This window comes from Companilactobacillus crustorum JCM 15951, from assembly GCF_001434585.1.
In the GTDB taxonomy this organism is placed as follows: Bacteria; Bacillota; Bacilli; order Lactobacillales; family Lactobacillaceae; genus Companilactobacillus; species Companilactobacillus crustorum.
Map to the genome: position 1 here is coordinate 1 of NZ_AZDB01000003.1, position 57,671 is coordinate 57,671.

General features: G+C 37.3%; 61 protein-coding genes and 9 tRNA genes (1 of these 70 running past the window's edge). 65 read left to right on the top strand and 5 right to left on the bottom strand.

Features of this window, described 5'->3' with window-relative positions:
* Positions 1-111 precede the first annotated feature (111 nt).
* Together abc-f and FD26_RS01225 are read left to right on the top strand one after the other, a co-directional pair.
* Entirely contained in the window at positions 112-1,608 is a 1,497-nt protein-coding gene (abc-f, locus tag FD26_RS01220) for a ribosomal protection-like ABC-F family protein (protein ID WP_057866636.1), read from the top strand.
* A gap of 100 nt (positions 1,609-1,708) precedes the next feature.
* Positions 1,709-1,957 (top strand): type B 50S ribosomal protein L31, encoded by a 249-nt coding sequence (locus FD26_RS01225; RefSeq protein ID WP_057866637.1) that lies wholly within the window; start codon positions 1,709-1,711, stop codon positions 1,955-1,957.
* Between the two features lie 23 nt (positions 1,958-1,980).
* Here the strand turns inward: FD26_RS01225 and FD26_RS01230 are convergent, their stop codons facing one another.
* A complete protein-coding gene (locus FD26_RS01230; protein WP_057866730.1) occupies positions 1,981-3,213 on the bottom strand; it encodes a multidrug efflux MFS transporter in 1,233 nt (410 codons plus the stop codon).
* 90 nt (positions 3,214-3,303) lie between these two features.
* Between FD26_RS01230 and FD26_RS01235 the strand changes: the two genes are divergently transcribed.
* The 5 genes from FD26_RS01235 to FD26_RS01255 all read left to right on the top strand — a co-directional run bounded on the left by FD26_RS01235 (position 3,304) and on the right by FD26_RS01255 (position 8,833).
* The gene (locus FD26_RS01235) at positions 3,304-4,668 is read left to right on the top strand and encodes a UDP-N-acetylmuramoyl-tripeptide--D-alanyl-D-alanine ligase (protein WP_057866638.1); all 1,365 of its coding nucleotides are present in this window, start codon (positions 3,304-3,306) and stop codon (positions 4,666-4,668) included.
* A gap of 84 nt (positions 4,669-4,752) precedes the next feature.
* Positions 4,753-6,297 carry a degradosome RNA helicase CshA gene (cshA, locus tag FD26_RS01240; protein WP_057866639.1) on the top strand — a complete coding sequence of 515 codons (1,545 nt, stop codon included), beginning with the start codon at positions 4,753-4,755 and terminating at the stop codon, positions 6,295-6,297.
* A 253-nt stretch (positions 6,298-6,550) separates the two neighbouring features.
* Positions 6,551-6,910, top strand: a complete 360-nt coding sequence (acpS, locus tag FD26_RS01245) for a holo-ACP synthase (RefSeq protein ID WP_057866640.1) — start codon at positions 6,551-6,553, stop codon at positions 6,908-6,910.
* A 1-nt stretch (position 6,911) separates the two neighbouring features.
* Positions 6,912-8,024 (top strand): alanine racemase, encoded by a 1,113-nt coding sequence (alr, locus tag FD26_RS01250; protein WP_057866641.1) that lies wholly within the window; start codon positions 6,912-6,914, stop codon positions 8,022-8,024.
* A 617-nt stretch (positions 8,025-8,641) separates the two neighbouring features.
* Complete coding sequence (locus FD26_RS01255) at positions 8,642-8,833, top strand: hypothetical protein (RefSeq protein ID WP_057866642.1); 192 nt, start codon at positions 8,642-8,644, stop codon at positions 8,831-8,833.
* 192 nt (positions 8,834-9,025) lie between these two features.
* On the opposite strand, the gene cbpA is transcribed toward FD26_RS01255, so the two are convergent.
* Positions 9,026-9,688, bottom strand: coding sequence for a cyclic di-AMP binding protein CbpA (gene cbpA, locus FD26_RS01260; protein WP_057866643.1), 663 nt, complete (start codon positions 9,686-9,688; stop codon positions 9,026-9,028).
* Positions 9,689-9,803: 115 nt separating this feature from the next.
* On the bottom strand, positions 9,804-10,787 hold the full coding sequence (locus FD26_RS01265; RefSeq protein WP_057866644.1) for an L-lactate dehydrogenase: 984 nt from the start codon (positions 10,785-10,787) through the stop codon (positions 9,804-9,806).
* A gap of 146 nt (positions 10,788-10,933) precedes the next feature.
* Between FD26_RS01265 and pth the strand changes: the two genes are divergently transcribed.
* From pth to FD26_RS01390, 25 genes are all read left to right on the top strand, one after another.
* Positions 10,934-11,491 (top strand): aminoacyl-tRNA hydrolase, encoded by a 558-nt coding sequence (gene pth, locus FD26_RS01270; protein ID WP_057866645.1) that lies wholly within the window; start codon positions 10,934-10,936, stop codon positions 11,489-11,491.
* A 21-nt stretch (positions 11,492-11,512) separates the two neighbouring features.
* Positions 11,513-15,037, top strand: coding sequence for a transcription-repair coupling factor (mfd, locus tag FD26_RS01275; protein WP_057866646.1), 3,525 nt, complete (start codon positions 11,513-11,515; stop codon positions 15,035-15,037).
* A gap of 1 nt (position 15,038) precedes the next feature.
* Positions 15,039-16,601 (top strand): putative polysaccharide biosynthesis protein, encoded by a 1,563-nt coding sequence (locus tag FD26_RS01280; protein ID WP_057866647.1) that lies wholly within the window; start codon positions 15,039-15,041, stop codon positions 16,599-16,601.
* Positions 16,602-16,603: 2 nt separating this feature from the next.
* Positions 16,604-16,843 carry an RNA-binding S4 domain-containing protein gene (locus FD26_RS01285; RefSeq protein ID WP_057866648.1) on the top strand — a complete coding sequence of 80 codons (240 nt, stop codon included), beginning with the start codon at positions 16,604-16,606 and terminating at the stop codon, positions 16,841-16,843.
* A 98-nt stretch (positions 16,844-16,941) separates the two neighbouring features.
* Positions 16,942-17,334: an FtsB family cell division protein gene (locus tag FD26_RS01290; protein WP_057866649.1), complete on the top strand. Its 393-nt coding sequence runs from the start codon at positions 16,942-16,944 to the stop codon at positions 17,332-17,334.
* A gap of 23 nt (positions 17,335-17,357) precedes the next feature.
* Positions 17,358-17,774, top strand: a complete 417-nt coding sequence (locus FD26_RS01295) for a S1 domain-containing RNA-binding protein (protein ID WP_057866650.1) — start codon at positions 17,358-17,360, stop codon at positions 17,772-17,774.
* A 61-nt stretch (positions 17,775-17,835) separates the two neighbouring features.
* Positions 17,836-19,167, top strand: a complete 1,332-nt coding sequence (gene tilS / locus FD26_RS01300; RefSeq protein WP_057866651.1) for a tRNA lysidine(34) synthetase TilS — start codon at positions 17,836-17,838, stop codon at positions 19,165-19,167.
* Positions 19,164-19,709 carry a hypoxanthine phosphoribosyltransferase gene (hpt, locus tag FD26_RS01305; RefSeq protein ID WP_057866652.1) on the top strand — a complete coding sequence of 182 codons (546 nt, stop codon included), beginning with the start codon at positions 19,164-19,166 and terminating at the stop codon, positions 19,707-19,709. The genes tilS and hpt overlap by 4 nt, the downstream gene beginning before the upstream one ends.
* 82 nt (positions 19,710-19,791) lie before the next feature.
* Positions 19,792-21,969 (top strand): ATP-dependent zinc metalloprotease FtsH, encoded by a 2,178-nt coding sequence (gene ftsH, locus FD26_RS01310; protein WP_057866653.1) that lies wholly within the window; start codon positions 19,792-19,794, stop codon positions 21,967-21,969.
* 51 nt (positions 21,970-22,020) lie between these two features.
* Entirely contained in the window at positions 22,021-22,902 is an 882-nt protein-coding gene (gene hslO / locus FD26_RS01315) for an Hsp33 family molecular chaperone HslO (RefSeq protein WP_057866654.1), read from the top strand.
* A 71-nt stretch (positions 22,903-22,973) separates the two neighbouring features.
* Positions 22,974-23,978 (top strand): tRNA dihydrouridine synthase DusB, encoded by a 1,005-nt coding sequence (gene dusB / locus FD26_RS01320; RefSeq protein WP_057866655.1) that lies wholly within the window; start codon positions 22,974-22,976, stop codon positions 23,976-23,978.
* A gap of 75 nt (positions 23,979-24,053) precedes the next feature.
* Positions 24,054-25,544, top strand: coding sequence for a lysine--tRNA ligase (gene lysS, locus FD26_RS01325; RefSeq protein WP_057866731.1), 1,491 nt, complete (start codon positions 24,054-24,056; stop codon positions 25,542-25,544).
* A 331-nt stretch (positions 25,545-25,875) separates the two neighbouring features.
* Positions 25,876-25,948 (top strand) — tRNA-Val (locus FD26_RS01330).
* A 37-nt stretch (positions 25,949-25,985) separates the two neighbouring features.
* Positions 25,986-26,068 (top strand) — tRNA-Leu (locus FD26_RS01335).
* A gap of 64 nt (positions 26,069-26,132) precedes the next feature.
* Positions 26,133-26,205 (top strand) — tRNA-Thr (locus FD26_RS01340).
* A gap of 10 nt (positions 26,206-26,215) precedes the next feature.
* Positions 26,216-26,287, top strand: a tRNA-Gly gene (locus FD26_RS01345).
* A gap of 14 nt (positions 26,288-26,301) precedes the next feature.
* Positions 26,302-26,387: transfer RNA gene (locus FD26_RS01350), tRNA-Leu, on the top strand.
* A gap of 13 nt (positions 26,388-26,400) precedes the next feature.
* A tRNA-Arg gene (locus tag FD26_RS01355) sits at positions 26,401-26,474 on the top strand.
* 12 nt (positions 26,475-26,486) lie between these two features.
* Positions 26,487-26,560, top strand: a tRNA-Pro gene (locus FD26_RS01360).
* Between the two features lie 33 nt (positions 26,561-26,593).
* A tRNA-Met gene (locus FD26_RS01365) sits at positions 26,594-26,667 on the top strand.
* 7 nt (positions 26,668-26,674) lie between these two features.
* Positions 26,675-26,748: transfer RNA gene (locus FD26_RS01370), tRNA-Ile, on the top strand.
* A gap of 341 nt (positions 26,749-27,089) precedes the next feature.
* Entirely contained in the window at positions 27,090-29,588 is a 2,499-nt protein-coding gene (locus FD26_RS01375) for an ATP-dependent Clp protease ATP-binding subunit (RefSeq protein ID WP_057866656.1), read from the top strand.
* A 248-nt stretch (positions 29,589-29,836) separates the two neighbouring features.
* Positions 29,837-33,445, top strand: a complete 3,609-nt coding sequence (gene rpoB, locus FD26_RS01380) for a DNA-directed RNA polymerase subunit beta (protein ID WP_057866657.1) — start codon at positions 29,837-29,839, stop codon at positions 33,443-33,445.
* Between the two features lie 24 nt (positions 33,446-33,469).
* A complete protein-coding gene (rpoC, locus tag FD26_RS01385) occupies positions 33,470-37,138 on the top strand; it encodes a DNA-directed RNA polymerase subunit beta' (protein WP_057866658.1) in 3,669 nt (1,222 codons plus the stop codon).
* An 89-nt stretch (positions 37,139-37,227) separates the two neighbouring features.
* Positions 37,228-38,046: an alpha/beta hydrolase gene (locus FD26_RS01390; RefSeq protein WP_057866659.1), complete on the top strand. Its 819-nt coding sequence runs from the start codon at positions 37,228-37,230 to the stop codon at positions 38,044-38,046.
* Here the strand turns inward: FD26_RS01390 and FD26_RS11445 are convergent.
* Positions 38,020-38,697, bottom strand: a complete 678-nt coding sequence (locus FD26_RS11445) for a prepilin peptidase (RefSeq protein WP_057866660.1) — start codon at positions 38,695-38,697, stop codon at positions 38,020-38,022. The two genes, FD26_RS01390 and FD26_RS11445, sit on opposite strands and share 27 nt — an antisense overlap.
* A gap of 230 nt (positions 38,698-38,927) precedes the next feature.
* Here FD26_RS11445 and rpsL point away from each other — a divergent pair, with 230 nt between their 5' ends.
* From rpsL to fusA, 3 genes are read left to right on the top strand one after another with little or no spacing between them, the layout of a single operon-like run.
* Entirely contained in the window at positions 38,928-39,341 is a 414-nt protein-coding gene (gene rpsL / locus FD26_RS01400; RefSeq protein WP_025084405.1) for a 30S ribosomal protein S12, read from the top strand.
* 46 nt (positions 39,342-39,387) lie between these two features.
* Positions 39,388-39,855 carry a 30S ribosomal protein S7 gene (rpsG, locus tag FD26_RS01405; RefSeq protein WP_057866661.1) on the top strand — a complete coding sequence of 156 codons (468 nt, stop codon included), beginning with the start codon at positions 39,388-39,390 and terminating at the stop codon, positions 39,853-39,855.
* Between the two features lie 46 nt (positions 39,856-39,901).
* The gene (gene fusA, locus FD26_RS01410) at positions 39,902-42,001 is read left to right on the top strand and encodes an elongation factor G (protein ID WP_057866662.1); all 2,100 of its coding nucleotides are present in this window, start codon (positions 39,902-39,904) and stop codon (positions 41,999-42,001) included.
* Positions 42,002-42,073: 72 nt separating this feature from the next.
* Here fusA and FD26_RS01415 read toward each other — a convergent pair whose 3' ends face one another.
* A complete protein-coding gene (locus tag FD26_RS01415; protein WP_162254845.1) occupies positions 42,074-43,021 on the bottom strand; it encodes a CPBP family intramembrane glutamic endopeptidase in 948 nt (315 codons plus the stop codon).
* Positions 43,022-43,558: 537 nt separating this feature from the next.
* Here FD26_RS01415 and rpsJ point away from each other — a divergent pair.
* From rpsJ to FD26_RS01565, 30 genes are all read left to right on the top strand, one after another.
* On the top strand, positions 43,559-43,867 hold the full coding sequence (gene rpsJ / locus FD26_RS01420) for a 30S ribosomal protein S10 (protein WP_010018513.1): 309 nt from the start codon (positions 43,559-43,561) through the stop codon (positions 43,865-43,867).
* A gap of 32 nt (positions 43,868-43,899) precedes the next feature.
* Positions 43,900-44,535 (top strand): 50S ribosomal protein L3, encoded by a 636-nt coding sequence (rplC, locus tag FD26_RS01425; RefSeq protein ID WP_057866664.1) that lies wholly within the window; start codon positions 43,900-43,902, stop codon positions 44,533-44,535.
* Positions 44,536-44,552: 17 nt separating this feature from the next.
* Positions 44,553-45,176, top strand: coding sequence for a 50S ribosomal protein L4 (gene rplD / locus FD26_RS01430; RefSeq protein WP_057866665.1), 624 nt, complete (start codon positions 44,553-44,555; stop codon positions 45,174-45,176).
* Entirely contained in the window at positions 45,176-45,463 is a 288-nt protein-coding gene (rplW, locus tag FD26_RS01435; protein WP_041501332.1) for a 50S ribosomal protein L23, read from the top strand. The genes rplD and rplW overlap by 1 nt, the downstream gene beginning before the upstream one ends.
* Before the next feature lie 16 nt (positions 45,464-45,479).
* A complete protein-coding gene (gene rplB, locus FD26_RS01440; protein WP_057866666.1) occupies positions 45,480-46,316 on the top strand; it encodes a 50S ribosomal protein L2 in 837 nt (278 codons plus the stop codon).
* 34 nt (positions 46,317-46,350) lie between these two features.
* Positions 46,351-46,632, top strand: a complete 282-nt coding sequence (rpsS, locus tag FD26_RS01445) for a 30S ribosomal protein S19 (RefSeq protein ID WP_057866667.1) — start codon at positions 46,351-46,353, stop codon at positions 46,630-46,632.
* Between the two features lie 17 nt (positions 46,633-46,649).
* Positions 46,650-47,003 carry a 50S ribosomal protein L22 gene (rplV, locus tag FD26_RS01450; RefSeq protein WP_057866732.1) on the top strand — a complete coding sequence of 118 codons (354 nt, stop codon included), beginning with the start codon at positions 46,650-46,652 and terminating at the stop codon, positions 47,001-47,003.
* A 17-nt stretch (positions 47,004-47,020) separates the two neighbouring features.
* Positions 47,021-47,698, top strand: a complete 678-nt coding sequence (rpsC, locus tag FD26_RS01455) for a 30S ribosomal protein S3 (RefSeq protein WP_057866668.1) — start codon at positions 47,021-47,023, stop codon at positions 47,696-47,698.
* Positions 47,699-47,701: 3 nt separating this feature from the next.
* On the top strand, positions 47,702-48,133 hold the full coding sequence (gene rplP / locus FD26_RS01460; protein ID WP_057866669.1) for a 50S ribosomal protein L16: 432 nt from the start codon (positions 47,702-47,704) through the stop codon (positions 48,131-48,133).
* Positions 48,123-48,317 (top strand): 50S ribosomal protein L29, encoded by a 195-nt coding sequence (gene rpmC / locus FD26_RS01465; RefSeq protein ID WP_010018524.1) that lies wholly within the window; start codon positions 48,123-48,125, stop codon positions 48,315-48,317. The genes rplP and rpmC overlap by 11 nt, the downstream gene beginning before the upstream one ends.
* Before the next feature lie 22 nt (positions 48,318-48,339).
* A complete protein-coding gene (gene rpsQ, locus FD26_RS01470) occupies positions 48,340-48,615 on the top strand; it encodes a 30S ribosomal protein S17 (protein ID WP_082596208.1) in 276 nt (91 codons plus the stop codon).
* A 29-nt stretch (positions 48,616-48,644) separates the two neighbouring features.
* Entirely contained in the window at positions 48,645-49,013 is a 369-nt protein-coding gene (gene rplN / locus FD26_RS01475) for a 50S ribosomal protein L14 (protein ID WP_025084417.1), read from the top strand.
* A gap of 32 nt (positions 49,014-49,045) precedes the next feature.
* Positions 49,046-49,288 (top strand): 50S ribosomal protein L24, encoded by a 243-nt coding sequence (rplX, locus tag FD26_RS01480; RefSeq protein WP_057866670.1) that lies wholly within the window; start codon positions 49,046-49,048, stop codon positions 49,286-49,288.
* Positions 49,289-49,304: 16 nt separating this feature from the next.
* Positions 49,305-49,847 (top strand): 50S ribosomal protein L5, encoded by a 543-nt coding sequence (gene rplE, locus FD26_RS01485; RefSeq protein WP_057866671.1) that lies wholly within the window; start codon positions 49,305-49,307, stop codon positions 49,845-49,847.
* 16 nt (positions 49,848-49,863) lie between these two features.
* On the top strand, positions 49,864-50,049 hold the full coding sequence (locus tag FD26_RS01490) for a type Z 30S ribosomal protein S14 (RefSeq protein WP_010018530.1): 186 nt from the start codon (positions 49,864-49,866) through the stop codon (positions 50,047-50,049).
* A gap of 30 nt (positions 50,050-50,079) precedes the next feature.
* Positions 50,080-50,478, top strand: coding sequence for a 30S ribosomal protein S8 (gene rpsH / locus FD26_RS01495; protein WP_057866672.1), 399 nt, complete (start codon positions 50,080-50,082; stop codon positions 50,476-50,478).
* Positions 50,479-50,508: 30 nt separating this feature from the next.
* Positions 50,509-51,039 carry a 50S ribosomal protein L6 gene (gene rplF, locus FD26_RS01500; protein WP_057866673.1) on the top strand — a complete coding sequence of 177 codons (531 nt, stop codon included), beginning with the start codon at positions 50,509-50,511 and terminating at the stop codon, positions 51,037-51,039.
* A gap of 19 nt (positions 51,040-51,058) precedes the next feature.
* Positions 51,059-51,424: a 50S ribosomal protein L18 gene (gene rplR / locus FD26_RS01505; protein WP_057866674.1), complete on the top strand. Its 366-nt coding sequence runs from the start codon at positions 51,059-51,061 to the stop codon at positions 51,422-51,424.
* An 18-nt stretch (positions 51,425-51,442) separates the two neighbouring features.
* A complete protein-coding gene (rpsE, locus tag FD26_RS01510; RefSeq protein ID WP_057866675.1) occupies positions 51,443-51,943 on the top strand; it encodes a 30S ribosomal protein S5 in 501 nt (166 codons plus the stop codon).
* Between the two features lie 17 nt (positions 51,944-51,960).
* Positions 51,961-52,146, top strand: coding sequence for a 50S ribosomal protein L30 (gene rpmD / locus FD26_RS01515; protein WP_057866676.1), 186 nt, complete (start codon positions 51,961-51,963; stop codon positions 52,144-52,146).
* 30 nt (positions 52,147-52,176) lie between these two features.
* Entirely contained in the window at positions 52,177-52,617 is a 441-nt protein-coding gene (rplO, locus tag FD26_RS01520) for a 50S ribosomal protein L15 (protein WP_057866677.1), read from the top strand.
* Positions 52,617-53,912, top strand: coding sequence for a preprotein translocase subunit SecY (gene secY / locus FD26_RS01525; protein ID WP_057866678.1), 1,296 nt, complete (start codon positions 52,617-52,619; stop codon positions 53,910-53,912). Before rplO ends, secY begins: the two co-directional genes overlap by 1 nt.
* An 18-nt stretch (positions 53,913-53,930) precedes the next feature.
* Entirely contained in the window at positions 53,931-54,584 is a 654-nt protein-coding gene (locus FD26_RS01530; protein ID WP_057866679.1) for an adenylate kinase, read from the top strand.
* A 94-nt stretch (positions 54,585-54,678) separates the two neighbouring features.
* Positions 54,679-54,897: a translation initiation factor IF-1 gene (gene infA / locus FD26_RS01535; protein WP_025084427.1), complete on the top strand. Its 219-nt coding sequence runs from the start codon at positions 54,679-54,681 to the stop codon at positions 54,895-54,897.
* A 32-nt stretch (positions 54,898-54,929) separates the two neighbouring features.
* Positions 54,930-55,046, top strand: a complete 117-nt coding sequence (gene rpmJ / locus FD26_RS01540) for a 50S ribosomal protein L36 (RefSeq protein ID WP_010018546.1) — start codon at positions 54,930-54,932, stop codon at positions 55,044-55,046.
* A gap of 24 nt (positions 55,047-55,070) precedes the next feature.
* Complete coding sequence (rpsM, locus tag FD26_RS01545) at positions 55,071-55,436, top strand: 30S ribosomal protein S13 (RefSeq protein ID WP_057866680.1); 366 nt, start codon at positions 55,071-55,073, stop codon at positions 55,434-55,436.
* A gap of 21 nt (positions 55,437-55,457) precedes the next feature.
* Positions 55,458-55,844, top strand: a complete 387-nt coding sequence (gene rpsK / locus FD26_RS01550) for a 30S ribosomal protein S11 (RefSeq protein WP_025023834.1) — start codon at positions 55,458-55,460, stop codon at positions 55,842-55,844.
* A 63-nt stretch (positions 55,845-55,907) separates the two neighbouring features.
* A complete protein-coding gene (locus tag FD26_RS01555) occupies positions 55,908-56,846 on the top strand; it encodes a DNA-directed RNA polymerase subunit alpha (RefSeq protein WP_057866681.1) in 939 nt (312 codons plus the stop codon).
* A 30-nt stretch (positions 56,847-56,876) separates the two neighbouring features.
* Complete coding sequence (rplQ, locus tag FD26_RS01560) at positions 56,877-57,257, top strand: 50S ribosomal protein L17 (RefSeq protein ID WP_057866682.1); 381 nt, start codon at positions 56,877-56,879, stop codon at positions 57,255-57,257.
* A gap of 187 nt (positions 57,258-57,444) precedes the next feature.
* On the top strand, positions 57,445-57,671 hold the 5' end (the start) of the coding sequence (locus tag FD26_RS01565) for an energy-coupling factor transporter ATPase (protein WP_057866683.1). The gene runs 607 nt beyond the window's last position; only the first 227 of its 834 coding nucleotides appear in the window; the start codon lies at positions 57,445-57,447; the stop codon falls past the right edge of the window.

Below are 57,671 nucleotides of genomic sequence, written 5' to 3' on the forward strand. Positions count from 1 at the left end.
TATCAACTCTATTTATCGTACAGCCATAAAAATTAAGGACGCTGTTTAGCGTCCTTTTTTTGTACGATTTTATTAATGCCGATCAATCTGCACCTGAAGAGGGTGTTTTGAATGGGAACAATTCAAATAGAAAATGTTAGTTTTAAGTATGCACAAATGATGGATAAGTTGTTTGATTCATTAAATTTAAAAATAGACGAAAGTTGGAAGTTAGTCTTAATCGGACGCAATGGTCGTGGCAAAACGACATTGTTGAAGATGCTAATGGGGAAACTCGATTATCAAGGCCAGATTGTTTCTAACTTGAACTTTTATTATTATCCACAGACTGTTGTTAATAAAAGAATTTCTACTGTCGAAATTGTAAAGCAAATAGCCAAATTAGAGGATTATGATCTTTGGAAGATTGAAATAGAATTGAATAAACTGCAAGTATCTTCGAAGGTATTGCAGCAGGAGTTTGCTACTTTGAGTCCAGGTGAGCAAACCAAAATTCTGCTGGCCATTTTATTTATAGATGATTCTGGCTTCCAATTGATTGATGAACCGACAAACCACTTAGACATTGAAGGACGAAGGATTGTTTCAGATTATTTGAAAAGTAAAAAGGGTTTTATTGTTATTAGTCATGATAAAAGTTTTTTAAATCCGGTAATTGATCACGTTATTTCTATCAATCGTGCTGATGTTGATGTTTATAAAGGAAATTTCGATACTTGGCAGATGAATAAAGAGCAGCAAGACCATCACGAAATGGCTGAGAAAGAACAATTGAAAAAAGATATCAATCGCCTTCATGAGACAGCCGTCAAAAGAGAAAACTGGTCAAAACAATCAGAATTCCAAAAAAACAAGAAACATTATTCAGAGAAAGTAAATTTGGATAAGGGATTTCTAGGTCATAAATCGGCCAAAATGATGAAAAAAGCCAAAACAGCTACCAAGCGGGTTGATTCTGCAATTGGTGAAAAACAAGAGTTATTGAAAAATTTAGAAGTTGAAGCACCAATAACTTTGAACTATGTGGCTAAATCCCACCCTGATACGTTGGTGACGGTTGAAAAACTTCAATTGAAGCATGAGCAGATAGCGACGCCTGTGATTGATTTTAAAGTTAAACCTAATCAGGTAGTAACATTGGTTGGAAAAAATGGTATTGGAAAAACTACGATTTTGAAACAGATATTAGGTTTGCCACAGCCTTTTGCACAAACTGGGAAAATAACGGTAGCTAATAATTTAAAAATATCTTATTTACCACAAGATAATGAGTTAAAAGGCAGTATTCAACAATTAGCAGTGGATAAAAAGATTGAACCTGAATTAATATATTCAAATTTACGTAAATTAGGATTCGAACGCAGTTTATTTGAACAACCTGTGGAAAAGATGTCTCAAGGTCAACGGCGAAAAGTTGCTTTAGCAATGAGTTTGTCTCAAGAGGCCAATCTTTATTTGTGGGACGAACCATTGAATTACCTTGATATCATTACTCGAGAACAGGTTATTGAGGCAATAAAAAAACAGCATCCGACAATGCTGCTGATAGATCATGATCTAGATTTGATTGAAGCAGTTTCCACAGAGAAAGTCGAACTGCATTCCTAGAATTGTATTGAATAATTACTGAAGTCATGATAATATTAAACACTGTTAGTAATTTAATCTATATTTCTGTAAAAGATTTATGGCAAAGGAGCGACATAGAATGAAACAAGGAATTCATCCAGACTATCACCAAGTTGTATTTATGGACTCATCAACAGGTAAGAAGTTCTTAGCTGGTTCAACAATGGGCTCAAAAGAAACAACTGATTATGAAGGTACAGAATACCCATTAATTCGTGTTGAAATTTCATCAGATTCACATCCTTTCTATACTGGTAAACAAAAGTTTGCTCAAGCAGATGGACGTATCGACCGTTTCAACAAGAAATATGGCTTGCAAAACAAATAAAAAAAGTCATCCGTCCGGATGGCTTATTTTTTTGCTTTCGAATGATTTGGCTTCAGATGTGAAAATACCCAAGTAAAGTTTATCAATGCTAGAAAACTAGTACTGATGAAAACAGCTGAATAACTCAGGGCACTAGAGATCGATGAACCAAGCAGTGGCCCACAGACATTTCCGACAGATTGGAAGGACTGGTTGTAACCAAAGACTCTTCCGGTATACTTCGGATCAGTATATTTGGCTAGAATAGTTTGAACTTGTGGCACTAGACAGGCGTCTGAGATACCTACTAAGAAGCGCAAAGCAGCTAATTGCCAAACATTTGTAACGAATGCTTGTGGAATATAAACTAGGATGGCAAAGATTAAACCGCCTACTAGAATTTTTCCAGTACCGATACGATCGCCTAAAGCTCCAAATCTAGGGGCAGCGATAATATTAGCAATACCAGGCATAGCCGCTACGACCCCAGCGATTAAAGTAACTTGGCCTGAGCCGTGCATCAGCTGTTTAACATACAAACTGATGATAGGGTTGATTGAGTTATTGGATGTTTGAATGATCATTGTCGTGATGAACATTGCCAAAATTATATTAGGATTTTTCAACTTGTGGAAAATTTCTTTGGTTGATTCTTCCTGTCCCTTAGGAATAGGTTTGAAATCTTCCTTGATGAAAATTGTAACTAAGATAAATGCAATAAAGAGCAATGAACCAGTTATCATAAAAGGAATTCGATAACCGAGATATTGGGCAATAACACCACCGACCAGCGGACCAAGAAGTGTACCGGAGATAACACCAGTATTTAAGGTACCTAGGGCTTTTCCACTTTCGGATCTTGGTGCTGTCGAAGCAATTAAGGTGTTAGAATTACTAACGAATCCTGAGAAGACACCTTGCAAGAGCCTCAAAACGACTAATTGCCAAGGAGCAGTAACAAAGGCTTGCAAGAAGATAACAATCGCCATCCCTAAGGAAGCTCGAATCAACATCAACTTACGACCCTTGCGATCAGCTATTTTTCCCCAAATTGGAGAGATGATCGCCATGACTAGGAAAGTAGCGGAAAAGGCGATACCATTCCAAATGACAAGCTGACTTTTCGTGAAATTACCTAACTGGTTAATGTATAATGGCATAAAGGGTGTTATCATACTGAAGCCAATACCTGATACAAAAGTACTGAACCAAAGAACGATTAGATTCTTTTTCCAATAGTTATTTGGTTCGGAAGTGTCATCTGTATTAGATGTCATATACATCAAATCCTTTCTAAGTATCTTAGTATACTCTTTTTTTATTTATATCTTAAAAATTTATTTTTTTAAAATTGGGGAAGTTTATTCATGAAAATGAAGTTAAGAGAAGTTTACTCAGCATTAAAAATCCAAGGCGATAACATCGCAGACGTTGAGATTACTGGAGTTTGCTTCGATAGTCGTAAAGCTAAAAAGGGCGATTTGTTTTTCCCATTGCAGGGGCAACGAGATGGACATGAGTTTATCAATAGTGCGATTGCAAATGGCGTAAGTGCAACCGTTTGGCAAAGCAATCATGATATTCCTAATGACAAGATACCTTATGTTGTCGTTAAGAATGTTTCGAACGCGTTTGAAATATTAGCTAAGTATTATTTAAACAAAGTTAACCCACAAGTTGTTGCGGTAACTGGAAGCAACGGTAAAACTACTACTAAGGATATGATTGCCAAGGTTCTAAGTACTAGTAACAATGTTGCTAAGACACCACAAAATTTTAATAATGAAATTGGTGTGCCTTTTACAATTTTAAATATGCCCACTAATACAGAAGTATTGGTAGTTGAAATGGGAATGGATCGACCTGGTCAAATTGATCATTTGAGTGATATTGCTCATCCCGATATTTCCGTTATAACTATGATTGGTGAAGCTCATATCGAATTTTTCGGTACACGTGATAAAATTGCCGATGCCAAGATGGAAATTACTAATCATTTACAAGAAGATGGTTCATTTGTCTTTAACGGCGACGAACCATTATTATTAGAGCGTGCCCAAAAGGTTGAGCAGGATAAACTTACTTTTGGAAATCATTCTAGTAATGACTTGTATGCAACAAAGATTGAGGCGGGCAAGACAACAACTAAATTTACAACTAATTTGTGGCCTGAATTAGAGTTTGAAATTCCTATGATGGGTGAATATAACGTCAATAATGCTTTAGCTGCTTTATTGGTTGGTCAAATTTCTCACATTAAACCTGAAGCTATGCAGAAGGCTTTGCGAGAATTGTTTGTAACAGAGAATAGAACAGAATGGCTTAAGGCAAAAAATGGAGCCGATATTTTGAGTGATGTCTATAACTCAAACCCTACTGCTGCTATTGAAGTTTTAAACAGTCTTAAAGACATTAAAACTGCTGGTCGTAAATTGATCGTATTAGGAGATATGCTTGAACTTGGAGAAGCCTCTGAAAAATTGCATGAATCTTTAGCTGACCATATTGATGCTGACAGTTTTGAAAAAGTTTATCTAGTTGGTGACTATATGAAATATTTACGTGACAAACTTGGAGATAAATATGCCGCAACTGACCTTCTTTGGTATGGAAAAGATCAACTGCCAGAACTGATTACAGATTTAGAAAAAGAATTAAAACCAAATGACACTTTACTGCTAAAGGCCAGTCATGGAATACATTTAGAAAACGTTTTACATGAATTAGTTTAGTAGTTGTCATTTGAGTTTGGACATAAAACGTGGTAGAGTAGATAAATTGTTATTTTATCGTGTTTTTAAAAATGGAGGACATTTGTGAAATTTAAAGAATTAGATTTAGATCCCAGATTATTGAGTGCCGTAGACAAAGCCGGTTTTGAAGAAACTACACCTATTCAAGCTCAAACTATTCCGCTAGTTATGAGTGGCGATGACGTCATCGGACAAGCTCAAACTGGTACAGGTAAGACGGCAGCCTTTGGCTTACCATTGCTAAATGCCGTTGATACTCAATCAAGTGATATTCAAGCATTGATTATCTCACCAACTAGAGAATTAGCTATCCAAACACAAGAAGAGTTATATCGTTTGGGTGAGGAAAAGAAAGTTAAGGTTCAAAGTGTTTATGGTGGATCTGATATTAGACGTCAGATTCGTGCATTGAAGAGCCATCCGCAAATTATTGTCGGAACACCTGGTAGAATGCTTGATCATATCAACCGTCACACATTGAAATTACATAATGTGAAGACTGTTGTTCTTGATGAAGCTGATGAAATGCTTGATATGGGATTCGTTGAAGATATTGAAAGTATTCTTTCTAACGTTCCTAACAAGCATCAAACATTATTGTTCTCAGCAACAATGCCTAAGCCAATCATGAAGATTGCTGATAAATTTATGACAGACCCTAAGATTGTTAAGATCAAGTCAAAAGAATTAACTGCTGATAAGATCGAACAATACTTTGTTAAAGCTAGAGAATTTGAAAAGTTTGACTTGATGACACGTTTATTCGATGTTCAAGCTCCAGAGTTGGCTTTGATTTTTGGTCGTACAAAGCGTCGTGTTGATGAATTAACACGTGGTTTACAAGCTCGTGGCTACAATGCTGAAGGTATTCATGGTGACTTGTCACAAGATAAACGTACTAGTGTTTTACGCAAGTTTAAAGCTGGTAAGTTAGACTTCCTTGTTGCTACTGATGTGGCTGCGCGTGGTTTGGATATTTCTGGTGTATCACATGTTTATAACTATGATATTCCTCAAGATCCTGATAGTTATGTTCACCGTATTGGCCGTACTGGTCGTGCCGGACATTCTGGTGTGTCAGTAACTTTCGTTACACCAAACGAAATGGGTTACTTACGTACAATTGAGAATCTTACAAAGAAACGTATGGAACCATTAGCTCCACCAACTGATAAAGAAGTTCTTAAGGGACAACTTGAATCTGTTAAACAAGAAATCAAAGATACTTTGGAACATGATAAGCATCTTGATCGTTTCGATTCAGCTGTTGAAGAATTACTTTCAGAATATTCTGCTGAAGACATTGCTCGTATTTTCCTAAGCGATGCTATCAAAGATGCTGAAAGTGTTCCTGTTAAGATTGCTCCTGAAAGACCACTTCCTTCAAGAAAAGTTAGTCATAGCCGTTCAGGCCATGGCCGTCGTGGTGGAAGAGGCAACGGTGGCGGACATCGTGGCGGTGGTGATCACCGTAGACGTAATAGTGATCGTCGCGATGGTGGTCGTAACCATGATGATCGTAAAGGTGGCAAACGCCGCGAACATGACAACAAACGTAATGGTCGTAGCAAAAAGTCATTTAAGATTAGAACTAATCTAGAAAAATAATTAAATTAATTAAGACAGAGTAAATAATTTTACTTTGTCTTTTTTTATACAGTAAAATAGGCTTAAGAGTATGAAAAATAGTATTTTAGGTGCCATTTTAATAAGACGGACTGATAAGACTTGTAAAGTATTTTGAAAATGCTATCATTTAGGCTTGAGCTACACAAGTTAACGGTTTGTTTTATGAAAACGAATTAGGTAAATTATCTAGTATTTGCTGATTTCAAAAAAATAGATTGTGAGAAAAAGATATATGATTAAAGGAATAGGTATTGATATTGCAGAAATAGATCGTGTACGGAAAATTTATGGACGCCATCCAAGGTTTTTGGAAAAGATTCTTAATGAAGATGAAACAGCAGTATTTAATTCTCTAAATACTGAGAAAGCTAAAATGACTTATTTAACTGGACGCTTTTCAACCAAAGAAGCTTTTACAAAGGCTATGGGAACTGGATTAGTTGGTATTGGTTTCCATGACTTGAGTGTCCTGAATCATAAATCCGGTCAACCTTATATCAAGACTGATCTTTTTAAAGGGAATATTCACGTATCAATTTCTGATACAGATGAACTAGTAATAACAGAAGTTATTCTAGAGGAGGCAGAGTAAAATGTTACCATCAATCCATCGTCCAGCCTACGTGGAAGTAGACTTAACGAAATTGCAAAAGAATCTTCAAAACGAAATTAGTCGTGTACCAAAGGGTACTCAGGTCTTTGCAGTAGTTAAGGCCAATGCGTATGGTCATGGCTTGGTTAGAGTTGCTAAAGCTGAAATTGAGTACGGTGCTAGTGGATTATGCGTTGCAACATTAGATGAAGCTCTAGAAATAAGAAATAGTGGCGTAGATGCGCCTATTTTGGTTTTAGATATAGTTCCCGTCGAATATGCCAAAGTGGCCGCACAGGCTAATATTTCGCTAACTGTGGGTGATTTAGACTGGCTGAAGGTAGCCGTTCAAATTAGAACTGTTAATTTGAAGGTTCATCTTGGCGTTGATACTGGTATGGGCAGAATTGGTTTTCAAGATAGAGCTTCATTGGTTGAGGCTTGCAACTTCTTAAATGATCATAAGAATGCCTTTATACCTGAAGGTCTGTTCACTCACTTTGCGACAGCTGACAGTCCTGATGAAAATTATTTTGAAAAACAAGTTAATAATTTCAAAGAAATCACTCGTGATTTACCAACTGATTTTACTTATGTTCACTGTGCTAATTCAGCTACAGCTTTGTGGCACAAAGATTTGGCTATTAATATGGTGAGATATGGAATTGCTTTGTATGGTTTAAATCCATCACAAACTGATATTACAAAGTTGCCTTATCAATTAGAGCCAGCTTTGAGTCTGTATTCAGAGTTAGTCTTCGTCAAGAAAGTAAAGGCGGGTGACAGTATTGGCTATGGCGCTACATATACTGCTAAAGAAGATGAATGGATCGGAACAATTCCTATTGGCTACGCTGATGGCTGGTTACGTAGAATGCAAGGCAGTGACGTATTGATCAACGGTCAACGTTGTCAAAATGTGGGCCGAATCTGTATGGATCAATTTATGGTTCGTTTGCCTGAAAAATTACCGGTTGGAACTAAAGTAACAATTCTTGGTAAGGATGGCGACGAAGAGATTACAGCTACTGATGCAGCAAAATATTCAGGAACAATTAATTATGAAATTCTTTGCAGCCTTAGTGAAAGATTGCCTCGAGTTTACAAAAAGTAAATAACAAAATAAACCTAATGACTAGTAAAAAAAGTCATTAGGTTTTATTTGTTGTTTGGATTTAAGTATCGTAGTACTATTTGGCTGAAATTAGGTTCTTACTCAAATTTGGTTTAACTAAGTAGTTTAAGAATGCGTCGTCCGTGAAAGCTCTGTGGACGCTGGAACGTGGTGGGCACAGATTTAAGCCGATTGAAGTTCGTAATCGTCTTAAATACTGGCCTTGTTCTAAGTGGTTTCACCACTAAGAACAATTTCACCACTGAGCATCCACAGAGCTTTCGCTACCGACTAGTTTTTATTTTCTAACATTGCTAATCAAAATTGCAGTATCTGGAATTCTTATAATTCTATATTAATTAAAACAGACTACAAGATATTTAATACACTAGTCCGGAGCAAAAAAGAAAATGGGCTCAGTAGTGAGATTCTACTTAGCTTGCAAAGCAAGGTTAGTAGAAGACCGAGCTTGAAGACTGTTGGCAACGCCAAGAGGCTCCAAGTCGTGTCCACTACGTTCCAGCCCAGTTTTCTTTGTTGCGGAGGACGGCAAATTTATACTGTAACCGAACTTTTCTAGGGGCCTGAAATTAATCATATGAAAAGAAGTGTCCATTATGGAAGATCAATGGCATGAATTTATGATGAACAGCGATTATAAAAAGTATCAGACGACCATTTACCGCAATAGGCCGTATTTGGATAAATTTCAATCTGATTTAATGGAAAAGTATGAATTGCATTATTTTAGAGAACATCCAATAGATGAAGAATTGAATCGAACCATAAAAAATAAAATGAATTGGTAATTAAAATCAAAAAAAATCCTTACCAACTGACGTAGCTCAGCTAGTAAGGATTTTTGGTTTTGTTTTGGAAACGGTTCTGTTTTAGAAACAGTATTAAGAACGATTGGAGATAAAACTGTACCGAAGGATTTTTATTTTAAATTAACTTGCTGCGTAAGCTAATTTATTAATAAATAATTTCGGGTGTTAATCTTACAATGTGTTCTTATCTAGAATTTTACCAGATTTCAGGTCGTCAATTTCAGAAACAATGAAACTTTTCTTTTCTAATCGCTTAATAATTTCTTTTAAGGTAGCAATATCAGTTCCTGATGGCAATGTAAAGAGCGTTCTACGTACGACTTCATTGGATTTTGCATCCAAAGTCATACATGCGGCGACTGAAACATATTTAGCGAAAATTTTTGACATTTTTTCAAGATCGCCACGATCGCCAGATGAACTAACCGTTAAAACATAACTACTGATGTCCAAATTCCAAGAATCTGACAACATGCTCAAAAGTCTTGAGTGAGTCAAAATACCATAAAAGAGATTGTTTTCATCAAGTACAGCGATGTATGGCAAATCCTTAATGTTGAAGAATACTTTGAAGAAAGGTGAGTCGACACTGATTGTCTTAGTAGCGTTCTTCATCAAAGTGGTTACAGGAAGACTCATGTCGCCACCACGTGACTTGTGACGGTAGATGTGCATCTTATAGATGTTACCCCTAAATATCTGTCCACTCTCATCTAAAATCGGTACACAACGGTAACCGGAATCTTCAAGAACCTTCAAGGCTTCTTCGAGCGTTACAGTTTCTTTAACTGTAGTAAGCTTGTCTTTCTTAAGTACAAGTGATTTAACTAACATATATATTCACATCCAATCTAGTATAATTGAATTAATAATACAGTACTTCTAAGCAAAAAAAAAGCTGAAACAAATTATTCATTTGTTTCAAGCTTTTTTAGCATGATATTTTGGATTATTGACGACCCTTGATACCTGTAGCTTCAAAACCATCTTTAAGGATCTTTTCAAGTTCCTTAGCTGATTTTTGCATTTGTGCTGATTCTTCATCATTCAATGGAACTTCAATAATTTGTTTTAGACCCTTACGGTTAACAATAGCAGGTGAACCGATGTAGATATCTGAAACTCCATATTGACCGCTCATCATGTTTGATAATGGAAGAACAGTGTTTTCGTCGTTTAGCAAAGCCTTGCAGATTCTTGCAAGAGCAGTACCAATACCGTAGAATGTAGCACCCTTAGTATTGATAATATCGTAAGCAGCGTTAACAGTCTTCTTGTAGATCTTGTCAAGAGTATCTTTAGTGATTTCTGGGTGTTTTTCCATCCATTCGGCCATTGTAACGCCACCGATTGTTAGATGTGACCATGCAGCGAATTCTGAATCACCGTGTTCACCCATGATGTAACCATGAACTGAACGAGGGTCAAGATCTAATTCTTCACCAACGAATTTTTGTAATCTAGCAGTATCTAGTGATGTACCTGAACCAATAACACGTTCCTTAGGGAAGCCTGAAAGTTTCCAAGTAGCGTATGTCAAGATATCAACTGGGTTAGCAGCAACTACGAAGATACCATTGAATCCTGATTCAACAATAGGATCAACGATTGTCTTCAAGATGTTCAAGTTCTTGTTAACAAGGTCAAGTCTTGTTTCACCTGGTTTTTGTGGAGCGCCGGCTGTGATAACTACGATATCAGCATCCTTAGCATCTGAATATTCACCAGCGTGAATGTTCTTTGGGAATGAGAATGGAATTGCATCAGCAAGGTCCATTGCGTCACCCTTAATCTTGTCTTTAGCGATATCACAGATAACTAGTTCTTGAGCAATACCTTGAAGTGTCATTGCGTAGGCAAAAGTTGAACCTACAGCACCGTCACCAACTAGAAGTACTTTTTGATGGTTCTTTTCGTTTGTTGGAGTTGTCATTATAAAATATCATCCCTTCGAAAATAATATGTTCCGTGGTTCATTATACAAATAATTAAGGTCAATAAACAAGTTGATTGTGAAAAAAGTGAAAAATTAGTGAAATTAACATGATATAATGTAAGTTCGAAATGAGGTATTAAAATATGAAACTAATTGTTGGCTTAGGTAATCCAGGTAAAAAATATGATCGTACAAAACACAATATGGGTTTTATGACGATTGACCGTTTAATGGATGAATATGGTCAAACACAAATGAAAAAAGATTTTGAGGCTGAATATTGCAAGTTTAAAGTTGATGGGGAAACGGTTTTTCTAGTTAAACCGTTAACTTTTATGAATGAGTCAGGCCGTGCGGTTAACTTTTTGATGGGTTACTATCAAATTAAAACTGATGAATTGATGGTAATTCAAGATGATCTAGATATGCCAATTGGCAAGGTTCGTTTACGATCAAGGGGTTCTGCTGGTGGTCATAATGGTATTAAGAGTATAATTTCAGCTGTAGGAACAAAAGATTTCAGTCGTATTAAAATTGGAATTCAACATCCAGCTAAACAGAGTGTAGTTAATTGGGTTTTGACGCCTTTTTCCAAGGATCAAGAGCCAATAGCTTTGTCTGGAATCGACCAAGCAGTCGATATGGCAAAAGACTGGGTAGCGGGCGATACGATTGATCAATTAATGAACAAATATAACTAATAATAAGCAAGGGGGCAAAAATTGGATTTAATAAATTTCATTACAAATAAGCTCGACCTTGGGGAATTTATTAATCAAGTCAAGCCAGAGACTAAAAATCTTTTGACTGGTTTGACGGGATCAACGATTTCCCTTTTTGCATTAAATGTTTTAAAACAAACTAATAAAAAATTACTGATCGTTGAAAATACTAACTTTCATGCTAATAAAATATATGATGATTTAAATTTGCTCGATAGTGACTCAGTTCATATTTTTCCAGTTGAAGAGTCAATTTCGACTGAATTGGCTACCAGTTCGCCAGATGAGCTAAGTCAACGTCTGGACTCATTAAGTTTTTTGTCTAATGATCAAGCAGGAATTTTAGTTACGTCGGTGGCGGGCTTGGAATATCAACTGTCGAGTCAAGATTTGTTTAAGGCGGCTCAATTAAAAATAAAAGTTAATGAAGAATATGATTTGGAAAATTTAAATCAAGAATTTGTCCAAATGGGCTACGTCAAAGAAAAATTAGTTGCTAAACCTGGAGATTTTGCAATTCGTGGGGATATTGTTGATATTTATCCGTTGAATGTAGATAATCCGGTGCGAATTGACTTTTTTGGAAATCAAGTTGAAAAGATCAAATTTTTTGATACTGAGACGCAACGTAGCATGGAAGAATTGGGTGACATTGATGTATTGCCAGCTAATGATCGAATTATTACTGACGAACAAGTTACTTCCGGTTTAAAAAAATTACAAAAAAGTTATCAGAAACAATTAATTGCTACAGATGACAAAGATACTAAAGATAATCTAGAGATTTCATTTGGTCAAATAATTGAAGAGTTGTCTGAAGGAATGCGTCCAGAAAATATTGGGAGAATTGCTGATTATATTTTCGAACAGTCTTATAGCTTATTAGATTATTTGAAGTCGGATGACTTAGTCATATTTAATGAGTACAACCGATTGGTGGAACAGGCTAATGACAATGAAGCTGAAAATCAATCATGGCTAGCAAGTCAGCTCGAATTTGGCAAAGCTTTGCCAGAACAGAAGATTCGTCAAGATTTCATGGAATCAATTAAGGATGACGAGCACGGTCAGATCTATCTTTCAGCTTTCCAACAAGGGATGGGTCATATTCGTTTAGATCAGTTGCAGAATGTTTCAGTTAGATCAATGCAGCAGTTCTTTAGTCAAATGCCATTGTTGAAGTCTGAAGTAGAGCGCTGGCAAAAGCAAAATTACACCGTTATTCTGACGATTAATAATGAAAAAAGAATCAATGCAATCAATAATACTTTGATTGATTTTGGTATCAAGGCAACTTTGACAACTGATGACAAAGTTATAGATGGACAAACGCAAATTATGAATGCCAGCTTGAGTTCCGGATTTGAGATGCCGGATGAAAAAATGGCTATTATTACTGAAAAAGAACTCTTTAATCATCAACCTAAGAAACGACGTCATCAAACATTAGCTAATGCAGAACGTTTGAAGAGTTATAACGAATTGAAGCCAGGCGATTATGTTGTTCATGTTAATCATGGTATCGGTAAATTTATCGGTATGCAGACAATGGAAGTCGACGGCAAGCATCAAGATTATATTACGATTGAATATCGTGATGATGGACGTCTCTTCATTCCTGTAACACAGTTGGACATGGTTCAAAAATATGTTTCTGCTGAAGGTAAATCGCCTAAGATCAACAAATTAGGTGGTAATGAATGGCAAAAGACCAAACGCAAAGTTCAATCTAATATTGAAGATATTGCTGATGATTTGATTGATTTATATGCTAAGCGTGAAGCTGAGAAGGGCTTTGCTTTTCCTAAAGACAATTCTATGCAAAATGATTTTGACAATGCTTTTCCATATCCGGAAACGCCTGATCAATTACGTTCAGTTGATGAAATTAAACGTGATATGGAAAAACCTCATCCAATGGATCGATTATTAGTTGGAGATGTTGGCTTTGGTAAGACAGAGGTAGCTTTGAGAGCGGCTTTTAAAGCTGTTGAAGCTGGGAAACAAGTTGTTTTCTTGGCACCAACTACTTTGTTAGTTCAGCAACATTTTGAAACGATGAAAGAACGTTTCGAAGGTTTTCCAGTTAATATCGGTGTCTTATCACGTTTCCAAACTCGAAAGCAAAGCAAAGAAACCATTGAAAAATTAGAAGATGGCAGTTTAGACATCGTAGTTGGAACGCATCGTTTGCTTTCAAAAGATGTGAAATTTCATGATATAGGATTATTGATTATTGATGAGGAACAGCGTTTTGGCGTCAAGCATAAGGAAAAGATTAAGGAGTTAAAAGCTAATGTCGATGTTTTGACTTTAACGGCAACACCAATTCCTCGGACTTTAAATATGTCGATGCTGGGCGTGCGTGATTTGTCCTTGATTGAAACTGCGCCAAGCAATCGTTATCCGGTTCAAACTTATGTTATGGAACAAAACTATGAAGTTATCGCTGGTGCAATCAAGCGGGAGATGGCTCGTGGTGGACAGGTCTTTTATTTGCACAACCGAGTTGAAGATATGGATCAAGTTGCTGGTCAATTGCAGGCTTTAGTACCTGATGCCCGGATTGCTACAGCTCACGGACGTATGAACGAAACACAGATGGAAGGCGTTATTGCTGATTATCTGGCAGGAGAGTACGACGTTTTAGTAACAACGACCATTATTGAAACAGGTGTAGATATGCCTAATACCAATACGTTGATCGTGGAAAACGCCGATCGCTATGGCTTGTCACAACTTTACCAAATTAGAGGTCGTGTTGGTCGGTCTAATCGAGTGGCTTATGCCTACTTAATGTACCGTCCTAACAAGGTATTGACCGAAGTTGGTGAACAACGTTTGGAAGCTATCAAGAATTTTACGGAGCTAGGTTCTGGCTTTAAGATTGCCATGCGAGATTTGTCTATTCGTGGAGCCGGAAATCTATTAGGAAAACAGCAACATGGCTTTATTGATTCGGTCGGTTTCGATTTATATACACAAATGCTAAATGATGCTGTAGCTAAAAAACGTGGTCATACTAAAGCTGAAAAGACTAACTCTGAAGTTAATTTAGCGTTAGAAGCTTATTTGCCAGCGGACTATATTACTGATCAGCGTCAAAAAGTTGAGTTATATAAACGAATCAGACAAATTGACTCCTTAGAAAACTATCAAGAAGTTCGTTCAGAATTGTTGGATCGTTTTGGAAAATATCCTCAAGAAGTATCTAATTTATTAGATATTAGCTTACTGAAGAATTCATTTGATGAATCATTAGTTAAGAGCGTCATTATGAGAAATAGCAAGATTGCTATTAAATTTTCTAAGAAAGCCAGCGATTATTTGACTGGGGATCTGGTCTTTAAGTTCCTCAGCAATACAACAATGAAGGCTAAAGTTAGTGACAAGAACGGTGAATTCATAATTACTTTAGATGCTGACAGCGTAGATAAGAATGAGTGGTTTACGCAACTTCAAACTTTTGCGAAAAAGATGGCTGAAGGTTTCGACAAATTAAAGAAAGAAAAAATTAAAAACTAATATGCAAAGAGAAGTATCTAGGGCTATTAAGGGGACCTGGATTCTGACGATTGCCTCATTATTTTCTGAATTGTTGAGCGCAATTTATCGGATTCCATTGCAAAATATTGTTGGGGATCGTGGTTATTTTATTTATCAGCAGGTATACCCCATTTACGGTATTTTTTCCGTATTGGCTCTGTCGGGGTTGCCGGTAGTAATATCGAAGACTTTTGCACAGCAAGATAATATTTTTGCTAAGCATAATTTATTAAAGAAAACCTTCTTTATACTTTCCATTAGTTGCGTGGTTATCACAGCTTTATTATGGCTGTCATCTAGATATTTAGCTTTTATGATGGGAGATCCAAAGCTTTATGCTGAAGTTAGAATTGTTGCTTTGACTTTTTTGCTGGTACCATTTGAGGCTAGTTTACGTGGATATTTTCAAAGCGACTTGATAATGACGCCGAGTGCAATTTCACAAGTAGCAGAACAATTTTTACGGATCATAATAATTATTGGCAGTGCTATATTGTTTGGTGCTGGCGTGCTTAATGTTTATCAAATGGGAACGTTAGCTAATGCCGGTGCTTTTATTGGTGGTCTTTTGGCAGTGGCTATATTGATTTGGACCTTTGTTAAAAATCGTCCCCAAGAGAAAAAAGCCAACGCAGATGAGACTATTAAATTAGAACATGGCTTAGTATTAGAGGTAGTTTTGATTGTAGTTTTTACAGGAATAACTATCTTCTATCAATTTATTGATTCTTTTTCAACGGTTCGTTTGTTGCTCCATTCAGGAATGTCCTTGAACCTAGCTGAAATTCAAAAAGGAATTTTTGATCGTGGTCAGCCTTTGTTGCAACTAGGAATCGTTTTATCGTTATCTTTTGTTTCGACGATCATGCCACAATTGAAGGAAACGAATCGCTTAAAGCAAAATAAGAGTACAATTCAAAAAATGGTCCGAGTTTGTTTATGGCTGTCAGTAGCAGAAACAGCAGGTTTGATTGCTTTGATGCCACAAGTTAACACCATGTTGTTTACGAATGCTAGTGGATCAAGAACTTTGAGTATTTATATGCTATCAATTGTGATTGTTTCATTTATTAATTTGTTGATAGCGGTAACAAGTGGCGATGATGAAAAGAATTTGCATAAATTAATTTTGTTTGGGATGTCTTTAGCAATCAAAGTAGCATTCAATATCATTTTGGTTCCTAAATTTGGAATTGCAGGCAGTGCTATGTCCACTATTCTAAGTGAAGGTGTTATTCTATTTGGTATCTTGACGATTTATAATTTCGATCGCGAGTTTTTATCTTTGGACAAGAAATTTACATCTAACTTGATAAAAACCGGTTTGATTATGGCTATCGTTGTTAAGATAGTCGTGAAATTCATTGCAGCATACGTTTCCATGTCACGTTTCAATAGTGTTTGGATCAATCTTATTGCTATTCCGATAGGAGCAATAATCTATTTACGTTTGACTAAGCGTTGGCATATGCTGAGTAAAGATGAGTGGGAAATTCTGCCCATGGGAAAATATATTACTAAGTTTATGAAAATTGAGGATTAATTATGAGACTAGATAAATTTTTAAAAGTAAGTCGTATTATTAAAAGAAGAACTGTAGCTAAGGAGTTTGCTGATAACGGTCGAGCTTTGATCAATGATCGAGTTGCCAAATCGTCTACAGAAGTTTCTGTGGGTGATGTTTTAGAGCTTCATTTTGGTGAAAAAACAATGAAGATCAGAGTTCTTAACATTAAGGAAACAACTAAGAAAAATGAATCAACAGATATGTATGAAGAAGTTTAATTGAAAATTAGAAAAAGATTAAAATAAGCAATTTTATTATTCAAATAGTTGCTTAAACTTGTTATACTCAAAGTAATCATTTCTAGGGGAGTAGTGGTATGGAAATACGCAAACTAAATTCTAACGTCTCTGTATTACAGCCAAAGAAATCTCAAACACCTGATCCTAATCATAAAAATCATCGTAAGGTGGTTCATCGCAGAAGAATCGCTATGATTGGAATTATTTTTGTGATTATTTTGGTGGTATTTGGCGTTCAAATTTTTAATGCCCATCGAACTTACGCAAATACTTTGGGACAAATAGAGGTTAGCGAGCAAAAGTTAGGCAAAGAAAAATCTAGTCAACAAGATTTAAAACTTGAAGTCAGTCAACTGCATGATACGAATTATTTAGAAAAGTATATTCGTGAGAAATACATGTTCAGCAAAAAGGGTGAGCAAGTTTACAATTTGCCTGATGATGTAAAAACCACTACGATTCAAAAATAGGGAAAGGAATATTTTTTAATTAGATGACAGTTGAAGTAGGAGCTAAAACAGAAGGTAAAGTTACTGGTATTACAAATTTTGGGGCATTCGTAGACCTCGGAGAAGGACAAAGCGGAATGGTGCACATCAGTGAAGTTGCTGACGGATATGTCAAAGATATTCATGATGTACTAAGCATCGGCGATACCGTGAAAGTTTTAGTTCTTGGCGATAAAGATAATAAAATTGCACTTTCAATTAAACAAGCTTCAGATAAGCCTAAGCCCAAGTATCATTCACATCGTCAACATGATCGTAATGATAGAAAGCCTAAGCAACATAAGCCAGAAAGTTTTGATGATATGATGTCAGGCTTCATGAAGGAAAGTGAAGAACGACTCAGTACAATCAAGAAGAACACTGAAGGCAAACGTGGTGGTCGTGGTGGCCGTCGCAGTTAATGAAATCTATTAGGGGGTTGAGACTAAGTCTCAGCCTTTTTGATTTACTGGGGAGAGTTGAATGGAATTAGATAATAGAATCTTTAGTTCAGTTAAAAAAAATTTAAATCATTATCAAGCTAAACGAGTATTGGTAGCCGTATCTGGTGGCGTTGATTCTATGGTGTTATTGAATGTTATTGCTCAAATACTGCCTCTTGAAAATTTTGGCGTTGTCAACGTAGATCATAATTTGCGCCCTGAAAGTGCCCAAGAAGTTGCTTTCGTTCAAAACTATTGTTTAAAAAATAATTATCAATTCTTTACTACTAAGTGGCAAGATCAGCCTAACGACGATATTGGCATGGAAGCTGCTGCAAGAAAATTTCGTTATGAATTCTTTAGAAAAGTGATGAAAACTAGTAAGTTTGATACTTTATTGACAGCACATCATGGCAATGATCTCGCGGAAAATATTTTGATGAAATTGATTCGTTCAGGCAATGCTTATGAAGTGGTTAGTTTAAAAGAGCAGCGACCATTCGCTGAAGGACAAATTTTGCGCCCCTTGTTGGATTTTGGGAAACGTGAATTAGCTGAATATGCCGATATTCATGATATAAAATATGTTCAAGATGAGACTAATTTTGATAATATTACATTACGGAATCGACTTCGCAATAATATTTTTCCAGAGTTACAAAAAGAAAATGGCCAATTGTTGAGTCATTTTAGATTTTTTGATCAACAATTAACGGCATTGATTTCGTTGGCTAAGAAACAATTTTTAACAATCGAGCAATCGATGAATTTAAAAGAGTCTAATCAAGAAATCATTGGTGCTATTAAACCGTTGATGATTTTAGATACTGAGCAGCAGACTTTGTTTTGGGGTAATTTTTTCACTAAGCGTCAATTGGATTTAACCATTAGCAATCGGCAAATCGGTCAAATAATTAACATTATTACTAATGATGATGCTAATGCTTCGATTGATTTAGAAAATTCTTGGCAATTTATTCGAGCTTATGATCGTTTTATTTTGAAAAAAACGACCGCTAGAGATTTGACTGAAATTACAGTGCCTTTAGGCAAAAAAGTTAAGTTCAACAATAAAGAATTAATGATTTCGCAAGTAACAGATAAATACACTTTATCAACTGATGTGAAACCAAAGACGATAACCTTGAGAACCCGTCGTGACGGTGATAAGCTTCTTTTATCGAATGGTCGGCATCAAAAATTAAGCAAACGTTTTATAAACGAAAAGATACCTGAATATGAGCGAAATAATTATTTAGTTTTATTATTTGATAATCGGATAGTATGGGTTGAAAAAATCTATAATATGGGAGATTATTTAAAAAAAGGTAATCAATATTACAAAATTAACTTTAATGAGGTAAAAGTATGAATTCAGATATCGAAAAAGTTCTGGTTTCGAAAGAAGAAATCCAAAAGGCTAACGAAAGACTTGGTAAGGAGATTACTGAAGAATATCGTGACAAAAATCCATTATTTGTCTGTATTCTACGTGGGGCAGCTATGTTTATGATGGACCTCGTTAAAAATGTAGATATTAAAATGGAATATGACTTTATGGATGTTTCCAGTTATGGTGGCGAAAATACTATGACAACTGGGGATGTAAGAATTATCAAAGATCTAGATACGTCAATTCGAGATCGAGACGTTATTATTGTTGAAGATATCATTGATACAGGATATACTTTGGACCGATTAACTGAACTATTTAATGCCCGACATGCGAAATCAATTAAAATTGTATCTTTCTTAGACAAACCAGCTCGTCGAATCAAACATGTAGATGTTGATTATGTTGGAGTTCAAATTCCAGATGAGTTCGTTGTAGGTTATGGAATGGATTATGATGAGCATTATCGAAATTTACCTTATGTTGGAGTGTTAAAACCAGAGATATATAATACAAAATAATTAAGATAGAGGTACAATTATTATTGTGTTACTGTTCACCAATGTTACAATATGTAACGTCTAAGTAATTAGGAGGAAATGTATGAAAAATAATCGAAATAGGTTAATTAATAATAGCCTGTTTTACATCTTGCTCTTTGTTGTTTTGGTTCTTGCAGCAAGTTGGTTTGCTGGTGGTCAATCCTCAGACCAATCAAAAACATTAAGCCAAGACCAATTCATCACACAATTAAAGCAAGGCAAAGTGAAGAATTTCAAGCTAGAGCCTATCGGTGGAGCTTATCAAGTAACTGGTGAATATAAGAAGGCTCAAAAAGCTGAAACAACACGTTCTGTGTCGTTATTCAGCCATGGCCAATCTACGACTTCTAGCGAAGTAACTTCATTCAGTTCGACTGTTTTGCCTAACAATGACACGTTAAAGATGATTAACAATGCCGCGATGTCTAAGGGAGTCAAGACTACTGCTGCTCCTAAATCACAATCGGGACAATGGATTTCATTAATCTTAACGGTAATTGTTCCATTTGCATTATTCTTCTTTATAATCTTTGCAATGATGGGCCGTGGTGGTCAAGGTGGTGGCGCTAACCGTGTCATGAACTTTGGTAAATCCAAGGTCAAGCCAGAAGATCCTAAGAAAAATAAAGTTAGATTTTCTGATGTTGCTGGTGCTGAAGAAGAAAAACAAGAACTTGTTGAAGTTGTTGAATTTCTAAAAGATCCAAGAAAATTTGTGTCTCTGGGTGCAAGAATACCATCTGGTGTTCTACTAGAGGGACCTCCCGGGACTGGTAAAACTTTACTAGCTAAGGCTGTTGCTGGTGAAGCTAAAGTTCCTTTCTATTCAATCTCTGGTTCAGACTTCGTTGAAATGTTTGTTGGTGTTGGTGCATCACGTGTTCGTGATTTGTTCGAAAATGCCAAAAAAGACGCCCCATCAATTATCTTTATTGATGAAATTGATGCCGTTGGACGTCAACGTGGTTCTGGTACCGGTGGCGGTAATGATGAACGTGAACAAACTCTTAACCAATTATTGATTGAGATGGATGGATTTACTGGTAATGAAGGGGTTATCGTAATGGCTGCTACTAACCGTTCCGATGTCCTTGATCCTGCTTTGCTACGTCCAGGCCGTTTTGACAGAAAGATTTTGGTTGGACGTCCTGATGTTAAGGGCCGTGAAGCTATTCTAAAAGTCCATGCTAAGAACAAACCATTTACAGATGATGTTGATTTAAAAGCTATTGCTCAACAAACTCCAGGATTTGCTGGTGCTGATCTAGAAAACTTACTAAACGAAGCTGCACTTGTTGCTGCAAGACGTGGTAAGCAAAAGATCGATCCAACTGACCTAGATGAAGCCGAAGATCGTGTTATTGCAGGTCCAGCTAAGAGAAACCGTGTTGTTCCTGAACAAGAACGTCACACAGTTGCATATCACGAAGCAGGACATGCTTTGATCGGTTTGGTATTGAGTGATTCTAGAGTTGTTAGAAAGGTTACCATCGTCCCTCGTGGACGTGCTGGTGGTTATGCCATCATGCTTCCTAAGGACGATCAAAACTTAGCAACTAAGAAAGAATTAAACGAACAAATTACTGGATTACTTGGTGGACGTACAGCCGAAGAAATTATTGTTGGTCAACCTTCATCAGGTGCATCAAATGACTTTGAACAAGCAACTCAAATTGCTCGGACAATGGTTACTGAATACGGTATGACTGATCGTTTAGGTACTGTTCAACTTGAAAAGAATGGTCAACCATTCAGCGGTGGCAATTATCGTCAATTGCCTTCATATTCAGAAGATACTGCTAAAGCAATTGATCAAGAAGTTAAACGTATTATTGATGAAGATCATGAACGTGCTAGAGAAATTCTTGAAACACATCGTGAACAACATAAGATTATTGCTGAAGCTTTATTGAAGTATGAAACACTTGATGAAAAGGAAATTTTGAGTTTGTACAATACAGGTAAGATGCCTGCTAATGATGCTAATCAAGAGTTCCCAAGCGAAAGTGCTGCAACCTTTGAACAAGCTAAAAAAGCTGCTGAAGCTAAAGATGCTGAAAAGCAAAAGTCAGAAGAATCAAGTAAGAATGTTTCATCAAATTCATCAGATGATAATTTGGATGAAACAACTTATCCATCAGAAAATGATGATAAGCCAACTGAAGACAACAAGTCAGAGGATGGTAACAAATCTGATTCCGATAAAGATAATAATGATTCAAATAGTAATAATGATTAAAAAAGAAAAAGCGACTCTTATGAGTCGCTTTTTTGAACGGAGGAATTTTATATGACAGATACCTTAACTAAGGCAGTTTCAACAAATGGTAAGTTTAGAGCTTATGTCGTAAATGCTACAGAGATGATTCAAGAGGTACAAAAAAGACATGATACTTGGAGAAATTCCAGTGCAGCTTTAGGCAGAACTATGATTGGTTCAGTTTTAGTAGCTACATCAACATTAAAGGATGATGAAGTGTTGACAACTAGGCTTCAAGGCGATGGTCCCGTAGGAGCAATCATAGTTGATGCTGATGCGCAGGGTAATGCCAAGGGATACATTACTAATCCACATGTTAGTTTAAAAGCTAGAGAAGATGGACATATTGATGTCAAAGCTGCCGTTGGTAGCAATGGTACGTTAAGTATTACTAAAGACCAGCATTTAAAGACACCATTTACTGGTTCAGTGCCATTGGTCTCAGGTGAAATTGGAATGGATTTTGCTTATTATATGGCAAAGTCAGAACAAATTCCTTCAGCTATAGGTGTGTCTGTTTTCGTTAAGCCTAATGAGACAGTTGGAGCTGCGGGTGGCTTTTTGGTTCAAACAATGCCAGGTGCATCAGACGATGATATTTCTAAAATCGAAAGCAATTTGAAGGAAATTCCTAATTTATCAACCCTTTTGAATGAAGGCTTAAGTAATAAAGATGTTATGGAAAAAGTCATGAAGGGAATTGATATGAAATACCTTCAAGATATGCCAGTTCAATTTAAATGCGATTGTTCTAAAGAAAGATTTTCTAAATCGTTAGCCACTTTATCTACTAAAGAATTACAAGCTATGATTGATGAGAATCAGGGTGCTGAAACAATTTGCAAGTTCTGTGGCAATAAATATGAATTTGATGCCGATGAGCTAAAACAAATTATTGCAGAAAAAAATTAGCGATATTTGCCATGTGAATAGAAAATTTGTTATGATTGCAAGTTGTAATTGAAAAAATCAGAGGTAAAGATATGGAATGGAAAATAGGTAACGTAACGATTCCTAATCAAATTGTTGTTGCGCCTATGGCAGGGATAACTAATTCTTCTTTTCGAGTGACCGCAAGGGAATTTGGAGCAGGATTAGTTGTTTGCGAGATGATCAGTGGTCAAGGTATTAAATATCATAATCAAAAAACTTTGAACATGCTGTTCGTTGATCCTAAAGAACATCCAATCAGTATTCAAATATTTGGCGGTGACAAAGAATCTCTCGTTCAAGCTGCACGTTATGTGGCAGAAAATACTAGTGCTGATATTATTGATATCAATATGGGCTGTCCCGTAAAGAAAGTTACTAAGACAGGCGCTGGTTCAAGTTGGCTGAAAGATCCTGAGGCTTTATATGATGCTGTCAAAGCAGTGAATTTGGCTATCGATAAGCCATTAACCGTCAAGATGAGAACTGGTTGGGATAATGACCATATCTTAGCCATTGAAAATGCATTGGCTGCTCAAGAGGCAGGAGCTAGTGCGGTTGCGATGCACGGTCGTACCAAAACTCAAATGTATGCTGGACACTCCGATTGGGAAATTTTACATGAAGTGGCGCAAAATCTAACTATTCCTTTTATGGGGAATGGTGATGTCAAAACGCCGCAAGATGCTAAAACGATGATTGAAGATGTTGGAGCGGATGCCGTTATGGTTGGTCGAGCTGTTTTAGGAAATCTTTGGCGTTTAAATGAAATGAATCATTATTTGGAAACGGGCGAAATACTGCCTGAGCCAACCGTCAGAGAAAAAATTAATATAGCTAAACTTCAACTCCAACGTCTGGTAGACTTAAAAGGTGAGCATGTTGGTGTTCCAGAATTTCGTCAACAGGCAGCATATTATCTAAAGGGGATTCCCCATGCAGTCAGAACTCGTGCTAAAGTAGTAAATGAAAATTCTATGCAGGCCGTGTTCGATACGCTAGATCAATTTGTTGAAAGTTACGAAAAGCGAGAAGCTAGATCTGCAAAAACTTCGTAGACAGGGGGAAAAATTTTGAGTAACGAAAATAAAAAGAAGCAACCAACTAAAGAAGATATAAAGAAGAAGCGAGTAATGAATGACCAATTGAAGGTTAGACGTGAAAAACTTCAAGAATTGTATGATGAAGGAATTGATCCATTCGGTTCAAGATTTGAAAGAACGGCTTTGGCTCAAGAGATACATGACAAATACGGCGATGAGGACAAAGAAGTTCTTGAAGAACAAGATTTGCCATGTGTTATTGCTGGTCGTATGATGTCAAAACGTGGTAAAGGTAAAGTTGGATTTGCTGATATCCGTGATAGAAGTGGCAAAATTCAAATTTATGTTCGTAAAGATGTTGTTGGCGAAGAAAACTACCATATCTTTAAACGTGCTGATATTGGTGATTATCTAGGTATTCACGGTGAAATCATGAAAACTGATATGGGTGAATTAACTGTTAAAGTTACTCATATAACAATGTTGTCTAAATCACTCCGTCCCTTACCAGATAAGTTCCATGGTTTGACTAATGTTGAACAAATTTATCGTCAAAGATATTTGGACTTAATTGCTAATCAGGATAGTTTTGATCGTTTCAAGAAACGTACCAAAATTATTTCTGCAATTCGTGAATATTTAGACGGCGAAGGTTTTATGTCTGTTGAAACTCCAGTTTTGAATACTCAAGCTGGTGGTGCTAGTGCTAGACCATTTATTACACATCACAATGCGCTTGATATGGAAATGTATCTACGAATTGCGCTTGAATTGCCATTGAAGAGATTAATCGTTGGTGGTTTCGAACGTGTTTATGAAATTGGACGTGCTTTCCGTAACGAAGGTTTGGATACACAACATAATCCTGAATATACATCATTGGAAACATATGCAGCTTATTGGGATATGACAGATGTTATGAAAGAAGTCGAAGGACTCTTCAGACATGCTGCTCAAAAGGCTAATGGAACACAAACAGTTACTTATCAAGGCGAAGAAATTGACCTAAGTAAGCCATTTAAGCGCATCAAGATGGTTGATGCAATTAAAGAACAAACTGGTATCGACTTTAGTCAAGATATGGATCTTGAACAAGCACGTAAGTTAGCTGATGAAAAGGGTGTTCATTATGAAGAATTCTGGGGCGTTGGTCATATCATCGCTGAATTCTTCGAAGAATTTGTTGAAGATACTTTGAAAGAACCTACTTTCATTTATGAGTATCCACTTGAAGTTTCACCATTAGCTAAGAAGAGCAAGGATAATCCTAACTTTACAGATCGTTTTGAAATTTATATCCTTGGTCATGAGTTTGGTAACGCCTTTACTGAGTTGAATGATCCAATTGATCAAAGACAACGTTTCGAAGCACAAGCTGCTGAACGTGAAAAAGGTAATGACGAAGCTGAGCATATTGATAATGATTTCGTTGAAGCTATGGAATATGGTATGCCACCAACAGGTGGACTAGGTATTGGTGTTGATCGTTTGGTTATGCTATTGACAGATGCTCCATCAATTCGTGACGTTATTTTGTTCCCAACTATGAGACCAGAAGATAATACAAATAATGAAGAATAATTTTAAGAAAGTTGTCCCTAATTTTAAGGACAGCTTTTTTTTGTCTCTCCACCTAGATTTTATATTTTTTTATGTACAGTCATGATGATCATTTACATTTGCTATTTCAATAATTGTTTAATCTAAGTTGTTAGTCGAAAGATTAATCAATATTCTTAATTTGATTTCGTGCCTAACTACGTTCCAGCCAAAATTTTTTCTCACCCTAGAACTGGCAGTGAACCGCCACAAAATCATCTTTTAAAAAATTGAATTAAGTTCAAAATTTTCGTTGACAATATTTATAAGCAAAAGGTATACTAATATAGTTGTTTCGAACGAGAAACACTATGGAGGATTAGCTCAGCTGGGAGAGCATCTGCCTTACAAGCAGGAGGTCACAGGTTCGATCCCTGTATCCTCCATTAAGCAAAATGCTTAGTGGATTTTCATAAAGCTTTTGCGGGTGTGGCGGAATTGGCAGACGCGCTAGATTTAGGTTCTAGTGTCCTTTGGACATGAAGGTTCAAGTCCTTTCACCCGTATTGATAATTGGTCTTGCAAAATGATTGATTATTGTGTATTATGTTAAATGTTGTTTGGCATAATGCCGACTTAGCTCAGTTGGCAGAGCACCTGTCTTGTAAACAGGGGGTCGGAGGTTCGAATCCTCTAGTCGGCATCAACATAATGCGGAAGTAGTTCAGTGGTAGAACATCACCTTGCCATGGTGGGGGTCGCGGGTTCGAATCCCGTCTTCCGCTTTCATTATAGTAACGCCGGGGTGGCGGAACTGGCAGACGCACAGGACTTAAAATCCTGCGGTAAGTAATTACCGTACCGGTTCGATTCCGGTCCTCGGCACTATAATGAATATGCACCTATAGCGCAATTGGATAGAGTGTCTGACTACGAATCAGAAGGTTGTAGGTTCGACTCCTACTAGGTGCATTTGTTTTATTTCGGGAAGTGGCTCAGCTTGGTAGAGCACCTGGTTTGGGACCAGGGGGTCGCAGGTTCGAATCCTGTCTTCCCGATAGACAATGTATGTTGTCAGTATCATAGTTTTTGGCGGTGTAGCTCAGCTGGCTAGAGCGTCCGGTTCATACCCGGGAGGTCGGGGGTTCGATCCCCTTCGCCGCTATTATTCCGGACCTTTAGCTCAGTTGGTTAGAGCAGGCGGCTCATAACCGCTCGGTCGTAGGTTCGAGTCCTACAGGGTCCATCATTTAGCATGGACCTTAACAATTATTGTTATCGCGGGATGGAGCAGTCTGGTAGCTCNCAGAGAATAATAGTTAAAAGGGTAATTAATTCTGTTAAAGGATTGATTGCCTTTTTTCGTTCTCTATAGATTTTGTTATATAATATTGTGACTGTTCCAAATTGGAAATATGATTTAAGCGTATTAATTTTGGGAATGTGTTAGGATTCTAGTTGAGAGCAATTGATATGGAAAAATAAATATTAATTGTTTCTTTAATAGACATAAGTTAAATTAATTGCTTTTTTTTAAAACATAATTATACTTTCTAAACAGACACTTAAAAAGTAGAGGTAACGTTAATGGACAAAGTATTTACCGAAAGCGCCAAGAATGCACTTGTTTTAGCACAAGAACAAGCTAAGACATTTCACCATAATGCTGTTGGGACTGAGCAAATCTTGCTAGGACTAACAATGGAAAATGATGGTATCGCCGGTATTACTTTGAGAGATCTAGCTGTAAGTGATCGAGATGTTGAAGAGGAGATTGAACATCTGACAGGTTATGGGGATGTCTCATCTAATACTGCTAAGGGAATATATCTACCTTATTCGCCTAAAGGCCAATTAATTTTAAGCGATGCGGAAGAGACTTCAAATGTCTACAAAGCTAACCGTATTGGTACAGAACATATTCTGTTAGCTATTCTTGATGACGCTGATAATTTAGCAAATCGAATTCTAGTTAATCTAGGACTCAGCTTGGCAAAGACAAAGTCATTGCTCTTAAGCAAAATGGGTATGTCTAATAAGGCGGCTCGTCGTGGTTTTGCATCTAGCCTAGCTAATAAGCAGAAGAAACAACAAGCACAAGCTAATGGTGGTACACCAACACTTGATTCTTTAGCTCGTGATCTTACTAAAATGGCTCAAGACAACCAAATTGATCCTGTAATTGGACGTCAAAAAGAGGTTGAAAGAACGATTCAGATCCTTAGTCGTAGAACTAAGAATAATCCGGTTCTAGTAGGTGAACCAGGTGTTGGTAAGACAGCAATTGCCGAGGGATTGGCTATTGCTATCATTAAAAAAGAAGTTCCTATTGATATGCAAAACAAACGAATCATGATGCTCGATATGGGTTCATTAGTTGCAGGAACTAAGTATCGTGGTGAATTTGAAGATCGTTTAAAGAAAGTTATTGAAGAAATTTATCAAGATAAACACGTAATTCTATTTATTGATGAATTGCATACCTTAATTGGTGCCGGTGGGGCTGAAGGCGCTATTGATGCTTCAAATATTTTGAAGCCTGCTTTAGCTCGTGGCGAACTCCAATTAATTGGAGCAACAACTTCTAATGAGTATCAAAAGTATATTGAAAAAGATACTGCTTTGGAACGTCGCTTTGCCAAAGTTCATGTAGAAGAACCTACAGCTGAAGACTCTGTTAAGATTCTGGAGGGTCTACGTCCAAGATATGAACAACATCACGATTTGACTATCTCAGATGAAGCGGTTGAAGCTGCAGTACGTTTTTCAACTCGTTACTTAACCAACCGTTTTCTACCTGATAAGGCAATTGATTTGATGGATGAGGCTTCTGCTAAAGTAAGAATTCATAATGTTTCTAAAAATAACAAGTTGGATGAATTGACTGATCAGGCTATGAAGCTTGTGAACGATAAGAACAATGCAATCTTAGATCAGGATTTTGAAAAAGCTGCTAAGATTCGTGAACAGGAACAAGATATTCAAGAAAAAATTAGTAAGCTAAAAGAAAAAGACACTGATAGTAATAAAAAGCCTGTTGTAACGGCTGATGATATTGCTGAAGTTATTGCTCAATGGACTGGCGTACCAGTTAAGCAAATTACTCGTAAGGAAAGTGAAAAATTACTTAACCTTGAAAAAGAATTACATAAACGAGTTATTGGACAAGATAGTGCAATTAATGCAGTGTCTCGAGCTATTCGCCGTGCTAGAAGTGGTATGAAAGATCCTAACCGTCCAATTGGTTCCTTCATGTTCCTAGGGCCTACTGGTGTAGGTAAGACTGAATTAGCTAAATCAATTGCTGAAGTAATGTTTGGCTCAGAGGACAATTTGATTCGTGTCGATATGTCTGAATATATGGAACAATATAGTACTTCTAAATTAATCGGTTCAGCTCCTGGATATGTTGGTTTTGATGATGGTGGTCAATTAACTGAAAAAGTTCGAAATGAACCATACTCAGTTGTGCTTTTAGATGAAGTAGAAAAGGCGCATCCTGATGTCTTTAACATTTTGCTTCAAGTATTGGATGATGGTATTTTAACTGATGCTAAGGGCCATAAAGTTGACTTTAGAAATACTATTATCATTATGACTTCTAACTTAGGTGCTAGATCTCTAGAAGATGATAAAGAAGTCGGCTTTGGTGCTAAGGATGTTCGAAACGACTATAAAGAGATGCAGGGTCGAATTGATTCTGAATTGAAGAAATTCTTCCGTCCAGAATTCTTAAATCGTATTGATGAAACAATTGTCTTCAAGGCACTTGATAAAGTTCAATTGAAAGAAATTGCTAAGATTATGAGCAATAATTTGAGAAAACGTTTGGCTGAAAGAGAAATCAAACTAGTTATTTCTCCAACTGCCTACAATGATCTTGTTAAAGATGGTTACAATCCAGAATATGGTGCGCGTCCAATGAGAAGAACCATTCAAAGAGAGATTGAAGATCCAGTTAGTGAGCAACTCTTGATGGGTAAGGTAAGAGCTGGCGATTCAATCAAAGTGGGTTCTAAGAAGGGTAGCTTAACTATTACAGTTGAAAAGCTTGAAGCCAAGAAACCAGTCACTAACCAAAAGTGAGTTCTTGACTATTGACAAGAAGAGTGTATGAGAGTATTATTTTTTTTGAGATTCAAAGTTCAAATCGCTAATCACGATCTATTGTCCGTGGTTATGCCAAATAAAAAACACAAAAATAGATATTTGATTCTATTTTTGGTTTTTTTTTGCCTAAAAACAGGTCTAAAAAGCGTTTTCAGGTAAATTGTAATCAAAATGTAATATTTGCTGATTGCGATTTGAACAAATTAAATGTTGAGGTGAAAAATTTGACTTATCATAACGTTAATTATGGTGCACACCGTGTTCGTCGTAGTTATGCAAAGATCAAGGAAGTACTTCCTTTGCCAAATTTGATTGACATCCAAACAAATTCTTATAACTGGTTCTTAGATGAAGGACTTAAAGATATGTTTGATGATATTATGCCAATCGATGATTTTGCAGGAAATCTTTCTTTGGAATACGTCGATTACAAGTTGCTCGAACCAAAATATACTGTTGATGAAGCAAGACAACATGATGCTAACTACTCAGCACCATTACATGTAACTTTAAAATTGACTAATCATGAAACTGGTGAAATCAAGACTCAAGATGTTTTCTTTGGTGACTTCCCACTCATGACAGATGAAGGTAATTTCATCATCAACGGTGCTGAACGTGTTATTGTTTCCCAATTAGTACGTTCTCCTGGTATTTATTACAATCAAGATACAGATAAGAATGGTCGTATCAATTATGGTACAACTGTTATCCCTAACCGTGGTGCTTGGTTGGAATATGAAACAGATGCTAAAGGTTTAGGTTATGTAAGAATCGATAGAACTAGAAAATTACCTATTTCTGAATTAGTTAGAGCTCTTGGCTTTGGCGAAGATTCTGAAATTCTTGATATTTTTGGCGATAACGATACTTTGAACCTTACTCTTGAAAAAGATGTTCATAAGGATACAAGTGACTCACGTGTTGAGGAAGCTTTAAAGGATATCTATGAAAGACTCCGTCCTGGTGAACCAAAGACTGCAGATAGTTCTCGTTCATTGCTATATGCTAGATTCTTTGACCCACGTAGATATGATTTAGCTCCCGTTGGTCGTTACAAGATCAATAAGAAGTTAAACCTTAAGACAAGACTTTTGAATAAGACTTTGGCTGAAACATTAGCTGATCCAGACACTGGTGAAGTTGTGCTTGCTAAAGATACTTTAATTGACCGTGATGCAATGAACAAACTTACTCCTTATCTTGAAAGAGATGACTTTAAGACTGTTACATTACAACCTTCTGATGAGGGTGTCTTAACAGACCCAGTCACTGTTCAAATTATTAAAGTATATTCAGAAACTGACAATGAAAAAGTTGTTAATATGATCGGTAATGGTCATATTCCAGAAACAAACCGTACAATTACACCAGCTGATATTTTGGCAGGTATCAATTACTTCTTGAACTTAAAAGAAGGCATTGGTAACACTGATGATATTGATCACTTGGGTAATCGTCGTATTCGTTCAGTTGGTGAATTGTTACAAAATCAATTCCGTATTGGTTTGTCACGTATGGAACGTGTTGTACGTGAAAGAATGTCAATTCAAGATTCATCTACTGTTACACCTCAACAATTGATTAATATCAGACCAGTTGTTGCTTCAATTAAGGAATTCTTTGGTTCATCACAATTGTCACAATTCATGGATCAAACTAATCCACTTGGAGAACTAGAACACAAGCGTCGTCTATCAGCTCTTGGACCTGGTGGTTTGACTCGTGATCGTGCCGGATATGAAGTTCGTGATGTTCACTATACTCATTATGGTCGTATGTGTCCTATTGAAACTCCCGAAGGTCCTAATATCGGACTTATTAATAACTTGGCTTCATATGCCATTATTAACAAGTATGGTTTCATTGAAACTCCATATCGTCGTGTTTCATGGGATACTCATAAAGTTACTGATAAGATCGATTATTTGACTGCTGATGAGGAAGATAACTATGTTGTTGCCCAAGCAAATACACCATTAAATGATGATGGTTCATTTACTGACGATACTATCTTGGCTCGTCACAAGGATGACAATATTGAAACAAGTCCTGAAAAAGTCGATTACATGGATGTTTCTCCTAAACAAGTAGTTTCTGTAGCTACTGCATGTATTCCTTTCTTGGAAAATGATGATTCTAACCGTGCTTTGATGGGTGCTAACATGCAACGTCAAGCTGTTCCTTTGATCAATCCACATGCTCCACTTGTTGGTACTGGTATGGAATATATTGCTGCCCATGATTCTGGTGCTGCCTTGTTGGCTAGCCATGCTGGTGTAGTTGAATATGTTGATGCTAAGAAGATCACTATCAAACGTGATGAAGATGGTACAACTGACGATTACAAAGTAACTAAGTTCCGTCGTTCAAATAATGGTAAGAGTTACAACCAAAGACCTATTGTCCACAAGGATGAAAAGGTTAAGAAGGGTGAAATTATTGCCGATGGTCCTGCTATGGAAAACGGCGAATTAGCTCTTGGTCAAAACCCACTTATCGCCTTTATGACATGGAACATGTATAACTATGAAGATGCGATTGTTCTTTCAGAGAAATTAGTTCGTGAAGATGCATATACTTCAATTCATATTGAAGAATACGAATCAGAAGCACGTGATACTAAACTTGGACCTGAGGAAATCACTCGTGAAATTCCTAATGTTGGTGAAGATTCATTGAAGGATCTTGACGAATTCGGAATTATCCGTGTTGGTGCTGAAGTGCGCGATGGCGATATCTTAGTTGGTAAAGTTACACCTAAGGGTGTTACTGAATTATCAGCCGAAGAAAGATTGCTACATGCTATCTTTGGTGAAAAAGCTCGTGAAGTTCGTGATACTTCACTTCGTGTACCACATGGTGGTGGCGGAATTATCCAAGACGTTAAAGTCTTTACTCGTGAAGCCGGAGACGAACTTGATCCTGGTGTTAACATGTTAGTTCGTGTTTACATTGCTCAAAAGCGTAAGATTCAAGTTGGTGACAAGATGTCAGGTCGTCATGGTAACAAAGGTACTGTTTCAATTGTTGTACCTGAAGAAGATATGCCATATATGCCAGATGGTACTCCAGTAGACATTCTATTGAACCCAATGGGTGTTCCATCACGTATGAATATTGGACAAGTTCTTGATCTTCACTTAGGTATGGCTGCTAGAAAACTTGGTATCCATGTTTCAACACCTGTTTTTGATGGTGTAAGCAATGACGAACTTTGGGACATTGTTAAGGAAGCTGATATGGATTCAGATGGTAAGTCAATTCTTTATGATGGACGTACTGGTGAACCATTCAAGAATCGTGTTGCTGTTGGTGTCATGTACTACTTGAAACTAGCTCACATGGTTGATGATAAACTTCATGCTCGTTCAATCGGACCATACTCACTAGTTACTCAACAACCACTTGGTGGTAAAGCACAATTTGGTGGTCAGAGATTTGGTGAAATGGAAGTTTGGGCTCTTGAAGCTTATGGTGCCGCATATACACTACAAGAAATCTTGACATACAAGTCTGATGATATCGTTGGACGTGTTAAGACTTATGAGGCTATCGTCAAGGGTGAAAGTATTCCTAAACCTGGTGTTCCTGAATCATTCCGTGTTCTTGTTAAAGAATTACAAGCTCTAGGACTAGACATGAAGGTCTTAGATTCACATAAGAAAGAAATTGAACTTAGAGATATGGACGATGATGAAGATACTGTAAGTATTGACGCTCTATCTAAGTTTGCTAAACAACAAGAACAAAAACGTGCTGAAGAAGAAGCTAAAAAGCTCGAAGCATCTAAAGATTCAGCCGAATCAACTAGTACAAAATCAGAAAACTAGTCAAAACTTTAGGGAGGTTACCTTTTGATAGACGTTAATAAATTCGAAAGTATGCAAATTGGTTTAGCATCTCCGGACAAGATTCGTAGTTGGTCTTATGGAGAAGTTAAGAAACCAGAAACTATCAACTACCGTACTTTGAAACCAGAAAAAGATGGTCTATTCGATGAAAGAATTTTCGGACCAACTAAAGACTGGGAATGTGCCTGTGGTAAATACAAACGTATCCGTTATAAGGGTATTGTCTGTGACCGCTGTGGTGTTGAAGTTACTCGTTCAAAAGTTCGTCGTGAACGTATGGCTCATATCGAACTAGCAGCCCCTGTATCACATATCTGGTACTTTAAGGGTATCCCATCACGTATGGGACTTGTTTTGGACATGAGTCCAAGAAACTTGGAAGAAGTAATCTACTTTGCATCATATGTAGTTATTGACCCAGGTGACACAGATCTAGAAAAGAAACAATTATTAACTGAAACTGAATATCGTAAGAAACGTGAAGAATTTGGTGACAAGTTCGTTGCTAAGATGGGTGCTGAAGGTGTCCGTGATTTACTTAGCCAAGTTGATATGGATACTGAAGTTAAAGAGTTACGTGAAACATTGAAGACTGCTCAAGGTCAAAAACGTACACGTGCTATCAGACGTTTGGACATTTTAAGTGCTTTCCAAAAGTCAGGCAACAAACCTGAATGGATGGTAATGGAAGCAATTCCCGTTATCCCACCTGATCTTCGTCCAATGGTTCAACTTGAAGGTGGCCGTTTCGCCACTTCCGATTTGAACGATTTATATCGTCGTGTTATTAACCGTAATAACCGTTTGAAGAGATTGTTGGATCTACATGCTCCTAGCATCATTGTTCAAAATGAAAAGAGAATGTTGCAAGAAGCTGTTGATGCTTTGATTGATAATGGTCGTCGTGGCCGTCCTGTTACAGGACCTGGTAATCGTCCATTGAAGTCACTTTCACATATGCTTAAAGGTAAGCAAGGACGTTTCCGTCAAAACTTACTTGGTAAACGTGTTGATTATTCAGGACGTTCAGTTATCGATGTTGGTCCTACTTTGAAGTTCTACCAATGTGGATTACCTCGTGAAATGGCTTTGGAATTATTCAAACCATTCGTTATGCATGAACTTGTTAAGAGAGAAATTGCTTCTAACGTCAAGAATGCTAGAAGAAAGATCGATCGCCAAGATGATGACATTTGGGATGTACTAGAAGACGTTATTAAAGAACGTCCAGTATTACTTAACCGTGCCCCTACACTTCATAGACTTGGTATTCAAGCCTTTGAACCTGTATTGGTTGATGGTAAATCAATGCGTTTGCATCCACTTGCTTGTGAAGCTTACAATGCCGATTTTGATGGGGATCAGATGGCTATCCACGTTCCTTTATCAGATGAAGCCCAAGCTGAAGCTCGTATGTTGATGCTTGCTGCTCACCATATTCTTGCTCCTAAAGATGGTAAGCCTATCGTTACTCCTTCACAGGATGTTGTTTTAGGTAACTACTATCTAACAATTGAAACAAGACATATGACTGGTGAAGGTAAGATCTTCAAGGATGCTAATGAAGTTCAAATTGCATTACTAAATGGTGATATTCACTATCATACAAGAATTGGTATTGCTGTTGATTCAATGCCTAACAAGCCTTTCAAGGATGAACAACGTGATAAGATCATGATTACCTCTGTTGGTAAAGTAATCTTTAACGAAATTCTTCCTGAAGACTTCCCATATTTAAACGAACCAACTGATGATAATTTGACACACGGTGTTCCTGATAAGTACTTCCTTGGTAAAGGGGAAGACATTCACCAACGTCTTGATGAAATGGACCTAATCGATCCATTGAAGAGTGGATATCTTTCAGATATCATTGCTCAAGTATTCAAGATCTACCGTGTTCAAAGAACATCATCATTACTTGATGATATGAAGACATTAGGTTACACAATTTGTACATTGTCTGGTTTAACAGTTGGTGTTACAGATGTTCCTAACCTAACTCAAAAGCCTGAAATCATTGAAAAAGCCCACAAACAAGTTGCTTCAATTTCTAAGCAATTCCGTCGTGGTTTAATCACTGACTCAGAACGACATGATCGTGTTATCAGTGTTTGGAATGATACAAAGGATGAAATTCAACAATTGTTGATCGATTCATTTGATCCTACAAACCCTATTTCAATGATGTCTGATTCTGGTGCCCGTGGTAACATCTCAAACTTTACACAGCTAGCCGGTATGCGTGGATTAATGGCCGCTCCTAATGGTGGTATGATGGAAATTCCTGTTATTTCTAACTTCCGTGAAGGACTAACAGTTATGGAAATGTTCATGTCAACCCATGGTGCCCGTAAAGGTATGACCGATACAGCCTTGAAGACAGCCAACTCTGGTTACTTGACTCGTCGTTTGGTTGATGTTGCTCAAGATGTTATTGTTCGTGAAGAAGATTGTGGTACTGACCGTGGACTTGTTGTAAGTTCCATTATGGAAGGTACAGATATGATTGAACCATTGTATGACAGACTTGTTGGTCGTTATACACAAAAGACAGTTAAAGATCCTAAGACAGGCGACGTTATCGTACCTCGTGGTGTCATGATGGATGAAACTCTTGCTCAAAAAGTTGTTGACGCTGGTGTTACACACGTTACAATTCGTTCAGCATTCACATGTGATACAAAACATGGTGTATGTAAGAAATGTTACGGTCGTAACCTTGCTACTGGTGAAGAGGTTGAAATTGGTGAGGCAGTTGGTACAGTTGCCGCTCAATCAATCGGTGAACCAGGTACACAATTAACTATGAGAAACTTCCATACCGGTGGTGTTGCTGGTGGCGATGATATTACTCAAGGACTTCCTCGTGTTCAAGAAATTGTTGAAGCTAGAAATCCTAAAGGTCTTGCTGTTATTTCTGAAGTTGATGGTACTGTTACAGCAATTGATGAAAATCCAGCAGAACACACTAAGGAAATTACTGTCGATGGTGACATCGATTCTAGAACTTATAGTGTTCCTTATACATCAAGTGTTGCGGTTGCCGAAGGCGATCACGTTAAACGTGGTGGTAAGTTAACACAAGGTTCAATCGATCCTAAGGAATTAATTAAGGTTACAAACGTCCTACATACAGAAAACTACTTACTTGCTGAAGTTCAAAAAGTTTACCGTATGCAAGGTGTTGATATTTCTGATAAGCATTTCGAAGTTATGATTAGACAAATGATCAGAAAGATCCGTATTCTTGATCCTGGTGATACAGATGTATTACCTGGTCAATTGATGGATATTTCTCAATTTACTGACCATAACCGTGAGACATTGTTCAATGGCGGTATTCCTGCTACTGGACGTCCTGTTCTTCTTGGTATTACTAAAGCATCTCTTGAAACAAACAGTTTCTTGTCAGCTGCTTCCTTCCAGGAAACAACAAGAGTTCTTACAGATGCATCAATCAGAGGTAAGAATGATCCACTTCTTGGTCTTAAGGAAAATGTTATTATTGGTAAACTTATCCCTGCCGGTACTGGTATGGCTAAGTACAACCATATGGAACCTAAGAAAGTCGGCCCTATGGCAGATAATTCTTTAAATGGTGCCTATACAATTTCTGATATCGAAGCTCAAATGAAAGCTGACGATGCAGCTAAAGAAGAAAAACATTAATTAGGTAAAAATAAAGAAGCTAGTCTTTTTAGATAAAGGCTAGCTTTTTTTGTATAATGAAATAGAAAAATAATTTGGAGGTTAAGGATTTGCAAAAACAAAAATTAGCTTACAAAGACGTTAAATTTAATTTAGATACTTATTGGCTAGATCCAATTTCTGATTATGATGAACCAGTAGATCATCCTTTAGCAATAATTTGTCCGGGTGGAGCTTTTAAGTTTTTGACTGATCGGGAAGCCCAACCGATAGCCTTTAAATTCAATGCGGCAGGAATGCATGCTTTAGTTTTAGATTATCAATTAATTGATGATAATCATGCAGTTTATCCTTTGGCCTTACAGGAATTAGCTACAACTTTGAATTGGCTCAAAACTCAAACAGACCATCATATCGATTTGGAAAAAATAGTTTTGATGGGATTTTCAGCAGGTAGTCATGTAGTTGCCAATTTTAATTCGATTATGTTAGATCCAGAGCAGCGCTCTCAGATTTTTGCGGAAGATTTAACAGTTGAACCAAGCGCTAATATTTTAAGCTATCCTGTGATTGATATGACCATTGGCTGGCCTAAAGATGAAGATTGGGCAATGAAAATAGCCCCAGATATTTATTATTGGCAAGCTCAAGAGCATTTGACCAAACATGGTAAACCGACATTCATTTGGCAAACAGTGACTGACAATACTGTGCCAGTGATGAATTCTATACTCTATGCCCAAAAGATGGATATGTTAGGCATTCCATATGAAATGCATCTCTTTGGGTCAGGGGATCACGGATTATCATTAGGAACATATGTTACTCAGGCTCCGGGTAACGCGGCTAATTTAAATGCGTATGATGTTAAATGGTGGGAGCTATGCCTTAATTGGCTGAAACTACGACAAATTTTGCCAAGGCTTTAATTGAAAGATCAGATAGATTATTCCTGTTGCTACGGTTAGGTAGGGAATGAATCTAAATGATCTTTTTTTATTGACCGCAAAGGCTAAAAGACAGAAAAAACAAGCTAATAAGACAATTGAAAGGATGGTTTGCAGATTAAACAGCAAGCTTAGAACAGCGATAATTTCGACATCCCCTAAACCTAAAGGATGATTTTGGGCTAGGAGCCACAAAACTATGTAGACACTTAGTCCGGTTATGATATGCAAGTTAGGCAGCAGCCAAATTAATGAAGGCAAGCTAATTAAATAAAAAATAGGATAGATATACCCGAAGAAGCCGTCGGTAAAGCTAAGAAGCACTAACATTACGAAGATCGGTAGATAATACCAAGCACCGGAGTGAACAATGATCAGCCAGATAACTCCACCAATAAATTCCCAGAAGGGATTTTGAAAATCAATTTGATTTTTGCACTGAGAGCACTTACCATGAACTATGAAATAACCTATTATAGGTATAATTTCGAACCATCGTAAAATCCTACCGCAATAGTCACAGTGAGAGCGCCTAGTAAAGCTTATCTGTGGGTAATCATATGCAATTACTTTTAGAAAGGAGATAATGCAAGCTCCTAGTATAAAAATCAAAGAATATAAGAAGTATTTCATTTTTATCACCTCAAAAAAAATTACGAAGAAATTGTGGAGAACTTTTTAATAGTTGCATTGACATGGCTTTTTTTAGATGGTATTCTAGTAGACGTGCTTTTATTGGCAGCAATATTAGTTTGTTTATTAAATATAAAGCTCGAAACGTACGCCACCTCTAGTGGTTTATTATTTTACAAAATTATGAACCACCTGGATGTGTGTACTTAAATTTTTAGGAGGAACTTTGAATGCCTACAATTAATCAATTAGTTCGCAAAGGCCGTAAGTCAACAGTATCTAAATCAGATGCTCCTGCATTGAACTTTGGCTACAATAGTATGAAGAAAGTTGCTACAAAGAACCCAGCTCCACAAAAACGTGGTGTTGCAACTCGTGTCGGAACAATGACACCTAAGAAACCTAACTCTGCCCTACGTAAGTATGCCCGTGTTAGATTATCAAACCTTATTGAAGTAACAGCATATATCCCTGGTATTGGTCATAACCTACAAGAGCATAGTGTTGTCCTTGTCCGTGGTGGACGTGTAAAGGATCTACCTGGTGTTCGTTATCACGTTGTTCGTGGTGCCTTAGATACAGCCGGTGTTGATGGACGTATGCAAAGTCGTTCAAAATATGGTGCTAAGAAGCCTAAGAAATAACAATTAATCATTTTAATGAAATAATGTAATAACGGAGGAATTTTTTATGCGTAAAGGTAGAGCTCCAAAACGTGATGTTTTGCCAGATCCAATGTACAACTCAAAGCTAGTAACTCGTTTGATTAACCATTTGATGTATGATGGTAAGAGAGGTACAGCTTCATCAATCCTATATCGTGCATTCGATATTATTAAAGATAAGACAGGTAACGAACCATTGGACGTGTTTGAAGAAGCAATGAACAATGTTATGCCTGTACTTGAAGTTAAGGCTCGCCGTATCGGTGGTTCTAACTATCAAATTCCTATCGAAGTTCGCCCAGATCGTCGTACAACATTGGGTCTTCGTTGGATCACAAGTTATGCTCGTCTACGTGGTGAACATACAATGGACGAACGTCTAGCTAACGAAATTATGGATGCAGCCAACAATACTGGTGCAGCTGTTAAAAAGCGTGAAGATACACATAAGATGGCCGATGCTAACCGTGCATTCGCTCACTATCGCTGGTAGGATCTAGTTATTAAACTAGTTAATTTGAGAGGAGAAACAATTTTTAATGGCTAATAAACGTGAATTTCCACTAGAAGATACCCGTAATATTGGTATCATGGCCCACATTGATGCCGGTAAAACTACAACTACTGAACGTATCTTGTACTATACTGGTAAAATCCATAAAATTGGTGAAACACATGATGGTGCTTCACAAATGGACTGGATGGCTCAAGAACAAGAACGTGGTATTACTATTACATCAGCTGCTACAACAGCTGAATGGAAAGGTAACCGTATTAACATTATCGATACACCAGGACACGTTGATTTCACAATCGAAGTTGAACGTTCACTACGTGTGCTAGATGGTGCTATTACAGTTCTTGATGCTCAATCTGGTGTTGAACCACAAACTGAAAATGTTTGGCGTCAAGCTTCAACATACGGTGTTCCAAGAATCGTCTTTGTTAACAAGATGGATAAAATCGGTGCTAACTTTGACTACTCAGTTGAAACGCTTCATGAAAGACTAGACGCAAATGCCCACGCTGTCCAAATGCCTATTGGTGCTGAAGATAAATTCGAGGGTGTTATCGACTTGATCGAAATGAAAGCCGATCTTTATGATGAAGATGAGCTAGGTACAAAGTGGGATACAGTTGATGTTCCTGAAGAATACCGTGCTGAAGCTGAAAAGAAACGTGCCGAATTGGTTGAATCTGTTGCTGATGTTGACGATGATATCATGGACAAGTATCTTGAAGGCGAAGAAATCTCAAATGATGAACTTCGTACAGCTATTCGTAAGGCTACAATCAATTTGAAATATTTCCCAGTTCTTGCTGGTTCTGCTTTCAAGAACAAGGGTGTTCAAATGTTGATGGATGCGGTTGTTGATTACCTACCATCACCACTTGATGTACGTCCTTATAAAGCTACAGATCCAAAGGATGAATCAGAAGTTGAACTTATGGCTGACGACAGCAAACCATTTGCTGGTTTAGCATTTAAGATTGCAACTGACCCATTCGTTGGTCGTCTAACTTACATTCGTGTATATAGAGGTTCTCTAGAATCTGGTTCTTATGTCTTGAACTCAACAAAAGACAAACGTGAACGTGTTGGTCGTTTGCTACAAATGCATTCTAACCACCGTAAGGAAATCCCAGAAGTGTTCTCAGGTGATATCGCTGCTGTTATCGGTTTGAAGAATACTACTACTGGTGATTCTTTAACTGATACTGATCATCCATTGATCCTTGAATCATTGGATATTCCAGATCCAGTTATTCAAGTTTCTATCGAACCTAATTCTAAGGAAGATAGAGATAAGATGGATATTGCTATCCAAAAACTATCTGAAGAAGATCCTACATTCCAAGCTGAAACAAATCCTGAAACTGGTGAAACTCTTATTGCCGGAATGGGTGAATTGCACTTGGATATCATGGTTGACCGTATGAAACGTGAATTTAACGTTGCATGTAAGGTTGGTGAACCTCAAGTTGCTTATCGTGAAACATTTACACAACAAACAAGTGCTCAAGGTAAGTTCGTTCGTCAATCTGGTGGTAAAGGTCAATATGGTGATGTTTGGGTTGAATTTACACCTAATGAAGAAGGTAAAGGCTTCGAATTCGAAGATGCTATCGTCGGTGGTGTTGTTCCTCGTGAATACATCCCTTCAGTAGAACAAGGTTTGAAGGAAGCTATGGAAAATGGTGTTCTTGCTGGATATCCATTGATCGATGTTAAGGCTAAGTTGTATGATGGTTCATACCACGAAGTCGATTCATCAGAAGCTGCCTTTAAGATTGCTGCTTCAATGTCACTACGTAACGCTTCTAAGACTGCTGGTGCTGTAATTCTTGAACCTATTATGAAGGTTGAAATTGTTACACCAGAAGATTACTTAGGTGATGTTATGGGACAAGTTACTGCTCGTCGTGGACGTGTTGAAGGTATGGAAGCACGTGGTAATGCACAACTTATCAATGCTTTTGTTCCACTTGCAGAAATGTTTGGTTACGCTACAACACTTCGTTCAGCAACACAAGGTCGTGGTACATTTACTATGACAATGGATCACTACGAGAAGGTTCCTAAGTCAATTCAAGCTGAAATCATCAAGAAAAATGGTGGTAAAGCTGAAGAAGACTAATTCTTACAGTTGAAACTAATCAAAAAGAGAAGATCATCCGATCTTCTCTTTTTTTGTGCTTATTAAATTTAATTAATAGAAGCTAAATGATCTGTTTCTTCTATTATAGATAGAAATAAGTAAAGCAACAGCTACAGCAACAAATAATAATGTTTCAATAATAGTAAAGATATTATCAGCTATAGTTACCTTGCCGGACATCATCTCACCAGAAGCACTGAAAACTAAAGTGTCTAATAAAATATGAAAAATAACTGGCAAATAAAATAAGTCAGTGTATAAATAAATTCCACACATCAAAAGTCCCATACCAAAAGCAAAGATAGCTTGATTAAGTGTATTGGCCAAGCTTTGACCAGCAGTAATATTTCCTAAGTGCATTATACCGAAGCAGATACTACTGATAATAGCAGCGTAAAATATTCGATAGTTATCATTTTTGAAAGCTGCTAAGAGGATAGTTAAGAAAGCATACCTAAATAGTAACTCTTCGGCAATACCAGCCTCAAAACCACTGAGAATATACTGGGGCTTAAATGAAATACCAGAAAAGTTAAATGTAAAAAGTGAAGTTAAAAGATTATTGCCGCCACCGAAGGCATTCCACATTATGAACCACAAACCAATGATTCCTAAAATAATTAATACTTTGAAATTAGCATTGCGAGATAGGCGCATCTTTGGCAATCCATAACCCCAACAGTACATTAGTATTAAAATCAAAATCAGGAAATTGATGGCACCTAGAAAAGCTGAATTATTTAGTAAACCGATAAAAGGATTAAAATATAAAATTGTGCCATATGTTACTAAACTCAATCCACCCATAGAAATAAATTCAAAAGCGTATAGTGAAATCAATAATTGTAAAAATTTATTTCTTACAGAACCAAAGAAGACAATTACGTATGGAATATACATAACTAACATTGAAACTAGTAATAAACCGATTGAACTAGGTAAGTTCCAATTATATAAATGCATAGTGACATTGATTAAATAGTAATAAGATTTTGCCATGATAAAAACTTGAAAAAACATTTGAAAAATAAAATTAATGCGATCAAATATCTTTTGAGGACCAGGATGAATATATAGTGCTAGCAAATTTAAAAAAATTGGACCGAAAAGATAAAGGTTTTTTGTGACAGCACTATAGCTAAAAATAACGAGGGCGTTAAAGATTACTTGGATTTTAAAGATCTTAAGTAAAATTGGGTCTTTATTATTTGTTTGAAACCTGTTATGATATCTAAATTCGAGATTATTATTCAAATTACACCTCCACTATTTATTAGAGTATAGTTGAAAAATGTTTTTTAAGAAAGCGTCTTTCATTTAAAAAATACTTGATTAAACCTTGAAATTGTGGGGTTCATCGTGTAATATTATAAGAGTGCTTATTTCGTATAGAAGTATGTACCAAATAGATATCAAATGATATCGACGGCTTAGAAGTGAGAGGTTGCGACACACCCGGCCGCTTTGCCACGGCAGGGCTGGCGGATATTTTCACGGAGCCGGTCATCTTGAAAGAGACAAAAAGGAGGTAACCCCATGGCAAGTCAAAAAATTCGCATTCGTTTGAAGGCTTATGAACATCGTATTCTAGATCAATCAGCTGACAAAATTGTGGAAACAGCAAAGAGAACTGGAGCTCAAATTTCAGGTCCAATTCCATTGCCTACAGAACGCTCACTATATACAGTGCTAGCTTCACCACATAAGCATAAGGATTCTAGAGAACAATTCGAAATGCGTACACATAAAAGACTTATCGACGTTGTTAACCCAACAAAGAAGACGGTTGATTCACTTATGAAGTTGGATCTACCATCAGGCGTTGACATTGAAATTAAATTATAATTATTAAAAAATAAATTATTGGAGGTGCAAACATGGCCAGAAAAGGAATTCTTGGTAAAAAAGTCGGAATGACTCAAATTTTCACTGACAACGGTGAACTTGTTCCCGTAACAGTTGTTGAAGCAACACCAAACGTTGTTATGCAACTTAAAACAGTTGAAAATGATGGTTATGAGGCCGTTCAACTAGGTTTTGAAGACAGACGTGAAGTTCTATCTAATAAACCAGCCAAAGGTCATGCAGAAAAGGCAAATACAACTCCTAAACATTACATTCGCGAATTCCGCGATGTTGAAATGGGAGACTACGAATTAGGTGCACAAGTAACAGTAGATACATTTAATTCTGGTGATGTTGTCGACGTTACAGGAACAACAAAGGGACACGGAATGCAAGGTAACATCAAGCGTTTTGGTCAAGCTAGAGGTCCAGAAACTCACGGTTCAAGATATCACCGTGTTGCTGGTTCAATGGGTGCGATCATTAACCGTGTATTCAAAGGAAAGATGCTTCCAGGTGTTATGGGTAACAACCGTGTTACTACACAAAACCTTGAAATCGTCAAAGTTGATACTGAACGTAATGCAATTATGATCAAGGGAAATGTTCCCGGTGCTAACAAATCATTAGTTAAAATTCAAACAGCTATTAAAGCTAATCAAAAATAGGAAGGAGGAAATGAGTTATGACAAAAATCACAGCTTACAAAGATAACGGTGCTGAGAACGGTGCTGTTGAAGTAAAAGATGCAATCTTTGGTATCGAACCAAACGATAACGTCGTTACAGATGCAGTCATCATGCAACGTGCATCAATGAGACAAGGTACTCATGATGTTAAGAACCGTTCCGAAGTACGTGGTGGTGGTAGAAAACCATGGCGTCAAAAGGGTACAGGACGTGCTCGTCAAGGTTCAATTAGATCACCTCAATGGGTAGGTGGTGGTGTCGTATTCGGCCCTACACCAAGATCTTATGCTTATCACCTTCCTAAGAAGGTTAGCCGTTTGGCATTGAAGTCTGTACTTTCACAAAAGGCTGCTGACAGTAACCTAATCGTTATTGACTCAATTTCATACGACAAACCAAGTACAAAGGCTTTTGCACAATTACTAAATACAGTAGGTGCTGACAACAAAGCTCTTGTAGTTGTTGAAGATGGTAACGACAACGTTGCTCTATCAGCAAGAAACATTGATAAAGTTAAAGTTGTTGCACCAGAAGGTGTTAACGTTCTTGACGTTATTAACGCTAACAAGTTAGTTGTTACACAAGCAGCACTTTCTAAAATTGAGGAGGTGCTTGGATAATGAGCGCAAGAGACGTAATTATTCGCCCCGTTGTTACTGAAAGCTCAATGGATGCCATGAGCGACAAGAAATATACTTTCGATGTTGCTTTGGATGCTAACAAGGTTCTTGTTAGACAAGCCGTTGAAGAAGTTTTCGGTGTTAAAGTTAAACAAGTAAATATCATGAATGTTTCTGGTAAGAAGAAGCGCCAAGGTCGTTATGTTGGTTTTACAGCAAAACGTCGTAAGGCAATTGTTACACTTACAGCAGATTCAGATGAAATTAAGATTTTTGACGAAGAATAAATAAGGAGGTCAAATAATGGCGATTATCAAGTATAAACCAACCACAAACGGTCGTCGTAATATGACAGGTTCTGACTTTTCTGAGATTACTAAAACTACTCCTGAAAAGACACTTTTAGAATCACAAAGCCATACTGCTGGTCGTAACTCATACGGTCATATTACAGTTCGTCACCGTGGTGGTGGACATAAACAAAAATACCGTGTTATTGATTTCAAACGTAATAGTAAAGACGGTATTAAAGCTACAGTTAAGTCAATTGAATATGATCCTAACCGTACATCTAATATTGCATTAATTCATTATTCAGATGGTGTTAAAGCATACATCTTAGCTCCAAAGGGTCTTGAAGTAGGACAAGTTGTTGAAACTGGTAAAGATGCAGATATCAAACCAGGTAACGCACTTGCACTTTCAGATATTCCTGTTGGTACAACAATTCATAACGTTGAATTGAAACCCGGCAAAGGTGGTCAAATTGGCCGTTCAGCTGGTACATCAATCCAATTACTTGGTAGAGATGGTAAGTACTCAATCTTACGTTTACCTTCTGGTGAAGTTCGCTTGGTTCTTTCAACTTGCCGTGCAAGTATCGGTGCTATTGGTAATGAACAACATGAACTTATTAAGATTGGTAAAGCTGGTCGTAAACGCTGGTTAGGTATGAGACCTACAGTTCGTGGATCAGTTATGAACCCTAACGATCACCCACACGGTGGTGGTGAAGGTAAAGCTCCTATCGGTCATCCATCTCCAATGTCACCATGGGGTAAGAAGACTCTTGGTAAGAAAACTCGTTCAACTCATGCCAAATCTGAAAAGCTTATCGTTCGTCATAGAAAAGGTAAGTAAACTATTCATTAGAATAATATAAGGAGGACATAAGATGAGTCGTAGTTTAAAAAAAGGACCATTCGCTGATGCACATCTTCTAAAGAAGATTGAAGCACAAGCAGATTCTGACAAAAAGTCAGTTATCAAGACATGGTCAAGACGTTCAACAATTTTTCCTAGTTTCGTAGGATACACAATCGCAGTTCATGATGGTCGTAAGCATGTTCCAGTTTATATCCAAGAAGATATGGTTGGACATAAGTTAGGCGAATTCGTACCTACACGTACTTTCCATGGTCATGCAACTGATGACAAGAAGACAGCAAAAGCATAAGAAGGGAGACTTAAATGATGGCAGAACAAGAAATTACATCTGCAACAGCTAAGGTTACTAATGTGCGTATTGCACCTCGTAAGGCTCGCCTTGTTATTGATCTAATCAGAGGCAAGCAAGCTGCTGAGGCACTTGCAATTTTGCAATTCACACCAAGAGCAGGCTCTCCAATTATTGCTAAAGCTCTTAAGTCAGCAATTGCAAACGCAGAACATAACTTTGATTTAGATGCACAAAACCTATACGTCAGTGAAGCTTTCGTTGACGAAGGACCAACTCTAAAACGTTTCCGTCCTAGAGCTAAGGGTTCAGCATCACCAATTAACAAGAGAACAAGTCACATTACAGTAGTTGTAAGTGAAAAAGAATAGTATAGGAGGTAAATTTAGTGGGTCAAAAGATTAATCCAGTCGGATTCCGTGTCGGTGTTATCCGTGACTGGGATGCCAAATGGTATGCAAACAATAAAGACTTTTCAACATTTTTACACGAAGACCTTAAGATCCGTAAGTATATTGAAGACAAACTTTCAAATGCTTCCGTATCAAGAATCGAAATCGAACGTACTGCAAAGAACGTTACAGTTTCAATTCACACTGCTAAACCAGGTATGGTTATCGGTAAAGGTGGTTCTGAAGTTGAAAAATTACGTAATGAATTAAATAATTTAACTAACAGAAACATTCACATCAACATCATCGAAATCAAGAAACCTGATCTAGATGCAAAATTGGTTGGTGAAAGTATCGCTCGTCAACTTGAAGCTCGTATTGCTTTCAGACGTGCACAACGTCAAGCAGTTCAACGTTCAAGACGTGCCGGTGCTAAAGGTATCAAGGTACAAATTTCAGGTCGTTTAAACGGTGCCGATATGGCTCGTCGTGAATGGCATACAGAAGGAACTGTTCCTTTGCACACATTGCGTGCTGATATCGATTATGCTTGGGTTGAAGCAAAGACAACTTATGGTAATTTAGGTGTTAAAACTTGGATTTACCGTGGTGAAATTCTTCCTGCTAAGCCACAACATAACAATGAACCAAAAAATGAAGGGAAAGGAGAATAATCTATGCTAGTACCAAAACGTGTAAAACACCGTCGTGAATTCCGTGGAAAGATGCGCGGAGAAGCTAAAGGTGGTAAAACTGTTACATTTGGTGAATATGGTTTGAAGTCACTTGACTCAAGTTGGATCACTAATAGACAAATTGAAGCAGCCCGTGTTGCTATGACTCGTTACATGAAGCGTGGTGGTAAGGTTTGGATTAAAATCTTCCCTCATAAATCATACACTGCTAAGGGTGTAGGTGTTCGTATGGGTAATGGTAAAGGTGCTCCAGCTGGTTGGGTAGCTCCAGTTAAACGCGAAAAGGTTTTGTTTGAAATCGGTGGCGTTTCTGAAGATACTGCTCGTGAAGCTTTGAGACTTGCATCACACAAACTACCTGTAAGAACTAAGTTTGTAAAACGTGAGGAAGTAGGTGGCGCTGATGAAGGCTAGTGAGATCAAAGAGCTAACTGCTGCTCAATTGCAAGACAAAGTTAAAGAATACAAAGAAGAACTATTCAACTTGCGTTTCCAACAAGCCACAGGCCAATTGGAAAACACAGCTCGTTTAAAGGCTGTAAGAAAGAACATTGCAAGATTAAGAACAGCTCAAAACCAAAAGAATAACGAAAAATAATAAACAGGAAGGGGACATCAAGTTGAGCGAAACACAAGAAACTCGTAACCGTCGTAAGGTATATCAAGGACGCGTAACTTCAGATAAGATGGATAAGACAATCGTCGTTGTTGTTGAAACAACAAAACAACATCCAGTTTATGGAAAACGTGTTAGATATTCTAAGAAATATTACGTTCAAGACGAAAACAACGAAGCAAAAGTTGGCGATATTGTACGTATCATGGAAACTCGACCTTTGTCAAAGACAAAGCGCTTCCGTTTATTAGAAATCGTCGAAAAAGCAGTCACAATCTAGACTATAACTGATGAGAGGAGGGCCAAAACGTGATTCAACAAGAAAGTCGTCTAAAAGTTGCAGATAATTCTGGAGCCCGTGAAATTCTAACAATTAAAGTTCTTGGTGGTTCAAACCGTAAAACAGCTAATATCGGTGATATCATCGTTGCTACTGTCAAACAAGCAACACCAGGTGGCGTTGTTAAAAAGGGTGACGTAGTTAAAGCTGTTATCGTAAGAACTGTATCAGGTGCTCATCGTACAGATGGTTCTTACATCAGATTTGATGAAAATGCCGCAGTTATTATTAATGCTGATAAAACACCAAGAGGAACACGTATCTTCGGACCCGTTGCTCGTGAACTACGTGATAACGATTTTATGAAGATCGTTTCTCTAGCACCAGAAGTGCTATAAAAAGAACAATTAAATTCAGGAGGTGCTGAATAGTGTTTGTAAAAACTGGAGACAATGTCAAAGTTATTGCCGGTGATGCTAAAGGCAAGACAGGTGTAGTTAAAAAAGCTATTCCTTCTGCTAACAAAGTTATCGTCGAAGGCGTTAACGTTGTAAAGAAACACTCTAAGCCAAGCAATTCCCAACCACAAGGCGGAATTACTGACGTTGAAAGACCTATTAGCGCAACTAACGTTAAAGTTGTAAGTAAAACAACTGATAAAGAAGATAAATAAGAAAGGAGAAAACTAAATGGTTAACGCATTAAAAGAAAAGTACGTTGGCGAAATCACACCATCAATGATGAAGAAGTTTAACTATTCATCAATCATGGAAACACCTAAGATCGAAAAGATCGTTTTGAACATGGGTGTTGGTGATGCAATTTCTAACTCAAAGAATCTTGACGAAGCCGTTGAAGAATTAGGTTTGATTGCTGGTCAAAAACCTTTGATCACAAAAGCTAAGAAATCAATCGCTGGTTTCAGACTTCGTGAAGGTATGTCAATCGGTGCTAAGGTTACACTACGTGGTGACCGTATGTATGACTTCCTTGACAAACTAATCAACATTGCTTTACCACGTGTTCGTGACTTCCGTGGTGTAAGTACTCGTTCATTCGATGGCCGTGGTAACTACACACTTGGTGTTAAAGAACAATTGGTTTTCCCAGAAATTGACTACGATAAGGTTAACAAAATTCGTGGATTGGACATCGTTATTGTTACTACTGCTAACACAGATGAAGAATCACGTGAATTGTTATCACAAATCGGTATGCCATTCACAAAATAAATAGGAGGTAAATTCATTGGCTAAGAAATCTCAAATCGTACGTAATCATAGACCCGCAAAGTTCTCTTCACAAGCTTATACACGTTGCGAACGCTGTGGTCGTCCACATTCTGTATATCGTAAGTTCAAGCTTTGCCGACTTTGCCTTCGTCAATTGGCTCATGAAGGTCAAATCCCTGGTATGAAAAAAGCTAGCTGGTAAGATTTTTAATATAAAAAGGAGGCAAATTAAATGGTCATGACAGATCCTATTGCAGATTACTTAACACGTATTCGTAATGCAAATATGGTTAAACATGAATCTCTAGACATTCCTGCTTCAAACATCAAGAAGAGCATGACAGAGATTCTTAAGAATGAAGGATTTATCAAGGATTACGAAGTTATCGAAGATAACAAGCAAAACGTACTTCGTATTTTCTTAAAATATGGAAAAGATCAACAACGCGTAATCTCAGGCTTGAAACGTATTTCAAGACCAGGTTTACGTAGTTATGTTGATTCAGATAACGTACCAAAGGTTCTTAATGGATTAGGTATCGCTATTCTTTCAACTTCAAAAGGTGTTATTACTGACAAAGAAGCCCGTGCACAACACGTTGGTGGAGAAGTAATCGCTTATATCTGGTAATATTCTTAAAAAGTAAGGAGGTGCACTAATTTGAGTCGTATCGGTTATAAAGTAATTGAAATACCAGCAGGTGTTACAGTTACTCAAAAAGGTGAAGATATTACTGTTAAAGGCCCTAAGGGTGAATTAACAAGACATTTTGATTCAAAAATCAAGCTAACACTTGATGATAAAGAAGCTAAGTTCACACGTGAAGATGATAATGACAAAGCTCTTCATGGAACAATGCGTTCAAACCTAAATAACATGATTATTGGTGTTACAGAAGGTTACGAAAAGAAACTTGAACTACGAGGTGTTGGTTACCGTGCACAAGTTAAAGGTAACACACTAACACTTTCCGTTGGTTACTCACATCCAGTTGTTATGGATGCACCAGAAGGTATCAAAGTTGATTCACCTTCAAATACAGAAATCAACGTTACAGGTATCTCAAAGCAAAAAGTTGGTCAATTTGCTGCTGAGATCCGCGATGTACGTTCTCCAGAACCTTATAAAGGTAAAGGTATTCGTTATGTTGGCGAATATGTACGTCGTAAGGAAGGTAAGACTGGTAAATAGTACTAAATAAATCTATGAGGTGAAAATTGTGATTACAAAACCAGATAAGAACAAAGCACGTCAAAAACGTCAAAAGCGTATCCGTGCCAAAATCTCTGGTACTGCTGAGCGCCCACGCTTAAACATATTCCGTTCGAATAAAAACATTTACGCTCAATTAATTGATGACGTAAAGGGTGTAACGCTAGCAAGTGCCTCAACTCTTGATAAAGAAATTAAAGACGGTTCAAAAGTTGAACAAGCTGAAGCTGTTGGTGCATTAGTTGCACAAAGAGCACAAGAAGCAAAAATTAGCGATGTAGTCTTTGATCGTGGTGGATATTTATATCACGGCCGTGTTCAAAGTCTTGCTGAAGCAGCTCGTGAAAATGGGCTAAAATTCTAGAAGGAGGAAACCAAATTTATGACATATATCGATCCATCTCAATTAGAATTAGAAGATCGCGTTGTCTCAATCAACCGTGTTACTAAGGTTGTTAAAGGTGGACGCCGTCTACGTTTTGCTGCTATCGTAATCGTTGGTGACAAGAATGGTCACGTAGGTTTCGGTACTGGTAAAGCTCAAGAAGTTCCTGAAGCTATTCGTAAAGCTGTTGAAGATGCTAAGAAGAACCTTATTAGTGTTCCTATGGTTGGTTCAACAATTCCTCATGAAGTTATCGGTACATTTGGTGCTGGTAAGATCATGTTGAAGCCTGCTGAAGAAGGTTCTGGTATTGCTGCTGGTGGTGCCGTTCGTGCCGTTATCGAATTATCAGGTGTTGGTGATGTTACAAGTAAATCACTTGGAAGAAATACTCCAATTAATGTAATTCGTGCAACAATCGAAGGATTAAAACAACTCAAGACTGCCGAAAGCGTTTCTGAAATGCGCGGAATCTCAGCCCAAGAATTGCTTAACTAGAAGAAAGGTGTGTAATTATGGCTAAACTTAGAATTACCCTAACTAGAAGTGCAGCTCACCGCCTTCCTGCTCAACGTAAGATCGTAAAAGAACTTGGTCTTGGAAGAGTTTCAAGTTCAGTTGTTAAGCCGGATGATCCTGCTATTCGTGGTGCTGTATTGAAAATCGCTCATTTAGTTAGCGTTGAAGAAGTTAAAGATTAATAAATTTATAAAAGATTAGGAGGTGCAATAATGGAACTAAACGAACTTAAGCCAAGTGCAGGCTCAAGACACTCAAGAAAGCGTCTAGGTCGTGGTACTTCAAGTGGTACAGGTAAAACTGCTGGTCGTGGTCAAAAAGGTCAATTGGCTAGATCTGGTGGTAAGACACGTATCGGTTTTGAAGGTGGACAAATGCCTTTGTTCCGTCGTATGCCAAAACGTGGATTCAACAACATCAACCGTAAGGAATATGCTGTTGTTAACCTAAGTGATTTAAGTAAGTTTAACGATGGTGCTGAAGTTAATGTTGAAACATTAAAAGCAGCCGGTATCGTTAAGAAAGAATATAACGGTGTTAAGTTGCTTGCTAACGGTGAGGTTAGTGCTAAGTTAACTGTTAAAGTTGCTAAGAGTTCAGCCGCAGCTACTAAAGCAATCGAAGCCGCAGGTGGCACTGTAGAGGTGATCTAATGCTTGGAACTATCAGAGATGCTCTAAAGGTAAAAGAAATTCGTAAGAAGATTCTTTTTACCTTGATGTTACTTGTTATATATCGTTTGGGATCACAAATAACCGTACCGGGCGTTAATGCTGCGGCAATGGATAAAGTTGGTTCTACAGGATTAGTTCCACTATTGGATACTGTAACCGGTGGTGGTCTTTCAAACTACTCTATTTTCTCAATGGGTGTTTCACCATTCATCACGGCCCAAATTGTTGTTCAACTGTTACAAATGGACATCGTTCCAAAGTTTGTAGAGTGGAGCAAGCAAGGTGAAGTTGGTCGTAGAAAGTTAAATCAAGTAACGAGATATTTGACGATTGTTTTAGGTTTTGTTCAGTCAATCGGTATTACTGCCGGTTTTAACCAATTAAGTGGTTTAGGATTAGTTAAATTTCCTAATATGAGAGCTTTCATTACGATTGGTATTATCTTAACGGGTGGTACAATGCTTCTTACTTGGATTGGTGAGCAGATTACCGATAAAGGTTTAGGTAATGGAGTTTCCGTAATCATTTTTGCTGGTATTGTTGCTAGATTCCCTAACGGATTACAACAAATTTATCGTGATTATATTACAAATGCTAGTTCTGCAGATCTTGCTAAAAATATCGGATTCTTAGTTGGTCTTGTGATCGTTATTTTGATTGTTGTTCAATTTGTTACATTTGTTCAACAGGCAAATAGAAGAATCCCTATTCAATATACAAGACGTGCAGCAGGTAGCGGTAGTGAAAGTTTTCTACCATTGAAGGTTAACGTTGCTGGTGTTATTCCTGTTATCTTCGCTAGTTCATTTATTGTTACACCTCAAACAATTTTGATGGCGTTCCAAGCAAATCATAGTGGAGATCAATGGTATCAAGTATTAACAGAAATATTCAGTATGCAGACTACAACAGGTTCTATTATTTATACATTGTTGATTGTATTATTTACATTCTTCTATGCATTTGTTCAAGTAAATCCTGAGAAGCTTGCAGAAAACCTACAAAAACAAGGGGCATATATCCCTGGTGTTTGGCCTGGTAATGAAACAATCAAGTTCATGTCAGGTGTATTAATGAGACTATCAACCGTCGGAGCTGCGTTCCTAGGTTTGGTTTCATTGCTTCCATTATTAGCAGCTAACTTGTTCAATTTACCTCAATCCATCGGATTAGGTGGTACGAGTTTATTGATTATTGTTGGTGTAGCTTTGGAAATGGATCGTCAATTACGTGGTCTTTTGATGAAGCGTGAATACGTTGGATTTATTAGATAATTGGAGATGTGACAGACAATGAATATTGTATTGATGGGATTACCTGGTGCTGGTAAAGGTACTCAAGCTGAAAAGATTGTTGAAGATTTTAAAGTTGTTCATATTTCAACTGGTGACATGTTTAGAGCAGCCATGGCTAATAAGACAGAAATTGGTTTAAAGGCTAAAGGGTTCATCGACAAGGGTGAACTTGTTCCAGATGATGTTACCGAAGGTATCGTTCAAGAACGTTTATCTGAAGATGATGTTCAAAAAGACGGATATATGTTAGATGGATTTCCGAGAACTCTTGAACAGGCTAACGCTTTACAGACAATTGCAAAGAATGTAAACAAACCAATAGATGCTGTCATCTATATTGATGTGAAGCCTGAAACATTAGTTGATCGTTTATCTGGAAGATATATCTGTTCTAATTGTGGAGCAACTTATCATAAAATTTACAATCCTACTAAGGTTGAAGGAACATGTGACGTCTGTGGCGGACATGAATTCTATCAACGTGAGGACGATAAACCAGAAACTGTTAAGAATAGACTAAAAGTTAATATTGAAATGAATACACCATTAATTGATTTTTACGACAAGTTGAACTTGTTGCATAAGGTCAATGGTGAACAAGAAATAGATGAAGTTTATAACGAAGTAAAAAAAGTTTTACAAAGCTTGTAAGACTTTTTGCTTTGATGTTTACATATATGGAAAATTATTGTATAATTCGCCAGTATATGCAGAATAATTTCATCCCGTATGGAGGTTAATATCTTTGGCAAAAGAAGATGTCATTGAAGTAGAAGGCACAATTTCAGAAACATTGCCTAATGCAATGTTTAAGGTAAAGCTTGAAAATGGTGCTACAATTCTAGCCCATGTGTCAGGTAAAATCCGTATGCACTATATCAGAATTTTACCCGGTGACAAGGTTACCGTGGAATTATCCCCTTATGATTTAACCAAGGGAAGAATTACATATAGATATAGATAATAAGTTTTTTAATGGAATGGAGGTTCCACAATATGAAAGTAAGACCATCCGTTAAACCTATGTGCGAACACTGTAAAGTAATTAAGAGACGCGGTCGCGTCATGGTTATTTGCTCTGCAGATCCAAAGCACAAACAAAGACAAGGATAATAAAAATAGGAGGTGCAGTGATTAATGGCTCGTATAGCAGGTGTAGATTTACCTCGTGATAAGAGAATCGTTATCGCCCTAACATACATTTTTGGTATTGGCGAAACAACAGCTCAAAAAGTGCTTAAAAACGCTGGCGTATCAGAAGACGTTCGTACAAGAGACCTAACTCCTGATCAAGAAGATAAAATTCGTGCAGAAGTTGATAAGGTTCGTGTCGAAGGTGACTTACGTCGTGAAGTAAGCATGAACATCAAGAGACTACAAGAAATTGGCTCATACCGTGGTATGAGACATCGTCGTGGATTGCCCGTTCGTGGACAAAACACAAAGAACAATGCAAGAACTCGTAAAGGTAAGAAAATTAGTATTGCGGGTAAAAAGAAGTAATTATAAGATAGGAGGTTAATCATGGCACAAAGTAAAGGTCGTAAGCGCCGTACTAAGAAGCATATTGAATCTGGTGTTGCACATATCCACTCCACATTCAACAACACACTTGTTATGATTACTGATGTTAACGGTAATGCCGTTTCATGGTCATCAGCTGGTGCACTAGGATTCAAGGGTAGTCGTAAATCAACACCATTTGCCGCACAAATGGCTGGAGAAGCAGCTGCTAAAGAATCAATGGAACATGGTATGAAAACAGTTGAAGTAGCTGTTAAAGGTCCTGGTTCAGGTCGTGAAGCTGCAATTCGTTCATTACAAGCTACCGGTTTGGAAATCACAGCTATTCGTGATGTTACACCAGTTCCTCACAATGGTTCTCGTCCTCCAAAGCGTCGTCGTGTATAGAATGGTTGTATACCCATATGAACTAAGCTACACACATTTCGTTTTGAAAGGGGAACTAACCGAATGATCGAATTTGAAAAGCCAACTATTACTTCCGTTGAAGAAAGTAGTAGCTATGGTAAGTATATTATCGAACCGCTTGAAAGAGGTTATGGTACAACTTTAGGTAATTCATTACGTAGAGTTTTATTAGCATCATTACCTGGTACAGCGGTATCTGATATTCAAATAGACGGTGTATTGCATGAATTCTCAGCCATCGATGGCGTAATTGAAGATGTTACACAAATTGTGCTTAACGTCAAAAAATTAAAACTTAAGTCATATGCTGAAGACAGTTTAAAAGCAGAAATCGACGTTGTTGGTCCTGCTACTGTTACAGCTAATGATATTAAGGCTGACGATGATTTGGAAATCCTCGATCCAGAACAATTTATTTGTACTGTTGCTGAGGGTGGACACTTCCACATGCAAATGACAATTAAAAATGGTCGTGGATATACTCCTGCAGAACAAAATAAGACGGACGAAACACCAATTGGTGTTCTTCCAGTTGACTCAATTTTTACACCTGTAGAAAAAGTTAACTATCAAGTTGAAAACACTCGTGTGGGTAAGAGAAACGACTTTGACAAATTAACAATCGATATCTGGACAAATGGTTCAATTGGACCACGCGAAGCTATTAGTTTGTCAGCTAAGATTCTTACAGAGCATTTAACTAGTTTTGTAAATCTTACTGAAGAAGCTAAGAGTGCTGACATGATGATCGAAAAAGAGGAAACTCAAAAAGAAAAGAAACTTGAAATGACTATTGAAGAACTTGACTTGTCAGTTCGTTCATATAATTGTTTGAAGCGTGCCGGTATTAATACTGTGCAAGAGCTTACTGAAAAAACTGAAGCAGATATGATGCGTGTTCGTAACCTCGGACGTAAGTCACTTGTTGAAGTTAAAGAAAAGCTTGCTAATCTTGGATTGTCATTGAAGCAAGAAGACTAATAATATCAAATTCAAACAGGAGGTATAGACATGGGCTACCGCAAATTAGGACGTAACAGTTCACAAAGAAAAGCAATGTTACGCGATTTAACTACTGATTTAATCATTAATGAACATATTGTTACAACTGAAACTCGTGCTAAAGAAATCAGTCGTACAACAGAAAAAATGATAACCTTAGGTAAACGCGGAGATTTACATGCTCGTCGCCAAGCTGCTGCTTATGTTAGAAACGAAGTTGCTAACATTACAGAAGACGATGATGCAGTTATCGTTCAATCAGCTCTTCAAAAGTTATTCAGTGATATCGCACCACGTTACAAAGAACGTAATGGTGGATACACACGTATCTTGAAGACAACTCCACGCCGTGGAGACGCCGCACCAATGGTTATTATTGAATTAGTTTAATAATAATTGTTCGTTAATTTTTAAAAAATCAGTCATTCTGATGAATTAGTGAGTGTTAAGATGATGGTTATTTTTAGCCAAGTCTATCTCTGAGATCCTTTTAAAAGGGGACACTAATTTATCGAATGATTTTTTTTTGCCCAAATTTGTTATTATATAGATAACATAATTTTGAGGGAGATAACTCTTGGAAAAAATCATTTCGATCAAAGATTTAAATTATACATATCCAGATTCCCAAAATGCTGCAATTGATCACTTGACGCTCGATATTTATAAAAATGAGTGGTTATCAATTGTTGGTAAGAATGGTAGTGGTAAATCTACTCTGACCAAATTAATTGATGGTTTGATCGAGGCCGATTCGGGAACCATAGCAGTTGATGGTCAAGTTATCAATGAAAAAAATATTTG

Bases quoted from the DNA above. Each gene is read 5' to 3' on its own strand.
- abc-f (WP_057866636.1), top strand. From the start codon at position 112: ATGGGAACAATTCAAATAGAAAATGTTAGTTTTAAGTATGCACAAATG.
- FD26_RS01225 (WP_057866637.1), top strand. From the start codon at position 1,709: ATGAAACAAGGAATTCATCCAGACTATCACCAAGTTGTATTTATGGAC.
- FD26_RS01230 (WP_057866730.1), bottom strand. From the start codon at position 3,213: ATGACATCTAATACAGATGACACTTCCGAACCAAATAACTATTGGAAA.
- FD26_RS01235 (WP_057866638.1), top strand. From the start codon at position 3,304: ATGAAAATGAAGTTAAGAGAAGTTTACTCAGCATTAAAAATCCAAGGC.
- acpS (WP_057866640.1), top strand. From the start codon at position 6,551: ATGATTAAAGGAATAGGTATTGATATTGCAGAAATAGATCGTGTACGG.
- alr (WP_057866641.1), top strand. From the start codon at position 6,912: ATGTTACCATCAATCCATCGTCCAGCCTACGTGGAAGTAGACTTAACG.
- FD26_RS01255 (WP_057866642.1), top strand. From the start codon at position 8,642: ATGGAAGATCAATGGCATGAATTTATGATGAACAGCGATTATAAAAAG.
- cbpA (WP_057866643.1), bottom strand. From the start codon at position 9,688: ATGTTAGTTAAATCACTTGTACTTAAGAAAGACAAGCTTACTACAGTT.
- FD26_RS01265 (WP_057866644.1), bottom strand. From the start codon at position 10,787: ATGACAACTCCAACAAACGAAAAGAACCATCAAAAAGTACTTCTAGTT.
- pth (WP_057866645.1), top strand. From the start codon at position 10,934: ATGAAACTAATTGTTGGCTTAGGTAATCCAGGTAAAAAATATGATCGT.
- FD26_RS01280 (WP_057866647.1), top strand. From the start codon at position 15,039: ATGCAAAGAGAAGTATCTAGGGCTATTAAGGGGACCTGGATTCTGACG.
- FD26_RS01285 (WP_057866648.1), top strand. From the start codon at position 16,604: ATGAGACTAGATAAATTTTTAAAAGTAAGTCGTATTATTAAAAGAAGA.
- FD26_RS01290 (WP_057866649.1), top strand. From the start codon at position 16,942: ATGGAAATACGCAAACTAAATTCTAACGTCTCTGTATTACAGCCAAAG.
- FD26_RS01295 (WP_057866650.1), top strand. From the start codon at position 17,358: ATGACAGTTGAAGTAGGAGCTAAAACAGAAGGTAAAGTTACTGGTATT.
- tilS (WP_057866651.1), top strand. From the start codon at position 17,836: ATGGAATTAGATAATAGAATCTTTAGTTCAGTTAAAAAAAATTTAAAT.
- hpt (WP_057866652.1), top strand. From the start codon at position 19,164: ATGAATTCAGATATCGAAAAAGTTCTGGTTTCGAAAGAAGAAATCCAA.
- ftsH (WP_057866653.1), top strand. From the start codon at position 19,792: ATGAAAAATAATCGAAATAGGTTAATTAATAATAGCCTGTTTTACATC.
- hslO (WP_057866654.1), top strand. From the start codon at position 22,021: ATGACAGATACCTTAACTAAGGCAGTTTCAACAAATGGTAAGTTTAGA.
- dusB (WP_057866655.1), top strand. From the start codon at position 22,974: ATGGAATGGAAAATAGGTAACGTAACGATTCCTAATCAAATTGTTGTT.
- lysS (WP_057866731.1), top strand. From the start codon at position 24,054: ATGAATGACCAATTGAAGGTTAGACGTGAAAAACTTCAAGAATTGTAT.
- FD26_RS01375 (WP_057866656.1), top strand. From the start codon at position 27,090: ATGGACAAAGTATTTACCGAAAGCGCCAAGAATGCACTTGTTTTAGCA.
- FD26_RS11445 (WP_057866660.1), bottom strand. From the start codon at position 38,697: ATGAAATACTTCTTATATTCTTTGATTTTTATACTAGGAGCTTGCATT.
- rpsL (WP_025084405.1), top strand. From the start codon at position 38,928: ATGCCTACAATTAATCAATTAGTTCGCAAAGGCCGTAAGTCAACAGTA.
- rpsG (WP_057866661.1), top strand. From the start codon at position 39,388: ATGCGTAAAGGTAGAGCTCCAAAACGTGATGTTTTGCCAGATCCAATG.
- fusA (WP_057866662.1), top strand. From the start codon at position 39,902: ATGGCTAATAAACGTGAATTTCCACTAGAAGATACCCGTAATATTGGT.
- FD26_RS01415 (WP_162254845.1), bottom strand. From the start codon at position 43,021: ATGGCAAAATCTTATTACTATTTAATCAATGTCACTATGCATTTATAT.
- rpsJ (WP_010018513.1), top strand. From the start codon at position 43,559: ATGGCAAGTCAAAAAATTCGCATTCGTTTGAAGGCTTATGAACATCGT.
- rplC (WP_057866664.1), top strand. From the start codon at position 43,900: ATGGCCAGAAAAGGAATTCTTGGTAAAAAAGTCGGAATGACTCAAATT.
- rplD (WP_057866665.1), top strand. From the start codon at position 44,553: ATGACAAAAATCACAGCTTACAAAGATAACGGTGCTGAGAACGGTGCT.
- rplW (WP_041501332.1), top strand. From the start codon at position 45,176: ATGAGCGCAAGAGACGTAATTATTCGCCCCGTTGTTACTGAAAGCTCA.
- rplB (WP_057866666.1), top strand. From the start codon at position 45,480: ATGGCGATTATCAAGTATAAACCAACCACAAACGGTCGTCGTAATATG.
- rpsS (WP_057866667.1), top strand. From the start codon at position 46,351: ATGAGTCGTAGTTTAAAAAAAGGACCATTCGCTGATGCACATCTTCTA.
- rplV (WP_057866732.1), top strand. From the start codon at position 46,650: ATGGCAGAACAAGAAATTACATCTGCAACAGCTAAGGTTACTAATGTG.
- rplP (WP_057866669.1), top strand. From the start codon at position 47,702: ATGCTAGTACCAAAACGTGTAAAACACCGTCGTGAATTCCGTGGAAAG.
- rpmC (WP_010018524.1), top strand. From the start codon at position 48,123: ATGAAGGCTAGTGAGATCAAAGAGCTAACTGCTGCTCAATTGCAAGAC.
- rplE (WP_057866671.1), top strand. From the start codon at position 49,305: ATGGTTAACGCATTAAAAGAAAAGTACGTTGGCGAAATCACACCATCA.
- rpsH (WP_057866672.1), top strand. From the start codon at position 50,080: ATGGTCATGACAGATCCTATTGCAGATTACTTAACACGTATTCGTAAT.
- rpsE (WP_057866675.1), top strand. From the start codon at position 51,443: ATGACATATATCGATCCATCTCAATTAGAATTAGAAGATCGCGTTGTC.
- rpmD (WP_057866676.1), top strand. From the start codon at position 51,961: ATGGCTAAACTTAGAATTACCCTAACTAGAAGTGCAGCTCACCGCCTT.
- rplO (WP_057866677.1), top strand. From the start codon at position 52,177: ATGGAACTAAACGAACTTAAGCCAAGTGCAGGCTCAAGACACTCAAGA.
- secY (WP_057866678.1), top strand. From the start codon at position 52,617: ATGCTTGGAACTATCAGAGATGCTCTAAAGGTAAAAGAAATTCGTAAG.
- FD26_RS01530 (WP_057866679.1), top strand. From the start codon at position 53,931: ATGAATATTGTATTGATGGGATTACCTGGTGCTGGTAAAGGTACTCAA.
- rpmJ (WP_010018546.1), top strand. From the start codon at position 54,930: ATGAAAGTAAGACCATCCGTTAAACCTATGTGCGAACACTGTAAAGTA.
- rpsM (WP_057866680.1), top strand. From the start codon at position 55,071: ATGGCTCGTATAGCAGGTGTAGATTTACCTCGTGATAAGAGAATCGTT.
- rpsK (WP_025023834.1), top strand. From the start codon at position 55,458: ATGGCACAAAGTAAAGGTCGTAAGCGCCGTACTAAGAAGCATATTGAA.
- FD26_RS01555 (WP_057866681.1), top strand. From the start codon at position 55,908: ATGATCGAATTTGAAAAGCCAACTATTACTTCCGTTGAAGAAAGTAGT.
- rplQ (WP_057866682.1), top strand. From the start codon at position 56,877: ATGGGCTACCGCAAATTAGGACGTAACAGTTCACAAAGAAAAGCAATG.